The sequence below is a fragment of the Mycolicibacterium obuense genome (genome assembly GCF_055397605.1).
This window is the reverse complement of the sequence record NZ_AP043663.1, coordinates 4,319,472-4,375,925: the sequence shown is the minus strand read 5'-3', so window position 1 is coordinate 4,375,925 and position 56,454 is coordinate 4,319,472. Positions and strand designations below refer to the sequence as shown.

Here is a 56,454-nt window from a genome sequence, read left to right as displayed (position 1 = left end):
CCCACCGGAAACCGAACCCGGAGGTCCACACTCCGCGTGTCGGCATCACGAACTGCGGGCGGGCCAGGCGCGCCTCACGTTCGGCACGCTCCTGCGCGAACGCGGCGGCCTTGGTGATCTCTTCGGCGTGGATGGCGGAGTTTGCTGCCGGTGTCACGGTGACGATCTGCATGCCATCCGTGGAACCGGTGACGACACCGGAGCCGCCCAGTGTCGTGGTGTCGGATGCGAGGACGGTTTCGGCAGGCTGCTTCTCCGCGGCGGTGGTCACGCTGTACGCCCCGGCGGCCGTGGCGCCGACGGCCATCGCAGCGACCATCAGCCGGCCCTTGACGGGAACCTCGGGTTTGCGGTGCTGCCCCGTGCGGCCGCGCATGTCGATGACGTCGGTGGTGGCCGTGCCGTCGCTGCGGTCGGTGTGGCTGTCGCGATAGGCGCGCGAGCTGCGCAACGAGCTGACATCAGAAGGCGATTCGGCGCGCGGTTCGGCTCGGAACTCGGCCGGAACCAGGCGCAGCGGCTGCAGATCGTCGGTGTCGAGCAGATCGTCCAGTTCGGGGGCGTGGATGACCTGGGTGTCGCGATCGAACACACCGTCCCCGGGGCAGTCCAGATCGTGAAGCTCGCCCAGGGCGCCGAACTCGTTGAACGGAATGATGTCCGTGACTTCAGTGGCTGCAGGTGCTGCGAGAGCCTCAGAGAAGCGAGGCGATCGATGCTGAGCCAACCTGAAAGGTCCTTAATCTGTCGTGTGCCGTCGTGATCAGACCGTTATCTAGACCACAGGACGTTAACCAAAATCCAATGCAAGTGCCAACCCGTGACTGTAATCCACTGTCGAATGTGACCTGAATCACGATTAGGGGCCCGGTGAGATCGACCACATGACAGGTAGGCGGTGCCAACTTCGGTTCGCGAGGTCGATACAGTCCCCCTGGAGCCCGTCGGGCACACACCTATAAGCCGCCGACAGACAGGGATGGTCTGAGAGTCCATGGACCTCTTCGAGTACCAAGCGAAAGAACTTTTCGCCAAGCACAACGTTCCCACCACGCCCGGCCGCGTCACCGACAGCGCCGAGGACGCGAAGGCCATCGCCGAGGAGATCGGTAAACCGGTCATGGTCAAGGCGCAGGTCAAGGTCGGCGGCCGCGGCAAGGCCGGTGGCGTGAAGTACGCCGCGACGCCCGACGACGCTTTCACCCACGCCCAGAACATCCTCGGCCTCGACATCAAGGGCCACGTCGTCAAGAAGTTGTTGGTGGCCGAGGCCAGCGACATCGCCGAGGAGTACTACATCTCCTTCCTGCTCGATCGTTCCAACCGCACCTACCTGGCCATGTGCTCGGTCGAGGGGGGGATGGAGATCGAAGAGGTCGCCGCGACCAAGCCCGACCGCCTGGCCAAGGTGCCCGTCGACGCCGTCAAGGGTGTCGACCTGGCTTTCGCCCGTGAGATCGCCGAGAAGGGCCACCTGCCCGCCGAGGTTCTCGACGCCGCGGCTGTGACCATCCAGAAGCTGTGGGAGGTCTTCACCGGCGAGGACGCCACCCTGGTGGAGGTCAACCCGCTGGTGCGTACGCCTGACGACCAGATCCTCGCGCTCGACGGCAAGGTCACCCTGGACGCCAACGCCGACTTCCGCCAGCCCGGCCACGCGGAGTTCGAGGACAAGGACGCCACTGATCCGCTCGAGCTCAAGGCCAAGGAGAACGACCTCAACTACGTCAAGCTCGACGGTGAGGTCGGCATCATCGGCAACGGCGCGGGTCTGGTCATGTCGACCCTCGACGTCGTCGCCTACGCCGGCGAGAAGCACGGCAACGTCAAGCCTGCGAACTTCCTCGACATCGGTGGCGGTGCCTCGGCGGAGGTGATGGCCAACGGGCTCGACGTCATCCTGGGCGACAGCCAGGTCAAGAGCGTCTTCGTCAACGTCTTCGGCGGCATCACCGCCTGCGACGCGGTCGCCAACGGCATCGTCAAGGCGCTGGAGATCCTCGGCGACGAGGCCAACAAGCCGCTCGTCGTGCGTCTGGACGGCAACAACGTTGACGAGGGCCGCCGGATTCTCGCCGAGGCCAATCACCCCCTGGTCATCCAGGCCGAGACCATGGACGCCGGCGCCGACAAGGCCGCCGAGCTGGCGAACAAGTAAGGGACACACACGATGTCGATCTTTTTGAACAAGGACAGCAAGGTCATCGTCCAGGGCATCACCGGTGGCGAGGGCACCAAGCACACCAAATTGATGCTCAAGGCCGGCACCCAGGTCGTCGGCGGCGTCAATGCGCGCAAGGCGGGCACCACTGTGTCCCATGTGGACAAGGACGGCGATGACATCGAGTTGCCGGTGTTCGGTTCGGTGGCCGAGGCGATGAAGGAGACCGGCGCCGACGTGTCGATCGCCTTCGTGCCGCCGGCCTTCTCGAAGGACGCCATCATCGAGGCCATCGACGCCGAGATCCCGCTGCTGGTTGTCATCACCGAGGGAATCCCGGTGCAGGACAGCGCTTACGCGTGGGCCTACAACGTGGAGAAGGGGGAGAAGACCCGGATCATCGGGCCCAACTGCCCCGGCATCATCACTCCGGGCGAGTCGCTGGTCGGCATCACGCCGAACAACATCACCGGCAAGGGCCCGATCGGGCTGGTGTCGAAGTCGGGCACGCTGACCTACCAGATGATGTACGAGCTGCGCGATCTCGGCTTCTCGACTGCGATCGGCATCGGCGGCGACCCGGTCATCGGCACCACCCACATCGACGCCCTCGAGGCATTCGAGAAGGATCCCGAGACCAAGCTCATCGTCATGATCGGCGAGATCGGCGGCGACGCCGAGGAGAAGGCGGGCGCCTACATCAAGGCCAACGTCACCAAGCCCGTCGTCGGCTACGTCGCCGGCTTCACCGCACCCGAGGGCAAGACCATGGGCCACGCGGGCGCCATCGTCTCCGACGGTGCGGGCACCGCACAGGGCAAGAAGGAAGCCCTCGAGGCCGCGGGCGTCAAGGTCGGCAAGACGCCGTCCGAGACCGCCAAGCTGGCCCGGGAGATCTTCGAAACCCTGTAGCCCCAGCACGCCGAGACTGCGGCCAGATCGCCATCCTTCGGGAATCGGCGATCTGGCCGCAGTGTCGTTCGGGGCGTCAGGCGGTCATCAGGGCGAGGAGGTCGAACACCACGGTGGCCGCGGCGATCGACGTGATCTCGGCGTGGTCGTAGGCGGGGGACACCTCGACGACGTCGGCGCCGACGAGGTTGAGGCCGTGCAGGTTTCGCAGCATGCGCAGCAGTTCGCGGGCCGTGAGTCCGCCGGACTCCGGCGTACCGGTGCCCGGCGCGAAGGCGGGATCCAGGACGTCGATGTCGATGGACAGATAGACGGGCACGTCTCCGACGCGGCGCCTGACGGCGTCGACCGCCGCGTCGACCCCCATCACGTCGAGGTCGCCTGCGCGGATCGTGCGAAACCCCATACGGGCGTCTTCGTTCAGGTCGATGCGGTCGTACACCGGCCCGCGGATGCCGACGTGGATCGAGTGATCGGGAACCAGCAGTCCCTCCTCGAACGCACGCCGAAAGATCGTGCCGTGCGTGACCGGGGCGTCGAAGTAGGTGTCCCAGGTGTCGAGGTGTGCGTCGAAATGGACCAGGGCCAGCGGACCGTGCACGCCGTGCAGCGCACGGAGTGCGGGCAGCGCGATCGTGTGGTCGCCGCCGATCGCCACCACCCGTCGCTCCCGTGCACCGATCACCTCGCGCATGTGCTGCTGGATCTGGCGGCAGGCCTCGTCGATGTCGAAGGGCGTCACGGTGATGTCTCCGGCGTCGACGATCTGTACCTCCTGCAGTGGCGTCACCCCCAATTCGACGTGGTAACCGGGGCGCAGGGTTCGCGCAGCCTGTCGAACGGCCATGGGACCGAAGCGGGCACCCGGACGGTAGGAGGTTCCGCCGTCGAAAGGCACTCCGAGCACGGCGATCTCGTAGTCGGTCACCTCACCGATGTCGGCGATCCTGGCGAAGGTCGACTTGCCGGCGTACCGCGGCACCACAGTCGAGGGAATCGCCCCCAGGGGCGGCTGCTCGGCGCCGGTCTCGGGCGGGTTCACCGGCGGCCGGTCGGGCGGACGTCGACGTCGGGGAATGCGGGCACCTCGAACCGGGTGTGCAGATAGGTTTCCGTGCACGCCTCCTGGGCGTGTGCGGCGATGTCACTCATGGTGGTCACCCACATTCCGTCCATGCTGCGCACGTTCTCGATGAGGCGTTCCAGCGCAACGGCTTTGGAGGGTCGACCTGAGATGAACGGATGGTTGGTGAGCACGAAGCAGCCCCCCTCGAGGTGGTGGGCCTCCGCCTCGAGGGTCCACATCTCGAGAACCTTTGCCGGACTCTCGATGACACCGCTTCCAGTCACCCCGGGGTAGAAGGCGTACTGCTCCCAGTCGTCGAGGGCCCAGTCGACAGGGATCTCGATGAGCGTCTCGGCGGAGTCGGGCGCCACCGCGAACCGGTAGGGCTTGTCGCCGTCGAGAAGACTCGAGTCGTAGAGGAAGCCACGTTCGGCCAGCAGTGCCGGTGTGTGCCAGTTGGTTTCCCACCATGGGGCGCGATACCCGACGGGGCGGATACCGGCCACCCGTTCGAGGGCGTCGAGTCCGCGGTCGAGGTAGCGCGCCTCGGTGGCGGCGTCGATACCCTGCATCGGTTCGTGCAGATAGCCGTGGTGGGCGATCTCATGGCCACTGTCGACGATCGCCCGGACGGTGTCGGGGTAGCAATCGGCCGTGAAGCCCGGCACGAAGAAGGTGGCCCGGATGTCGTGGCGGGCCAGCAGTCTCAGGAGCCGTGGCACGGCGACCCTGGGTCCGTAGGACTGGTGGCTCATCAGCGACATCCGGCTCGCCGCACCCGGATCATGGGCCAGCACACAGGATTCGGCGTCGACGTCGAACGTGAACGCCGCTGCCGCTCGGTAACCCTGCGGCCAGCCGAGGTCGTCGCGTCGGACGGTGGTGGGCATGGGGGCCGGGCTGGTCACAGGGCGCTTCCCTCTGCGGTCTGGACGGGTGGCGCAGCGACGGCTGTCTCGGCGCGGCGCCGGTAGGCCCGAGGGCCGAACACCGCGTACAGGCCGCCAGCGATCAGGCCGCCCGCCAGCCACGACAGATCGAGTCCGCCCATCGCCCTGGACCCGAAGCCCTGCATGACCGGTAGCGAGCCGTACATGAACATCCAGGTGCCGACGATGCCCGCGACGAAGCAGCCCATGGTCGTCCAGTTGACGTCGGGCAGACTGCGGGAGCCGACCGGGTCGAACAGGCGCTGCGCGTCGAGGCTGCTGCGTTCGATGACGAAGTAGTGGACACCCATGATGCCCGCCCAGCTGGCGATCCAGGCCACGATCGCGCCGAGCCAGGTGCTGAGCACCGTGGCGAGGCTGGACTGGAAGACGAAGAAGACCACGACGACGAGCGCGAAGGCGCCGACGAGCAGATTCAGTGTGCGTCGGGACAGCTTCACGTCCAGTGCCTGGGTAGCGACCGAGAACGTGTAGATGTTGAGGATGTTGGTCGCGATCGGGCCGTGGATCACCAGGAACAGCACGGGCAGGGCGAGTGATCCGAAGTTCGACACGATCAGTTCGCCGGGATCGACATCACCGTTGGTGGTGGCCAGGCTGGCGCCGAGCACGCCGAGCCAGACCACGGGGATGAACTGGCCCAGGGTGCTCGCCAGATAGAGCTTGCGCGGCGGCACCTTGGTGCTGACGAACCGTGAGTAGTCGCACGCGTAGGTGAACCACGTGATGCCCCAACCGATTCCGATGACCGTCATCACCGCCGACATCGCCGCGATGCGTTCCGTGCCCTGGAGGACGTTTCCGTCGGGGCCGGCGTAGGACCAATCGATCGGGAGGTGGAACCACGCGACGGCCGACATCAGGATCAGTACGGCCAGCGTGGGCGGAACCGTCCAGCGCTCGAACGTCGCGATCGCGCGATAGCCGAGCCACGCGATCGTGACCTGGATGCCCATGATCACTGCCGCGACGGCGACCTTGGCCGCGATGTTCGGCGCCGCCGGATCGACCAGGTGCAGTTGCCCGAGTAACGCCATGACCAGGTCCAGGATGATCCAGGTGTTCACCGCACACCATCCGATCGCGAGGGCGGCCTGGATGGCGGCCGGTACGTAGGCGCCGCGGCGGCCGAACGCAGCGCGGGAGAGCACCATCCCGGTCACGCCTGTGCGCTGGCCGATCAGGACGAAGACGCCGAACAGCGCCATGCCGACGATGTTGCCGACGATCAGCGCGATCAGCGTGTCGCGCAGCCCCAGGCCGAGGCCGATCCCCAGTGCGCCGAGCACCCAGTTGATCGGAGCGATGTTGGCGCCGGCCCAGATCCAGAATTGTCCGGAGACGCGCGAGGTGCGCACCGACTCGGGGATCGGCTGCAATACGTCTTCGATCTGATGGATGTCCCCGGATCCGGGGATGTCGGCGCTCCGGCCCTGGAGCTCGACGGGCACGGGTTGCTCTGTGCTCATGAACGTTCCTTCGGGTGTCGGCGACCCAACCGGTGGAGAATAGTTGCGTCTAATGCAACAGCGATGCACTGATTCAGAACCTAATGTGGGGCCTACCACCTGTCAACACGAACCGGATATTGGTTGGTTCAGGTGCAGTTGTCACAAAAAACATCGTTAACACCGTTTTTACATGTAGCCAATCCGCGTGGTCATGCCGCCCCGAAACCTGCGTGTGTTGACTTGAATGCAACACTGTTGCACTGTGTGGGGACCGGGTGTCACGCCCCGGCCGTCGACGATTGAGAGGAACACTGATGAACCTGGAGCGCCTCAAGCGGATCCCCAACGGTGACAAGGTCACCCCCACGTTCAGCGCCGCGGAGATGGAGTCGCGGCTGACGACCCTGCGCAAGCAGATGGCCGACGACGGCCTGGCTGCGGTGATCTTCACCAGCTACCACAACATCAACTACTACTCGGATTTCCTCTACACGGCGTTCGGTCGGCCGTACGCACTGGTGGTGACCGAGGAGAGTGCGACCACCGTGTCGGCCAACATCGATGCCGGCATGCCGTGGCGGCGCACCTTCGGTGACAACCTCGTCTACACCGACTGGCGGCGCGACAACTTCGAATACGGCGTTGCGCAGGTGCTCGCCGAGCACGGCATCACCGAGGGCCGTGTCGGCGTCGAGAACGACCACATCAACCCCGATCTGCTCGCGCGGATCATGGGCGCGCTGCCCCGGATGCAGGCTGTCGATGTGGCCGCGGCGACCATGCGACTGCGAATGATCAAGTCGGCCGAGGAGATCGAACTCATCACCCACGGCGCCCGGATCGCCGACCTCGGTGGTGCGGCGGTGCGCGAGGCAATCGCCGAGGGGGTACCGGAATACGAGGTCGCCATCGCTGGGTCCAACGCGATGATCCGCGAGATCGCACGCACCTTCCCGCACGCCGAGTTGCGCGACACCTGGGTGTGGTTCCAGTCGGGGATCAACACCGACGGCGCGCACAACTGGGCGACCAGCCGCACCGTTGCACGCGGAGACATCCTGTCGCTCAACTGCTTTCCGATGATCGCGGGTTACTACACCGCACTCGAACGCACCCTGTTCTATGGTCGGCCGTCCGCGGAGCACCTGCGGCTGTGGGAGGTCAACGTCGCCGTGCACCGCCGCGGGCTCGAGCTGATCAAGCCCGGCGCGGTGTGCAAGGACATCTGCGCCGAACTGAACGAGATCTACGAGGCGGAGGGCCTGATGCCGAACCGCACATTCGGCTACGGCCACTCGTTCGGCGTGCTGTCGCACTACTACGGGCGAGAAGCCGGCCTCGAGCTGCGCGAGGACATCGACACCGTGCTCCAGCCCGGCATGGTGGTCTCCATGGAACCGATGATCATGATCCCGGAGGGGCAGCCCGGTGCCGGCGGCTACCGCGAACACGACATTCTCGTCATCGGCGAGGACGGCGCGGAGAACATCACGAAGTTCCCCTTCGGTCCCGAGCACAACATCATCGACGCGTGAGCACAGCGCCGGGTTCCGGTCAGACGGGACCCGGCCGACGCGTCGGTCACAATGACATCGGCGACAGAAGGCGAAGGGGTGGTGGTCGTGAGTACCGACGACGGTGGCGTGCTCTCGGCGGAGCGCAACGGCTCACCGGAGCGCAACAGCGATGCCCGATCCTCCTCCGTGCTGCTCAACGGCCTGCGCGTTCTCGAATCCTTCTCCATCGCCGAACCGGTACTCGGTGTCACCGAAATCGCCCGCAAGGTCGATCTGCACAAGAGCAGCGTCTCGCGCATCCTCGCCACTCTCGAGAAGGCGGGTTACGTCGAGCGCGACGAGGGCACGGGTCGCTTCCGACTGGGCCTCGGTCTGATCGCGCTGACCGGACCTCTGCTGGCCAACCTCGACGTTCGCCGTCTCGCGCACTCGGAACTCGATCAACTCACCCGTCGGACCGGCGAAACGAGTGCCCTGACGATGTGGAACGGGAACGAGGCGGTGGTCGTCGACCAGGTGTCCAGCCCCAAGCAGGTCAAGCACACCGCTGCGGTAGGTACCCGCTACGACACCTACCAGAGTTCTTCTGTGCAAGTGTTTCTCGCCGAGATGCCTGCCGCCGAGGTGCGCAGGCTCTTCGACCGACGTCTCCTCGTCGGTCCCGTCGACGATGCAGTCGACGCCCTGCTCGACGAATTGCGCGAGGCCCGCACCAGGGGTTACGCGCTGAATGACGGCCTCACCTCCATCGAGGAGGTCGGCATCGCGGCGCCCGTGCACGACCACCGCGGAGAGCTCGTCGCCGCGATCGTGCTGTCGGCGCCGCGATTCCGCGTGCCGGCGCCGATGCTCGAGCCACTCGGGCTGGCAGTCGCCGACGCTGCGGGCAGGATCTCGGCACGCCTGGGCGCGGTCACCTCCTGACCGCACGCGCAAGGTGCTCCCAGCTCGGCACGTTTTGGTGACCTGTAACCCGTTCTATTAGCCTCTCGAATTAACACCCGTCAGGAGGCTTGTATGCCGGTTGATCCGCGAACCCCGATCCTGGTCGGCGTCGGTCAGTTCACCGAACGCATCGACGACCCCGGCTACCGCGGTATGTCGGCCGTCGAGCTGGCGACCGAGGCCGCACGGGCCGCCCTGGCCGACACCGGTGCCGACGCATCGTCGGTGGCGGGAGCCATCGACACGGTCTTCGGGATGCGGCAGTTCGAGATCTCGGGTCCGATGCCGGCCACGCTCGGCAAGTCGAACAACTACCCACGGTCGGTGATGCAGCGCCTCGGCGGGAACCCGGCGCGCGTCGTGCTCGAACCCGTGGGCGGGCAGGGGCCCCAGAAGCTGGTGGCTGAGGCCGGCGCGGCCATCGTCGTAGGGGACGCCGACGTGGTGATGATCATGGGATCGGAACCGGGGTCGACGGCCAAGTACTTCGCCGACCGCGACGACAAACCGGACTTCACCGAACACGTCGAGGGTCAGCTCGAGGACCGTGGGCACGGGATCTACAGCTACATCGACGAATACACCGTGACGCACGGATTGACCGGCGCGCCGGTGCAATACGGGCTACTTGACAACGCCCGCCGGGCCCGGCTGGGACTGGGTGTTCAGGAGTACCGCCACGCCATGGCCGAGCTGTTCGCGCCGATGTCGAAAGTGGCTGCGAAGAACCCGTTCTCGTCGTCTCCGGTCGAGCGCTCGGTCGAGGAGATCGAGACCGTCACCGACGACAACCGGATGATCTGCGATCCCTATCCGCGCTATCTCGTCGCTCGTGACACCGTGAACCAGGGTGCCGCGCTGCTCATGATGTCGGTCGAGGCGGCCCGTCGTCACGGTGTGCCGCAGGACAAGTGGGTGTTCGTGCACGGGCATTCGGACCTGGTCGAGCAGGCTCTGCTGAGCCGGGTGGACATGGGCGCCAGCCCGGCAGCCGTTCACGCGGTCCAGGAGGCGCTGCGGGTGGCAGGGCTCGGCGTCGGTGACATCGCCACGTTCGATCTGTACAGCTGCTTCCCGTTCCCGGTGTTCGTGGCGAGCGAGGCCCTCGGAGTGTCCGGCGACGATCCTCGCGGATTGACCCTCACCGGGGGACTGCCGTACTTCGGCGGACCGGGCAACAGCTACTCGGCTCACGCGATCGCCGAAACTGTCGCCCAGATGCGGGATGCGCCAGGTGACTTCGGATTCGTCGGCGCCAACGGCGGCATCATGAGCAAGTACTCGGTCGGCATCTACTCGACCGAACCCGTCGAATGGCGTTCGTCGCGCAGCGCGGAACTCACCGAGCGGGTAGCCGCGCTGCCGACGGTTCCGGTGACCAAGCAGCCGGAGGGGTCGGGCGTGGTCGAGACGTACTCGGTGCGCTACGACTGGCCGGTGCGCACCGGCATCATCGTCGGGCGTCTCGACGCCGACGGTTCCCGCTTCATGGCGACCACGACTGACGACGAGCTGGTTGCCTTGATGGCCGATGCTGACCCGCTGGGCGCGAAAGTCGTTGTGACGTCGACGGACAACGGAAACAGAGCGGTTCTGCGCTAGAACAGCGTGGTGGCGGTCGGGGTGAGGACGAAGCCGTGGTCGCCGACGATGCAGGCCGTCAGACCGGCCGTCCCGACAGCGCAGACGGCTATCCCTTTGGCTGCCTGAACTTTGTGGGAGGGCTCCAGGACGGGAGGTGGACTCTGCCGAGCGGCGGCGAGATCTGGGTCGTCCGGGACTGGTTCGACTGTTGCAGCCTCAGACGCATGGGCAGACACGGACCAGTCGCCAGGTCCTTGTGCGGGAATGGCTCCGCGACAGCCGATCTGCTCGTACTCCACATCGGGGTAAGCATTGCTTCCGCATATCAGTCCGCCGGCAGTCGAAAACGAAAACCCCTGCACTCTCGGGACATTCACCTGCTCGTACCGACCCGACGTGTCCTCCGTGAATTGTGAGAGGTCCGGGAAGTCCACACCGGTCGGCGGCGATGCGCTCTTCGATGTCAATGGCGACGATGTCGACACAGGCGTCGCAGGCTCGTGTTTGTCCTGCGCGCACCCCGCGATCAGGGCTGCCGTGATTACCAGACCACCGGCGACGTGACGATTGATCGACATCCCGTCTCCCTTTCCATCGATTGTGCAGCCGTGAGTCGCGGCGACTTCTGCTCTGCCATCTGGGTCAATAGCCGCCGAGTCCTCTTGTGTCCGAATTCTGGATCTGAACGAGTTGTGTTCCATAGGGATTCCAGAGAGATATGGAGGCGTCGATCGAGTCGCCGGCCGAGAGCGGCGATTGAAAGATTCCGTAGGCGCCAGGTTGCGTGGTGACGAGCTGTGGCGGGGTCCAGTTGACGCCATCCGTCGAGGAACTGGTGAATACGTTGCCTTTGTCGTCGTTGAATGTGGCCAGGGCTTTGTTGTCGTAGAAGTGCACGTTCGGTTCCCCGACCCCCGTGTGACCGGGTGGCGGATGCAGCACTGGGGGACTGGTGCGCGGGGTCTGGCTGCCGTCGAAGGATGCACCGTTCCAATACTGGTACTTCGATGGGTCTTCGACGTCAGCGATCGGGACCCGTGCCGCATGCATGCCGTCGTTGGCGCGCCCGTCTTGTGTTCCGTACATGTACACGTAGCCATCGTCGTTCGGCGCAAAGCTCTGCACCTGGAAAGGTTGATCGTGAGCAGCGCCAGCGTTTTCCCATACGGCGGGTTTCACGGGCTGCCAGGTCTTACCCCCGTCGATTGACTTGTATAGCTGCGAACTTCGCGTCTGCCACGTCTGGTCGTTCCAGTTCTTCACGTTCATCACCGACGCGTACATCGTGTCGCCATTGTTGAACGTCGATGTCGGAATCGTGGATACGTCCCCTGGGGTGTTCGGGAACGGATCGTTCACAACTTCGTCGACGACCCACTTTCCGTGTTCGTCCATTTTCCAAAAGATGATGTTGTTGTGCCCGCCGGTCTCAGCGCGTGGTCCCGGTCCGCCGGTCTCGCCGACGCCGACGGCGGTGTCGCCCTGGATCGTGAACATGCGCGCGTCGGGCGTCATCCCCATGATCGACAGGTCGGTGTTGGGCACGCCGACCCCGCCGTCACCGGTCTTCGGATCCCCCGAACCTGCCAGGCTCTGCAGCCACTTCAGCTGATCGCTGTTGAGACTGTCGGGGTCGATGCCGCCGGGCCCGGGATTGTTGCCCGGCAGCCAGCCCGCGTTGATGGCGCCGATACCCTTGGCCGTTGTCTCGTCGGCGTTGAGGAACTGTTCGATGAGCTGCTGGATGATTCTCGTGTACGCCGCGGCGATGGCCACCCACGGCGCCATGTCGTTCGGCGCCCGGACTGTCACCACGCCGGCGTCGCTGACGTCGACCATCGATGCGGCGATACCCACCCAAGTCAACAACACCGATCGGATCGCGTCCATCGCCCCGCCGCCGGACTGCATGGCCGCAGCCAGGGCGACCAGCTTCTCGTGCTCGAGATATTCCTGCTGGATGTTCCGATAAGACTTCGCGGCGGCAGCCGTCGCCGCCCGGCCGAACCAGCTCTCCCGCATACGGTTGGCCGCGCGCACCTGCTCGCCGATCAGCCCATCGAGCATCGAAGCCTTTCGGCTGAGGTCATGCCCGGAATCGACGACGCGCCGTGGCTCCTGCGCGCGGATCATCGAGATGGACATCAGGCCCCCAAGCCGGTGTTGCTCACCAGCCTAGAACCGGCGCCGGGGCCTCCGGCGCACCGAATCACACCAGTGCAGTGAGCTTGCCCGCGAGCCGTTCGACGTACCCGGCGACCTCGTCGGGGCCGCGGTCGGGGAAGCCGAACAGCACCTCGGTGACCCCCAGATCGCGCCAGCGCGCCAGCTTGTCGGGGTCGGGCTTGAAGTCCAGCGCGACGATCTGCGGAGCTCCGTCGCGCCCGGCGGCTGCCCACGTGTCCTGGAGGAGCTTCACCGGTGCGTCGATGTCGAAGTCGCGCGGGGTGGTGATCCAGCCGTCGGCGGACTTCGCGATCCACTTGAAGTTCTTCTCGGTGCCCGCGGCGCCGACGAGCACCGGGATGTGCGACTGCACCGGCTTGGGCCACGCCCACGACGGGCCGAAGTTCACGAACTCGCCCTCGTAGGCGGCCTCTTCCTCGGTCCATAGCGCCCGCATGGCTTCGAGGTACTCGCGCAGCATCGTGCGGCGGCGCGCAGGGGGCACGTTGTGATCAGCGAGTTCATCGGTGTTCCAACCGAATCCGACACCGAGGGACACTCGGCCGCCGGACAGGTGGTCCAGCGTGGCGATCGACTTCGCCAGCGTGATCGGGTCGTGCTCGACGGGCAATGCGACCGCGGTGGACAGCCGCACCCGTGACGTCACTGCAGCGGCGGTGCCCAGCGACACCCAGGGATCCAGGGTGCGCATGTAGCGATCGTCGGGCAGGGTCTCGTCCCCGGTGGTCGGGTGCGCGGCCTGCCGTTTGATCGGGATGTGGGTGTGTTCGGGCACGTAGAAAGTGGAGAAGCCGTGCTCGTCGGCGAGCTTGGCCGCCGCGGCAGGCGTGATCCCGCGATCAGAGGTGAACAGCACCAACCCAAAGTCCATGCCGAGAATTAGAACGTGTTCCAATATGCGTCCGCAAGTGGGGTGCCCCGGGTAGCACTGCCTCGCCGGCCGCGCAGACTTGCGTAGCGCGCTACTCAAGACCACGCGATTCGGTCGCGTGACAGTTATCCCATGACGACACGAACGCGTGTGCGGTCCCGGATCGGGGAGTGGATACGGCGCTATCTACCCTGCGAAATAGCCGGCACCGCAGCAGAATTCGGGGCCGCGGCACTCGCCTACGGCGCCACCGGCTCATTGGCTGCCGCCGCCGTCGCGGCGACCGTCGGTGCCTCCGCGGGTTACTACGCGACGGCATTCCTGACCGCATTGAGATGGACCTACCGCGACCATTGTCACCGGACACGGCGCGACCGCGTCGTCGTGTCCGTCCTCTTGGCGCTACGCAGTGTCGCGATCGAGTTCGGTCCCGCCGAACTGATCGACAGCATCGCCGTGCGGCCCCTGGCGTTCTACGTCGGACCCATGCTGTTCGGCAACGTCGCCGCCGGCTGGATCTTCGGAAAATTGGTCTCCGACGTGGCGTTCTACGGATGCGCAGTCTTCAGCTACGAGCGCTTCACAGCGCTCATCGCGCAGCGCCTTCCGGCCGAGAAAGGAACCGGTCATGAACCTGCACCGACGGTCTCAGCTGCGTGAGCAGCTGCGCGCCACCGCGCCACGCTGGATGCAGCTGGCCCAGACGCACGGCACACCGCTGCTCGTACTCGAACCGCAGCGGGTCGCGCGACGCCTCCGTGAACTGCAGTCCGCGCTCCCGGGCTTCGAGGTGCACTACGCGGTGAAGGCGCTGTCTCATCCGGTGGTGCTCTCCACCGTCGCGATCTGCGGCGCCGGTTTCGACGTGGCAACGCGCGGCGAGGTGGACCTTCTGGGCCGGCTCGGCCTGCCTCTGCATCGCAGCATCCACACCAATCCGATCAAGAAGCCGGCGGACATCGACCATGCCTACGCCGCCGGCATCCGCACGTTCGTAGTCGAGAACGTCGCTGAGGTACAGAAATTCGCGGGCCGACCCGGCGACATCGACCTGCTGGTGCGCCTGGCCTTCGGTAACCCTTCGGCGAAATCCGACCTGTCGTCGAAGTTCGGGGTGGTGCCCGCCGACGCCGAGCTCTTGGTCAAGCACGTGCTGACCGGTGGCGTCGGATTCGCCGGGTTCAGCTTCCACGTCGGCAGCCAGAGCAGCTCGACCGAGCCGTTCCGGCGCGCCCTGCAGCACACCCTCGACCTGACCGGTCACATCGAGGCCGCCCTCGGGGTGCCCACGCGGACGATCGACATCGGTGGGGGATTCCCGGTCAGCTATCGCGAACAGGAGCCGCCCATCACCGAGATCGGCGACATCGTCGACGACGTCCTCGGCGCGCGGCGCGGTGAGTTCAGGTTGCTGTGCGAACCCGGACGATTCCTCGCCGCCGACTGCATGACGCTGCTGACCGCCGTGGTGGGCACCGCCGAACGCGCCGGCCGGACGTGGCACTACCTCGACGACGGGCTCTACGGGAGCTATTCGAACGTGATGACCGAGGACGTGCACGCGCCGATCCTCGCGCTGACGGAGCTGACCGGGCAGAGCGAGCCGACTCTGCAGCCGGTCACGCTGGCCGGGCCTACCTGTGACAGCGCCGACGTGATCGCCCGGGACTACCCGATGCCTGGCCTGGCAGTGGGCGATGTCCTGCTCAGTCCGCTGATGGGCGCCTACACCGCGGTCACCGCATCGCGGTTCAACGGCATCGAGGCCACCCCGATCGTCATGGGCTGACTTCGCCTCACCGCGATCCATACCGATGACGGACCGCCATCGCAGCGCTTCGATGGCACACCATGACGACCGAACGCATCGCCGAGAACGTTTCTTTCGCCTACTGGGTGCCCAACGTCAGTGGCGGCCTCGTGGTCAGCGACATCGAGCAGCGCACCGACTGGAACTACGACTACAACGTCAAGCTCGCGCAGACGGCCGAGAACAACGGCTTCGACTATGCGCTGTCCCAGGTGCGGTATGAAGCGAGCTACGGCGCGGAATACCAGCACGAGTCGACCAGCTTCAGCCTCGCGCTGCTGCTGGCCACCCAGCGGCTCAAGGTGATCGCGGCCGTCCACCCGGGCCTGTGGCAGCCCGGCGTGCTGGCCAAGCTGGGCGCCACCGCCGATCAGCTCTCCGGTGGCCGGTTCGCCGTCAACGTGGTGTCCGGATGGTTCAAGGACGAGTTCACCCACCTCGGTGAGCCCTGGCTCGAACACGACGAGCGCTACCGGCGCAGTGCGGAGTTCCTCCAGGTACTCCGCAAGATCTGGACCGAGGACGACGTGGACTTCCGCGGTGACTTCTACCGCATCCACGAGTTCACCCTCAAGCCCAAACCGGTCAACACGCCCGAACGGCCCAACCCGGAGATCTTCCAGGGCGGGAACTCCACCGCGGCCCGCCGAAACGGGGGCCGCTACGCCGACTGGTACTTCTCCAACGGTAAGGACTTCGACGGCGTCACCGAACAGATCGTGGACGTCCGCGACCACGCCCGGGACGTCGGGCGTGAGGTCAAGTTCGGTCTGAACGGTTTCATCATCGCCAGAGACACGGAAAAAGAAGCGAAGGAGACCCTCAGGGAGATCGTGGAGAAGGCCAACCGTCCCGCGGTGGAGGGATTCCGCTCGGCCGTGCAGCAGGCCGGCAACTCCACCGGTGACAAGAGGGGGATGTGGGCCGACTCCAGCTTCGAGGACCTCGTGCAGTACAACGACGGTTTCCGCACCCAACTGATCGGCACGCCGGAACAGATCGCCGAGCGCATCGCGGCCTATCGCAAGCGCGGCGTCGACCTGATCCTCGGCGGGTTCCTGCACTTCCAGGAGGAGATCGAGTACTTCGGCGCGAAGGTGCTACCACTGGTCCGTGAGATCGAGGCAGCCGAGCGCTCGACGGCCGACACGCCGGTGCTGATCCCCGCCTGAGGGTCGCCTCCGCCGCTCGGGGTCCCCAGCGATGTGCGCTAGCGTGGTTCATCGAATCGCTCAGGCGGTCCGTCGGGATCGCTAGTCACCTGCGTCGACATCGTTGGTTGTCGATGCGGGGGCCCGCACACCACAGGAGAGGTCATGTCGTATCCGCAAGGCCCGACCGGAGGCCACGGCTATCAGCCGGGTCAGCAGCCCACCACACAGTTCAGCGCTCCGACACAGCAGTTCGCCCGGGTCAATGAGCCCGGCCCCGGCGCCGAGGGTCCGAGCAAGCTCCCTGAGTACCTGAGCGCCGCCACCGCAGGTCTCGGCCTGCTCGCGTACCTGTCGTACTTCGCGCCGCAATTCACTGTGGAGTCATCCGACTTCCCGGGTCTCGGTGAGCTCAGCGGCAGCTCCGTCGGCCTCGGCATCGCCGTCGTCGCGTCGCTCGTCGGTGCGCTGGTCGCCGGGGTCGGTCTGCTGCCCAAGCAGAAGAACCGCGTCGCCCTGGCCGCGGTCGCATCGGTGCTGGGCTTCCTGCTGGTGATCTCGGAGGTGCTGAACAAGCCCAGCGGTACCAGCGTCGCCTGGGGCCTGTGGCTGGTGACCGCCTTCACGCTGCTGCAGGCCGCCGTCGCCGTCGTGGTGCTGCTGTTCGACTCGGGAATCCTCACCGCGCCGACGCCGCGCCCCAAGTACGAGCAGCCGCAGTACGGCCAGTATCCCGGCTCCTACTACGGTCAGCCGGGCCAGCAGGGGCAGCCGCAGCACGGCCAACCTCAGCAGCAGCGCCCCGGCTACCCGACGCCCTACGGCGGCTACCCCGGCTCGGGTCCCTCCACCGGCGGATTCCCCGCCACGTCCCCGTCCGGACAGCAGCCGTCGGGCCAGCAGTCATCGGGCACCCCATCGGGGCAGCAGCCCTCCGGCGCGCAGTCGGGTTCCCCGACGCCGCCCACCGGCTACCCGACCTACGGCCAGCCTCCGTCGAGCAACACTCCGACGACGCAGGTCCCCACGCAGCACCCGTCGTCGCCGTCCTCGCAGTCGGGTCAGTCCTCGTCGTAGTGTCGAGCGCGTCGTAGTGTCGAAGCGCGTCGTAGTTCGAAGCGCGTCGTAGTCTCAACCGCGCGTGCGTGACCGTCGCGCGTCCGAGAGCGTCTTTTCAGGAGCGGCCCGACCCGTGAACACAGCCCCACGCGCGGGTAGTACGCCAGCGGCCCCACGCCAGGCGCGTGAGCTGCTCCGGGTGGCGTTCGGGCCGTCGCTGGTCGCGTTGGTCGTCATCGCGGCGGTGGTGCTGCTGCAGCTGGTGATCGCCAACAGCGACATGACGGGCGCGCTCGGCGCCATCGCGAGCATGTGGCTGGGCGTGCACCAGGTGCCGGTGTCGATCGCGGGCAGCGCATTGGGAGTGATGCCGCTGCTGCCCGCGTTGGCGATGGTCTACGGCACGGCGCGCACCACCGCGGCCGCGGTGACGCACACGTCGTGGTTCGTGACCCGCTGGGTGGTGGCCTCGGCGTTGGGTGGACCCCTGCTGATCGCGGCGCTGTGCCTGGCGGTGATCCACGACGCCGCCTCGGTGCTGACGCAGCTACAGACACCCGACGCCTCGCGCGCCTTCGCCAGTGTGCTGACCGTGCACCTGCTGGGGGCGGCGCTCGGTGTCGGGTCGCGGCTGGGCAGGCGACTGATCCGGCCACCGCTACCTGCCTGGCTGCCCGATGCGTTCCGTGCCGCAGCGGTCGGTGTGCTGGCGCTGACTGCGTTGTCAGCGGCGGTGGTGGCGGGCTCGCTGGTCGTGCACTGGTCGACGATGCACGACCTCTACTCGATCACCGATTCGTTGTTCGGGCAGCTCAGCCTCACCGTGCTCTCGCTGCTCTACCTGCCCAACGTGGTGGTCGGCGCCGCCGCCGTCGCCGTCGGGTCGAGCGCGCACGTCGGCCTGGCCACCTTCAGCGCGTTCACGGTGCTGGGCGGAGACGTGCCCGCGCTGCCCGTGTTGGCTGCCGCGCCCACTCCGCCGCTGGGCCCGGTCTGGGTGGCGCTGCTGATCGTCGGTGCGGTGTCTGGGGTCGCGCTGGGCCAGCAGTGTGCGCGCCGGGCGCTGCCGCCCGTGCAGGCGCTGGCGAAGGTGCTGGTCGCCGCGGCTCTGGGCGCCGCGGCGATGGCGTTGCTGGGCTACGCCGGCGGTGGGCCCCTGGGCAACTTCGGCGATGTGAAGGTGGACCAGGCCACCTTCGGTCCCGCTGTCTTCGTGTGGTTCGCCGGCATCGGCGCGCTGACGGTCGCCATGTCGGGCGGCTTCGCGCCCCGTGTCCGTAAGCCCAGACCGGCGCCACCTGCGGAGGACCTCGACGACGATCTGGAGCCGCCCGACACCGTCGTGCTCCCGCCCGAGAGCATCGACGCCGCCCCCGTCCCCGAGCCGCCCGCCGAACCCGCGGCCGAACCTGCGGAACCTCGGGGCCAGCAGAAGCCGGTACGCGAGGCGTTCGGGCCCGCAGACATCGAAGACTTCGCAGATCCCGAGGATCATTTCGTCGCCGACGACGACATGCGTTCGGACCGCGACGGCACCACCCACTAGGCTTCCAGCCGTGCAGCCACCGGTCCGGGTCCCCCCGAGTGTGCCGTCGCGGCTCGTGGTCCTGGCCTCTGGCACCGGCTCCCTGCTCGCGTCGCTGCTCGAGGCCGCGGTCGACGAGTACCCCGCGCGCGTCGTCGCCGTCGGCACCGACCGCGAATGCCCGGCTCTGCAGATCGCCGAGCGCGCCGCGATCCCGACGTTCACCGTGCCGCTGCGCGCTCATCCCGACCGCGCCGCATGGGACGCCGCGATCACCGCGGCGACGGCAGCGCACCAGCCCGATCTGGTCGTATCGGCGGGCTTCATGAAAATCCTTGGCCCGGAATTTCTTTCGCGCTTCCCAGGGCGGGTGGTCAACACCCATCCCGCGCTGCTGCCCGCGTTTCCCGGCGCGCACGCCGTTGCCGATGCGCTCGCCTACGGCGTCCGCGTCACCGGGTGCACCGTGCACCTCGTCGACGCGGGCACCGACACCGGCCCGATCGTCGCGCAGCAGGCGGTGCCCGTGCTCGACGGCGACGACGAGGCCACGCTGCACGAACGGATCAAGGTGATCGAACGAGAACTTCTGGTGGATGTCCTGGCGGCGCTGGCCACCCGCGGCGTCACCTGGACGGGACGAAAGGCGACCATAGGATGACCGACAGCGACGGCAGGCGACGTATCCGCCGCGCCCTGATCAGCGTGTACGACAAGACCGGGCTGGTGCCGCTGGCCCAGGGTCTGCACGAGGCCGGGGTCAGCATCGTCTCGACCGGCTCGACGGCGAAAACCATTGCCGACGCCGGTGTTCCGGTGACCCCGGTGGAGGATGTGACCGGCTTTCCCGAGGTGCTCGACGGGCGCGTGAAGACGCTGCATCCCCGTGTCCACGCCGGCCTGCTGGCCGATCAGCGCAAACCCGAACATGTTTCGGCGCTGGCGGACCTGGGCGTCGAGGCCTTCGAGCTCGTCGTGGTGAACCTGTACCCCTTCACGCAGACGGTGAACTCCGGGGCCGGTGTCGACGAGTGCGTGGAACAGATCGACATCGGCGGCCCGTCGATGGTGCGCGCTGCGGCGAAGAACCATCCCAGCGTCGCTGTCGTCGTCGAGCCGCTGGGGTACGACGGAGTCCTGGCGGCCGTGCGTGCCGGCGGGTTCACGCTCGCCGAGCGGAAGACGCTGGCGTCGTTGGCTTTCCGTCACACCGCCGAGTACGACGTCGCGGTGGCCTCCTGGATGGAGACCGTTCTGGCCCCCGAGGCTGACACCGAGGCCGGCGCGGCCTCTCTGCCGCCGTGGTTCGGGGCGACATTCCGGCGCACCGCCGTCCTGCGCTACGGCGAGAACCCGCACCAGCAGGCGGCTCTGTACAGCGATGACGGTGGCTGGCCGGGTCTGGCGCAGGCAGAACAGTTGCACGGCAAGGAGATGTCGTACAACAACTTCACCGATGCCGACGCCGCCTGGCGGGCGGCATTCGACCACGAGGACATCTGCGTGGCGATCATCAAGCACGCCAACCCGTGTGGCATCGCGGTGTCGTCGGTGTCGGTGGCCGACGCGCACCGCAAGGCCCACGAATGCGACCCGCTGTCGGCGTTCGGCGGCGTGATCGCCACCAATACCGAGGTCAGCGTCGAGATGGCCGAGACTGTCGCGGGGATCTTCACCGAGGTCATCGTGGCGCCCGCCTACGAGCCCGGTGCCGTGGAGGTGCTGAGCGGCAAGAAGAACATCCGCATCCTGGTCGCGTCGGAGCCGCAGGCCGGGGGAACCGAGTTCCGTCAGGTGAGCGGCGGTCTGCTGGTGCAGCAGCGCGACGCGGTGGACGCCTCGGGCGACGATCCGGCGAACTGGACGCTGGCCACCGGCACGCCGGCGGATCCGGCGGTGCTCGCCGATCTGGTGTTCGCGTGGCGCACCTGCCGTGCGGTCAAGTCGAACGCGATCGTCATCGCCAAAGACGGCGCGACCGTCGGCGTCGGCATGGGTCAGGTGAACCGGGTCGACGCGGCGCGGCTGGCGGTGGAGCGGGCCGGGGATCGCACGCAGGGGGCCGTCGCAGCCTCCGACGCGTTCTTCCCGTTTCCCGACGGACTGCAGACGCTGACGCAGGCCGGCGTGACGGCCGTGGTGCATCCGGGCGGTTCGATGCGCGACGACGAGGTGACGGCGGCCGCCGCGGAGGCCGGGATCACGCTCTACCTGACCGGGGCGCGTCACTTCGCGCACTGACGATCGCGGTGAGCGGGCGCAAAATGCCTGCGTGAAGCGGTGTGTTGCGTACAGACACGCCCGCTCGCGGAGAACAGTCGTAGCGTGGAGTGGTGACATCACCTAACGACCTGCCCCGCACCGTCGGCGAGCTGCGCGCCTCCGGGCATCAGGAGCGCAGCGTCAAGGCCGAGATCCGGGAGAACCTGCTGTCCGCCTTGAGCTCGGGGGCCACCGCCGAACAGATCTGGCCGGGCATCCTCGGCTTCGACGACACGGTCATCCCGCAGCTGGAACGGGCACTGATCGCCGGCCACGACATGGTGCTGCTAGGGGAACGCGGGCAGGGCAAGACGCGGTTGCTGCGGGCTCTGAGCGGACTGCTCGACGAGTGGACGCCGGTGATCGCCGGCGCGGAACTGGGTGAGCACCCGTACAGCCCCATCACCCCGGAGTCGATCCGGCGGGCCGCTGATTCCGGTGACGACCTGCCGATCGCCTGGCGGCACCGCAGTGAGCGCTACACCGAGAAGCTCGCCACCCCCGACACCAGCGTGGCCGATCTCGTCGGCGACATCGATCCGATCAAGGTGGCCGAGGGTCGCAGCCTCGGCGATCCCGAGACCATCGCCTACGGCCTGATCCCGCGCGCCCATCGCGGCATCGTCGCGATCAACGAGCTGCCCGACCTCGCCGAGCGCATCCAGGTCGCGATGCTCAACGTGATGGAGGAGCGCGACATCCAGGTGCGCGGCTACACCCTGCGGCTCCCGCTCGACGTCCTCGTCGTGGCCAGTGCCAACCCGGAGGACTACACGAACCGCGGTCGGATCATCACTCCGCTCAAGGACCGCTTCGGTGCGGAGATCCGCACGCATTACCCGCTCGAGCTCGACGCCGAGGTCGGCGTCATCACCCAGGAGGCGCACCTGGCCGCCGAGGTGCCGCCGTATCTGATGGCCATCCTCGCCCGGTTCGCGCGTGCCCTGCGTGAATCGACGGCGATCGACCAGCGCTCCGGTGTCTCGGCGCGATTCGCGATCGCCGCGGCGGAAACCGTGGCCGCATCCGCCCGCCACCGCGGGGCCCTGCTCGGTGAACAGGACCCGGTGGCACGCGTGGTCGACCTCGGCACCGTGATCGACGTGCTGCGCGGGAAATTGGAGTTCGAATCCGGGGAGGAAGGCCGCGAGCAGGCGGTGCTCGAACACCTGCTTCGGCGAGCCACGGCCGAGACCGCGCAGCGGCTGCTCGGCGGTATCGATGTCGGCCCGATCGTCACCGCGGTCGAGAACGGCTCGCCCGTCACGACGGGGGAGCGGGTATCGGCGCGCGAGGTGCTCGCCGCACTACCCGAGGTCCCCGCCGTCGCCGAGATCCAGCGCCGCCTCGAGGCGTCCACGGACGGTCAGCGGGCCGCGGCGATCGAGTTGGCGCTCGAGGCGCTGTACCTGGCCAAGCGCATCGACAAGGTGTCCGGAGAGGGCGAAACCATCTATGGTTAAACGACTTTCGCGGTACTCGCGATACACCGGCGGGCCGGACCCGCTGGCCCCTCCGGTCGATCTGCGCGAGGCGCTGGAGGCCATCGGTCAGGACGTCATGGAGGGGACGTCGCCGCGGCGTGCGCTGCAGGAGCTGCTGCGCCGCGGGTCGAAGAACATGCCCGGCGCGGACAAGCTGGCCGCCGAGGCGAACCGCCGGCGTCGGGAACTGTTGCAGCGCAACAACCTCGACGGCACCCTGGCCGACATCAAAAAGCTGCTCGACGAGGCCGTGCTCGCCGAACGCAAAGAGCTGGCCCGCGCGCTCGATGACGACGCGAGATTCGGTGAACTGCAGCTGGATTCGCTGTCACCGTCGCCTGCCAAAGCTGTCCAGGAGCTCTCCGAGTACGGCTGGCGCTCCCCGGAGGCGCGGGAGAAGTACGAGCAGATCAAGGACCTGATGGGCCGTGAGATGCTCGATCAGCGGTTCGCTGGAATGAAGCAGGCGCTGGAGAACGCCACCGACGAGGATCGCCAGCGCGTCAACGACATGCTCGATGACCTGAACGACCTTTTGGACAAACACGCCAAAGGCCAGGATTCGCAGCAAGACTTCCAAGACTTCATGGACAAGCACGGCGAGTTCTTTCCCGAGAACCCGCGCAACATCGACGAGCTGCTCGATTCACTGGCCAAGCGGGCCGCGGCCGCGCAGCGCTTCCGCAACAGCCTGTCCGAACAGCAGCGTGCTGAGCTCGATTCGTTGGCACAGCAGGCGTTCGGCTCGCCGTCGTTGATGAACGCCTTGGACCGGCTCGACTCGCATCTGCAGGCCGCGCGCCCGGGGGAGGACTGGAACGGCTCGGAACGCTTCTCCGGCGACGACCCGCTGGGGATGGGCGAGGGTGCGCAGGCGCTGGCCGACATCGCCGAGCTCGAGCAGCTCGCCGAGCAGCTCTCCCAGAGCTATTCGGGCGCCACGATGGACGACGTCGACCTCGACATGCTGGCCCGTCAGCTCGGCGACGAGGCCGCCGTGAACGCGCGCACGCTGGCCGAGCTCGAACGCGCGCTGATGAATCAGGGCTTCCTCGACCGCGGCGCCGACGGGCAGTGGCGGCTCTCGCCCAAGGCGATGCGTCAGCTCGGGCAGACCGCGCTGCGCGATGTGGCGCAACAACTCTCGGGGCGGCACGGCGAACGGGACACGCGGCGGGCCGGTGCGGCCGGTGAGCTGACCGGTGCGACGCGGCCCTGGCAGTTCGGCGACACCGAACCGTGGAACGTCACCCGGACGCTGACGAATGCTGTTCTCCGAGAAGCCGGCACGGGTGAGCGGTCGGGAGCCATCGGCATCACGGTCGACGACGTGGAGATCTCCGAAACCGAGATGCGCACCCAGGCCGCGGTGGCGCTGCTGGTCGATACCTCGTTCTCGATGGTGATGGAGAACAGGTGGCTGCCGATGAAGCGCACCGCGCTCGCCCTCAACCACCTCGTGAGTACCCGGTTCCGGTCCGACGCGCTGCAGATCGTCGCGTTCGGCCGCTATGCCCGCACCGTGACCGCCGCCGAACTGACGGGGTTGGAGGGCGTCTACGAACAGGGCACCAATCTGCACCACGCGCTGGCCCTGGCGACCCGGCATCTGCGTAGGCATCCGAACGCGCAGCCCGTCGTGCTCGTCGTCACCGACGGTGAGCCGACCGCGCACCTCGAGGACTTCGACCGCAACGGAAGTCCCGCTGTGTTCTTTGACTACCCGCCGCACCCGCGGACCATCGGGCACACCGTGAAGGGCTTCGACGAGGTCGCGCGACTCGGCGCGCAGGTGACGATCTTCCGGCTGGGGAGCGACCCAGGTCTCGCGCGGTTCATCGATCAGGTGGCCCGACGGGTGGGTGGTCGCGTGGTGGTGCCGGACCTCGACGGGCTCGGTGCCGCGGTGGTCGGCGACTACCTGGGGTCCAAGCGGCGGCGCTGATCGACCCTCAGGCGGCCTTGCGCTTCTTCCGCTTGACCGTGACGCTGCCCCACAGCGCGAACCCGGAGATCCGCACGCAGGGTGCGCCCGGCGCGCCCTCGCCCTCGATGCTGTGGTCGAAGCTGCCCATCACCGACACCCCGCGCAGGTCGACGTTGACCTCCGGTGGAACCAGGATGGTCTGGCCACCCATGATCGTGTAGATCCGGATCTCGACATCGTGAGCGGTGAAGTCGGCGTAGCGCAGGTCGACGACACCGCCGCCCCACAGCGCGAAAGTGGTGAGCCGCTTCGGCACGTTCCACCGACCGCGGCGCTCGTAACCCGACAGGATCGCGAGCAGGGTGCTCGACGGGGCCGGGCGGCAGGTGCCGCTGCGTCCGCGGGTGATCGCGCCGGGGAGGTCGGCCGACAACCGGTCCAGCTCATCGCAGGTCTGCGCCGCATACGCCCTGGCCAGCCGGGATTCGTACTCGCTCACGCCGATCGTGCCCGATGCGGCGGCATCGGTCAGCAGCTGCGCGACCTGAATGCGATCGGTGTCGGCAGCCCGCATCGAACGGCTCCGCGACGCGGGGCTGCTCATCGGCGTCTCCTGCTACATCCCAACATCGCCACCCAGGCTACGACGATCGGCGATACATGCAAGACCCGTGGCCAAACTGTGAGGAGTCAGCCGACCCAGCGCGGCTTTCGCTTCTCCAGGAACGCGAGTATGCCCTCACGGGCCTCGTCGGAGACGAACAGCTCCGCCGAGCGTTGGGTGAGGGCCTCCGCCCGCCGATCGAACTCGTCGAGAATGGCGGCCGTGGTCAGTGCCTTCGACTCTGCCAGGCCCTGGGGTGAGCCCTGCGCGATCGCCGCCGTGAGGTCGTCGACAGCGGCGGCGACTTCGGCTGCAGCGAGGGTGACCAGGCCCATCTGTGCGGCCTCTGCCGCGCCGAACTTCTCGCCCGTGACGAAGTAGCGGCCGGCGGCACGCGCCGTCATCTTCGGCAGCAGCGTCAACGAGATGATCGACGGCGCCACCCCGATGCGTGCCTCGGTCAGCGCGAACGTGCTCGCTGTGCCCGCCACCACGATGTCGCAGGCTCCGATCAGCCCCAGCCCACCGGCGCGGACATGGCCGTCGACCGCCGCGATGACAGGAAGCGGGCAGGTCAGGATGCGGCGCAGCAGCTGCGTCATCTCCCGCGCCCGGTCGACGGCCAGCTCGGAGGGGTCCCGGCCGGCGGCCTCGGCGAGGTCGGCGCCGGCGCAGAACGTCCCGCCCGTGTGTCCGAGCACGACGACCCGGACGTCAGGGTCGGCCGCCGCCCGCTCGAGGCCCTCGTGCACCTGCGCGACCAACGCTGCCGACAGCGCGTTGCGGTTGTGCGGGGAATCGAGCGTCAGCCGCGCGACCGCACCGTCGCGGTCGTAGGTGACAAGATCGCCCATCAGTGCAATCTCTTCTTCGCGCAAGCGCTCATCAGTAGGACCGGGGGAGCCCGAGCGACGTCTGCGCGATGAAGTTGAGCACCATCTCGCGGCTGACCGGCGCGATCCGGGCCAGCCTCGACGCCGTCAGTACCGAGGCGATGCCGTACTCCTTGGTCAGACCGTTGCCGCCGAGGCACTGCACCGCCTGGTCGACGGCGCGCACCGACGCCTCACCGGCGGCGTACTTGGCCATGTTCGCCGCCTCGGCGGCGCCGGCGTCGTCACCCGCGTCGTACAGCGCGGCGGCCTTCTGCATCATCAGCTTGGCCAGTTCGACCTCGATGTGGTTCTGCGCCAGGGGATGCGAGATGCCCTGGTGCGCACCGATCGGCGTCTTCCACACCTGTCGCGTCTTGACGTACGAGGTGGCCTTCTCCAGGGCGAACCGTCCCATGCCGACCGCGCTCGCTGCACCCATGATGCGTTCGGGGTTCAGTCCCGCGAAGAGCTGGGCGATGGCGGCGTCCTCCGAGCCGACCAGGGCGTCGGCGGGCAGGCGGACCTCGTCGAAGAACAGCTGGAACTGGTTCTCCGGGCTGACGATCTCCATGTCGATCTTCGTCCAGCTCATGCCGGGGGTGTCCGTCGGGACGACGAATAGCGCGGGCTTCAGATTGCCCGTCTTGTGGTCGGCGGTGCGGCCCACGACGAGCACGGCCTGGGCCTGGTCGACGCCGGAGATGTACACCTTCTGGCCGGACAGGATCCAGTCGCTGCCGTCCCGGCGTGCGGTCGTGGTGATGCGGTGCGAGTTGGAGCCGGCATCGGGCTCGGTGATGGCGAACGCCATCGTGACCGTGCCGTCGGCGATGCCGGGGAGCCAGCGCTGCTTCTGCTCCTCGGTGCCGTACTTGGCGATGATCGTCCCGTTGATCGCCGGCGAGACCACCATCATCAGCAGGGCGGACCCTGCCGCGGCCATCTCCTCCATGACGAGGCTCAGCTCGTACATGCCTGCACCGCCGCCGCCGTACTCCTCGGGCAGGTTCACCCCGATGAAGCCGAGGCGGCCGGCCTCTGCCCACAGCTCATCGGTGTGCTGACCCGCGCGGGCCTTCTCCAGGTAGTAGTCCTGCCCGTAGTTGGCAGCCATCGCGCCGACCGCCTTGCGCAGGGCCTGCTGTTCCTCGGTCTCGACGAATCCGGTCATGATGCCTCTCCTGAATCGACACGCGCCAGAACGGCGCCCACTTCCACCTGCGTTCCCGCGGTGACGTTGAGTTCGGCCAACACACCGTCGGCCGGTGCGGCGATGGTGTGCTCCATCTTCATCGCCTCGAGCCACACCAGCGGCTGGCCCGCGGTGACGGTGTCGCCCACGGCGGCCCCGACGCGCAGCACCGAACCCGGCATCGGCGCGAGCAGCGACCCGTGTGCGACGGCATCGGCCGGATCGGGAAACCGCGGCAGCGCGAGCAGATGCACCGCGGCGGTGGGGGAGTCGACGTACACATCGTCACCGTGGCGCGCCACCGCGAACGGGCGGTCCACGCCGGCGACGTTGAGCACTGTCTGCGCGGGCGTCGCGGTCACCAGCGTCACGTCGTCGCGGTCGGCCACGCGCACGCCGTCGCGGGTGAAGCGGTACGCCACTTCGTGGGTCTCGCCGTCATCGTTGATGTAGCCCTTGGTCTGCCAGCCCGACGCGAGATTGCGCCACCCACTCGGGACCCCCGCGAAAACCGTTGCTGTGCTGCGGTTGTGCGCCGCCTCGGCCAACGCGGCGGCGATCGCCGACAGCTCCACCGTCGCACTGTCGGCGACCGGCGCGGCAAGCACGGCCAGGTCATGGGTGTCGAAGAACGCCGTGTCGGTGGCGCCGCTGCGGAACGCCGGGTGGCGCAGCACGTTGACCAGCAGGTCGCGGTTGGTGCGCACACCGTGTAGCCGGGTGCGGGTCAGTGCATCGGCCAGCAGCGCTGCGGCCCGCTCCCGGGTGGGTGCCCACGAGATGACCTTCGCGATCATCGGGTCGTAGAACACCGAGATCACCGAGCCGTCGCCCACCCCGGAGTCCAGACGCACCCCCGCCCGGTCGAGCAGCTCGAAATGCTCGACCGCCGTGGGCACGTCGAAACGATGGACGGTGCCGGCTTGGGGCTGCCAGTTCTTGGCGGGATCCTCGGCGTAGAGGCGCGCCTCGATCGAGGAACCGCACGATGCGGGTGGCTGCGCGTCCAGCGCCGCTCCGTCGGCAACCGCGAGCTGTAGCTCGACCAGGTCCAGGCCCGACGTGAGCTCGGTGACGGGGTGTTCCACCTGGAGGCGGGTGTTCATCTCGAGGAAGAAGAAGTCGCCCCCATCAGAGGCCATGAACTCGACGGTGCCTGCGCCGGTGTAGCCGATCGCGGTGGCGGCCAGCCGGGCCGCCTCGAACAGCTTGTCCCGCATGCCCGGAGTGCGTTCCACCAACGGGGAAGGTGCCTCTTCGATGATCTTCTGATGACGGCGCTGGATCGAGCACTCCCGCTCGCCGACCGCCCACACCGTGCCGTGCGCATCGGCCATCACCTGCACCTCGACGTGATGACCGGCGTCGAGGTAGCGCTCGCAGAACACCGTGGGATCGCCGAAGGCGGACTGCGCCTCGCGTTGCGCGGCCTCGACCTGCCCGGGCAGCTCGCCGAGTTCGCGGACCACGCGCATGCCGCGGCCCCCGCCGCCGGCGGACGCTTTGATCAGTACCGGCAGCATGTCGGCGGTCACCGTGTCCGGGTCGAGCTCGTCGAGCACCGGAACCCCGGCGGCGGCCATCATCTTCTTGGCTTCGATCTTGGAGCCCATCGCGGCCACCGCGGCCACGGGCGGCCCGATCCACGTCAGCCCCGCGTCGACCACGGCGGCCGCGAAGTCGGGGTTCTCCGAAAGGAATCCGTACCCGGGGTGGACTGCGTCGGCGCCGGCGGCCCGCGCGGCTGCGATCAGTTGGGCGGTGTCGAGATAGCCGCGGGTGCCCTCGAGACGCACCCGGACGTCGGCTTCGGCGACGTGCGGTGCCGCTGCGTCGGGATCGGTGTACACGGCGACGGTGCCGATACCCAGCCGTCGGCAGGTGGCGAACACCCGCCGGGCGATCTCGCCACGGTTGGCGACCAGAACGCGAGTGATCATGGCTGCTCCCTCCTCGCGATTTCGGCGTGGTTGTCTGCGCTCAGCGACGGCGAACACGCCGAAATCACATCCGGAAGACGCCGAAGTTCGACGTCCCCTCGATCGGTGCGCTGGCGATCGCCGACAGGCACATTCCCAACACGGTGCGGGTGTCCCGCGGGTCGATGACGCCGTCGTCGTAGAGCCGGCCCGACAGGAACATCGGCAGCGATTCGGCGTCGATCTGCGCCTCGACGGCCGCGCGCAGTGCGGCATCCGCCGCCTCGTCGACCTGCTGACCGCGGGCCTGCGCCGCGGCCCGGCTCACGATCGACAGCACGCCCGCCAACTGGGTGCCGCCCATGACCGCCGACTTCGCGCTCGGCCAGGCGAACAGGAAACGCGGGTCGTAGGCGCGCCCGCACATGCCGTAGTGGCCTGCGCCGTAGGAGGCGCCGATCAGCAACGACAGATGCGGCACAGTCGAGTTCGAGACGGCGTTGATCATCATCGAACCGTGCTTGATCATGCCGCCCTCTTCGTACGCCTTGCCCACCATGTAGCCGGTGGTGTTGTGCAAGAACAGAAGTGGCGTGTTCGAGCGGTTGGCCAGCTGGATGAACTGCGTGGCCTTCTGCGACTCCTCGCTGAACAGCACCCCGCGCGCGTTGGCGAGGATGCCGAGCGGGAACCCGTGCAGCGTGGCCCAGCCGGTCACCAGTGAGCCGCCGTACAGCGGTTTGAACTCGTCGAACTCCGAGCCGTCGACGATGCGGGCGATGACCTCGCGAGGGTCGAACGGGATACGCAGATCCGGCGGCACGATGCCGAGTAGTTCCTCGGAGTCGAACGCCGGCTCGGTGTAGGCCTTCGGCGCCGGACCTTTCTTGTGCCAGTTGAGCCGCGCCACGATCCGCCGGCCGATGCGCATCGCGTCGAGTTCGTCGACGGCGAAGTAGTCCGCGAGACCCGATGTGCGGGCGTGCATCTCGGCCCCGCCGAGCGATTCGTCGTCGGACTCCTCCCCGGTCGCCATCTTGACCAGCGGAGGACCGGCCAAGAACACCTTCGAGCGGTCCTTGATCATCACGACGTGATCGCTCATCCCGGGGATGTAGGCGCCGCCTGCGGTCGAGTTGCCGAACACCAGGGCGATCGTCGGGATACCGGCCGCCGAGAGTCGGGTCAGGTCGCGGAACATCTGCCCGCCGGGAATGAAGATCTCTTTCTGCGTGGGCAGATCCGCGCCACCCGACTCCACGAGAGAGATCACCGGCAGTCGGTTTTCCAGGGCGATCTGATTGCCGCGCAGGATCTTTCGCAGGGTCCACGGGTTGCTGGTGCCGCCCTTGACGGTCGGATCGTTGGAGACGATCAGGCATTCGACGCCCTCGACCGCTCCGATGCCGATGACGACGCTCGCGCCGACCGTGAAGTCGGTGCCCCACGCGGCCAGTGGGCTCAGCTCGAGGAACGGGGAGTCGGGGTCGACGAGAGCCTCGATCCGTTCGCGCGCAGTCATCTTGCCGCGGGCATGGTGGCGGCTGACGTACTTCTCGCCACCACCGGCCAGCGCCTTGGCGTGTTCGGCGTCGAGTTCGGCGAGCTTGATCGCCATCGCGTCGGCGGCCTCGCGGTACGAGGGGGAGCGAGGGTCCAGTGTCGAGCGGAGCGTCACGCTTGGAAGCCCAGCGACTTGGCGGCCAGCGAGGTCAGGATCTCGGTGGTGCCGCCGCCGATGCCGAGGATGCGCATGTCGCGGTACTGGCGTTCGACCTCCGACTCGGCCATGTATCCCATGCCGCCGAACAGCTGCACCGCCTGGTTGGCGACCCACTCGCCCGCCTCGACTGCGGTGTTCTTGGCGAAGCACACCTCGGTGATCAGGTTCGACTCACCGGCGATCTGACGTTCCACGACGTGGCGGGTGTAGACGCGGGCGATGTCGATGCGTCGCGCCATCTCGGCGAGCGTGTTCTGCACCGACTGTCGCGCGATCAGCGGCTTGCCGAAGGTCTCGCGGTTGCGACACCACTCGACGGTGAGGTCGAGGCACCGCTGCGCGCTGGCGTAGGCCTGCCCGGCGAGGCCGACGCGCTCGGACACGAATGCGGCGGCGATCTGGAAGAAGCCGCTGTTCTCGGCGCCGACGAGGTTGGCCACGGGCACGCGGACGTCGGTGTAGGAGAGTTCAGCGGTGTCGGAAGACCGCCAGCCCATCTTGTCGAGCTTGCGGCTGACCTCGAAGCCGGGTGTGCCTTTGTCCACGACGATCAGCGACACCCCCGCCGCTCCCGGCCCGCCCGTGCGCGCCGCGGTGACGACGTAGTCGGCGCGTACGCCGGAGGTGATGTAGGTCTTGGCGCCGTTGATGACGAACTCGTCGCCCTCCCGGACCGCGCGGGTGGTCAGGTGCCCGACGTCGGAGCCACCGCCCGGTTCTGTGATCGCCAGCGAGCCGATCTTCTCGCCCCGCAACGTCGGCCGCACATAGGTGTCGATGAGGTGCTCGTCGCCGGAGGCGATCATGTGGGGCACCGCGATGCCGCAGGTGAACAGCGAGGCGAACACCCCGCCGGGTGCCCCCGCCTGATGCATCTCCTCGCAGATGAGCAGCGCATCTGCGCCGTCGCCGCCCTCGCCGCCGGCCGTCTCGGGGAAGCCGGCGCCGAGCAGCCCGGCCTGGGCTGCCTTGCGGTGCAGGTCGCGGGGGAGTTCGCCGACGCGTTCCCACTCGTCGACGTGGGGGAGCACCTCGCGTTCGGCGAAGGCGCGCACCGTCTTCCGGAGGTCCTCGCGTTCCGATGTGGTCCAGATGCTCACGGCAACAACTCCTCGGGGATGTCGATGGTTCGGCTGCGCAGCCATTCACCCAGGCCTTTGGCCTGCGGATCGAAACGCGCCGCGGACGCGACGCCCTGACCCAGGATGTCTTCGATCACGAAGTTCACGGCGCGCAGGTTGGGTAGCAGATGGCGGGTCACGGGGAGTCCGGCCGCCTCCGGCAGCAGCTCGCGCAGCTTCTCCACGGTCAGCGCCGACGCGAGCCAGTGCCAGTGGTCATCGGTCCGCGCCCAGACCCCGATGTTGGCGCTGCCGCCCTTGTCGCCGCTGCGGGCACCCGCGATCGTGCCCAGCGGCACTCGCCGCGTCGCGGCCGCCTCGTTCGGCGGTGGTACCTCGACGTCGGGCACCGGCGCGAGTTCGAGGGTGTCCACGGCGGGTGAGATGTCGACCCGGGTGCCGTCGGCGTGCACGGCCACATGAGGCACCTGCTCGGCCGGTACGTGAGCAGCCGTGAAGACGCCGTACACCTGGCCGTCGCCGGGCGGAGTGGTGCTGGTGAAGCCGGGATAGCTGGCCAGGGCCAGTTCGACGGCGGCAGCGGAGAATCGGCGGCCCACCGCGGCGGCGTCGGGGTCACGTGCCACGCAGCTGAGCAGGGCGCTGGCGGTCTGTTCGGTGTCGGCATCGGCGTGGTCGGTGCGGGCCAGCGACCACTGCATCTCCGCCGGCCGGACCGTCAGGCTCGCCTCGAGCTGACGTCGCACGAGCGCCACTTTGGCCTCGATGTCGAGCCCGGTCAGTACGAACGTCATCTCGTTGCGGAAGCCGCCGAGACTGTTGAGGCCGACCTTCAGCGTGGGCGGGGGAGGTTCACCGGTGACGCCGCTGACGCGCACACGGTCGGGGCCGTCGTCGGTCAGCGTGATCGAGTCGACCCGCAGGGTGGCGTCGGGGTTCGCGTAGCGGGCGCCGCCGATTTCGTAGAGCAGCTGCGCGGTGACGGTGCCGACGCTGACAGCGCCGCCGGTGCCCGGATGCTTGGTGATGACCGACGAACCGTCGGCGTGGATCTCGGCGATGGGGAAGCCGGGGCGCGCCATGTCGGCGATCTCGGTGAAGAAGGAGTAGTTGCCGCCGGTGGCCTGGGTGCCGCACTCGATGATGTGGCCCGCGGCGATCGCACCGGCGATCGCGTCGTAGTCCTCGCGCTTCCAGCCGAAGTGCGCCGCCGCGGGGCCGACGATCACCGACGCGTCGGTGACGCGCCCTGTCACCACGACATCGGCGCCCGCCTTCAGGCAGTCGGCGATGCCCCAGGCGCCCAGGTAGGCGTTGGCGGTCAGGGGTCGGCCGAGACCCAGCTCGTCGGCGCGCGGGAGGAGGTCGTCGCCCTCGACGTGGGCGACGGCGACGGTGATCTGCAGCCGCTCGGCGAGAGCGCGCACAGCGGCGGCGAGTCCCGCGGGGTTGAGGCCGCCGGCGTTCGCGACGATGCGCACACCGCGGTCCACCGCGAGGCCGAGGCACTGCTCGAGCTGCCGCAAGAACGTCTTGGCGTAGCCGCGATCGGGATCCTTCATGCGGTCGCGGCCCAGGATGAGCATGGTCAGCTCGGCGAGATAATCACCGGTCAGGTAGTCGACGTCGCCCCCGGTGAGCATCTCGTGCATGGCCGAGAGCCGGTCACCGTAGAAGCCCGAGCAGTTCCCGATCCGGATGGGATCGCGGTCCGACACCGGCGTCACGCAGTCTCCCGTCGCTCAGGCGGGCAGGGCGCCCAACCAACCGGTAGGTTACTTGGTACCGGCGGTAGCACGTCAAGACCTGACCGCGTTTCCCACCGCCGGGTCATCCGCGGGGTTTGGAGCCCGTCCAGCTCACCGGCTATCCTGGTGTCCAATTGCCCGCGTCCGGTCCGCCCAGGCTTGCAGGCAGTACTGGTTCATGTTCGCCGGTCAGCCGACGGACACCCCGAAACACAGATGGAGCTCGATCATGGCTGTCCCGAAGCGCAGGATGTCGCGTGCGAACACCCGTAGCCGGCGCGCGCAGTGGAAGGCCACGGCCACCGGACTCGTCGGCGTGACCGTCGGAGGTCAGCAGCGCAAGGTGCCGCGGCGGTTGCTCAAGGCTGCACGCCTGGGTCTGATCGATCTCGATCGCCGCTAACCGCGACGACGCGTATCGGAAACATTCAGGTTTCATCGGCGCGGCTCTCAGCACTCTCTCAGACACGGAGTTGAGACTGTGGCAGTGCGCATACTCGTCGTCGATGATGACCGCGCGGTCCGCGAATCGCTGCGCCGCTCCCTGTCTTTCAACGGCTACTCCGTGGAGTTGGCTCAGGACGGGCGTGAAGCGCTCGACCTGATCGCCAGCGACCGTCCCGACGCTGTCGTACTGGACGTGATGATGCCCCGCCTCGACGGACTCGAGGTGTGCCGCCAGCTCCGCAGCACCGGTGACGATCTGCCGATCCTCGTCCTGACGGCGCGAGACTCCGTGTCGGAACGCGTGGCCGGGCTCGATGCCGGCGCCGACGACTACCTGCCCAAGCCCTTCGCCCTCGAGGAGTTGCTGGCGCGCATGCGGGCCCTGCTGCGCCGCACCACACTCGACGATTCGAGTGAATCGGCCGCGCTGACATTCGCCGACCTCTCACTGGATCCGGTGACCCGTGAGGTCACCCGAGGCGAGCGGTCGATCAGTCTCACCCGCACCGAGTTCGCATTGCTCGAAATGCTCATCGCCAATCCTCGGCGGGTGCTCACGCGCAGCCGCATCCTCGAAGAAGTGTGGGGCTTCGACTTCCCGACGTCGGGCAACGCGCTCGAGGTCTACGTCGGATACCTGCGCCGTAAGACCGAGGCCGAAGGCGAGCCGCGGCTCATCCACACGGTGCGGGGAGTCGGGTACGTCCTGCGGGAGACCCCGCCCTGATGCAGCCGCATCCCGACGTCGCCTGGCCGGGACAGCCCCATCAGCAACAGCCGGCCGGTAGCTCGGTGTCGCTGCGCTGGCGCGTGATGCTGCTGGCGATGTCGATGGTGTTGATGGCGGTCGTGCTGATGGGCGTCGCGGTGTACGCGGTGGTGTCCCGAGCGCTCTACGACGATCTCGACAGTCAGTTGTACAAGCGGGCTCAGCTCCTGGTGGAGAGCGGATCGCTGGAGATGGACCCGGGCAAGGCCATCGAGGCGACGGCATACTCCGACATGAACGCACGGCTGGTGATCCCCGGCCGGGCCGGGTACCAGACGTCGGACAACATTCCGATCGGGGAGCCCGAAAAGGCTGTCATCGCAGGCAATTTGGGGATTTCCCTGCGGACGGTGGGGCACCAGCGGGTGTTCGCCGTCCATTTCTCCGACGGGTCGTCGCTGATCCTGTCGAAGAGCCTGGGACCGACCGGCGACCTTCTCAAGAAGCTGGGAACCGTGCTGTTCTGGGTCGGCGGAATCGGGGTGGCGATCGCCGCGATCGCCGGCGGGATGGTGGCCACTGCCGGCCTACGGCCGGTTGCTCGACTGACCCAGGCGGCCGAACGCGTGGCTCGCACCGACGATCTGCGACCCATCCCGGTGGTCGGCCACGACGAATTGGCCAGGCTCACCGAGGCTTTCAACATGATGCTGCGAGCGCTGGCCGAATCTCGCGATCGCCAGGCGAGATTGGTCACCGACGCCGGACACGAGTTGCGTACGCCGTTGACCTCGCTGCGCACGAACGTCGAACTCCTGATGGCGTCGATGCGGCCGGGAGCACCACGTATCCCGGAGGACGAGATGGCCGATCTGCAGGCCGACGTTATGGGGCAGATCGAGGAATTGTCCACGCTGGTCGGTGACCTGGTCGACCTCACCCGTGAGGACGCCGGCCGTGTGGTGCACGAAGTGGTCGACATCTCCGACGTCATCGACCGCTCCCTCGAGCGAGTTCGGCGCCGTCGCAACGACATCGAGTTCGATGTCACCGTCACGCCCTGGCAGGTGTACGGCGATACGGCGGGGCTGGGCCGCGCCGTCCTCAACCTGCTCGACAACGCGGCCAAGTGGAGTCCCCCTGGCGGTCGGGTGGGCGTGGTACTGAGGCAGATCGACGCGAACCACGCCGCGCTGGTGGTGTCAGACAACGGACCGGGAATCCCGGCCCACGAGCGGGATCTCGTGTTCGAGCGGTTCTACCGGTCCACTGCGGCGCGGGCGATGCCGGGCTCAGGGCTCGGCCTCGCGATCGTCAAACAGGTGGTGGCCAAGCACGGGGGAACCCTGCTGGTCACCGACACCGTCGACGGCGGTGACCCACCGGGGACCTCGATGCACATGGTGCTGCCCGGGCGTCCCCCGGTCCCGACGGGGTCGGCGACACACGACTCGTCATCCCCGCGGTGACGCGTGTCACCAGCGACGATGTTCGGGTGAGCCCGGCAGAATCTGGGCGTGTACCGATGTGAATCTCAGGGCACTCTCAGCACAGGTGGGCACTCTTGAGCCACGCACTTCGTTGACGACGTACACCATCCCCTACTCGAGGAAGACACCGCAGCGACATGACCAACCATCCGAGGTACTCACCGGGTCAGCATCCGGGTCAGCAGCCCGGCATGGGTGGCCAGGCGCCCCAAGGTCAGGTCGGCCCCGTGCGCTCCGGATCCCATGAGCAGCAACCCGGCTGGGATTGGCGGTACGCGACGGAGCAGCAACGGCAGGCCTACCGCTCGCCCTACGATCCCTACCCCGGGGCGCCGATGCCGAACCCGTACCCGCGGCCCGGTTTCCCGCCTGCCGCACCGACGCCCAAGAAGCGTTCGCGCGCAACAGGTCTCGCCGCGGGAGCCGTGGCCCTGGCGATCGTGTCCGCGGGCATCGGCGGTGGTGTCGCGACGCTGGTGCACCCGGCCCACAGTTCGACGGGCTTCAGCGCGTCGGGCGCGGCGCCGAGCCAGCCCGCCGCCAGCGTGCCCAATGGCTCGGTGGAGCAGGTCGCGGCGAAGGTCGTGCCGAGTGTGGTCAAGCTCGAAGTGAACGAGGGCCGCCAGTCCGAGGAGGGCTCGGGTGTCATCCTCTCCGCCGACGGGCTGATCCTGACCAACAATCACGTGGTCGCCGCCGCGGCGGCGCCGGGCGGTGGGCCGCAGACCAAGGTCACGTTCTCCGACGGCCGCACCGCTGCGTTCGACATCGTGGGCACCGATCCGGGCAGCGACATCGCCGTGGTCCGCGCGAAGGGGGTCTCCGGATTGACGCCGATAGCGATCGGCTCGTCGGCGAATCTGCGGGTCGGCCAGGATGTGGTGGCGATCGGATCGCCGCTGGGTCTGGAAGGCACCGTGACCACCGGCATCATCAGTGCACTGAACCGCCCGGTCGCGGCCGGAGGCGATGCGCAGAACCAGAACACAGTGCTCGACGCGATCCAGACCGACGCGGCCATCAATCCCGGCAATTCCGGCGGCGCTCTGGTCAACATGAACGGTGAGCTGGTCGGCATCAACTCCGCCATTGCCACCATGGGCGCCGATTCCGGTGCGACACAGAGCGGCTCGATCGGTCTGGGCTTCGCGATCCCCGTCGACCAGGCCAAACGGATCGCCGACGAACTGATCCAGACGGGCAGCGCGACGCGCGCGTCGCTGGGTGTCCAGGTGGGCAACAACGCCGGGGGAGACGGGGCCAAGATCGTCGAGGTCACCCCGAATGGCGCGGCGTCCTCGGCGGGACTTCCCGCCGGGGTGACGGTGACCAAACTCGACGACCGGGTGATCGACAGCGCTGATGCCCTTGTCGCCGCGGTGCGGTCCAAGGCGCCAGGAGACAAGGTGACGCTGACCTATCTGGACCCCTCCGGGAAGCCGCAGACGGTCGACGTCACCTTGGGTAAGGCCGCACAGTGAGGGTGGTCCAGGGACCGCCACGGCCGACGCTTCGAGTGGCTGCGCCGCTGTCCGTGCCGACATATACGGTTGTGCCCATGGAACAGCCCCACACGTTGGTCGGCCGGGCTCTCGTCGTCGTCGTGGACGACCGCACCGCCCACGGTGATGAAGAGGACCACAGCGGGCCTCTTGTCACGGAACTGCTCGGCGAGGCCGGATTCGTCGTCGACGGCGTCATCGTGGTCTCCTCCGACGAGGTCGAGATCCGCAACGCGCTCAACACCGCCGTCATCGGCGGCGTCGATCTCGTGATCTCGGTCGGTGGTACCGGTGTCACGCCGCGCGATGTCACCCCGGAGGCGACGCGCGATCTGCTCGACCGAGAGCTTCTCGGCATCGCCGAGGCGCTGCGGTCATCGGGCCTCGCGGCGGGCACCGCGGACGCCGGGCTCTCGCGCGGTCTCGCGGGCGTGTCTGGGAGCACTCTGGTGGTGAACCTCGCCGGGTCCCGGGCTGCGGTGCGCGACGGGATGGCGACACTCGGGCCGTTGGCCGCGCACATCATCGCGCAGCTATCCAGTTTGGAGATCTAAACGCCATGGGCTGGCAGGAGCTAGTCCACACGCGGGTCGGAGGAGCTTCCTCTCCGACCCGCGTTTCCGTGTCCGGACCATGCGTCGGACCAGCAGTGTTAACGGAAAGTGAACTGCCATCCCGGCTCGGGTGTGATCTTTGTCACACAGGGTGGGCTCAATGACCGAGCAGTCGCGGCCGTCGCGCGATGTAGTTAACAAGGTGTTCGGTGAGACATTGCCTGAGATGCCGACCGGTGAACGCGATCCGGACCGGGCTGGAGACGACGACGACCGGGACCGCTGGCTGCGGGACAACATTCCGCCTCATCACGGCGATCACGGCTGACCTGTAGGTTCACCACAGCTCCATTTCAGGAACCTGGTGTAACGCCGTCGCCGCGGAACGCGAAGACGTTGGTGCGGGGTCAAGATCAGCGACGGAGTTCTTCTGCCGAGCCCCGTCGTCGCGAGGAGGGGGTCGCTGTCTCTCGAGGGGTCGTCAGCAAACGTTGGCCGCGTCGTGCGTCTCGCGACACCACACGGACGTACGCGTTGCCGGTCGGATGCCTCCTCGTTATGTTCCTCTCGTCAAAACGATGAGTAATTCGTAAGAACAAAATGTGGGGTTTTTAATTCCACTCACATGAAGTTCTTGCGAGGTGTGTGGTGTAGCGGTACGGCCAGGCACGAGCAACCGGTGCCCCGACATGGGGACCCGTTCTACTGAGCAAGGGAGAACATGAAGGCAATCAGTCGGGTGCTGATCGCGATGGTCGCGGCCATCGCTGCGTTGTTCGTGAGCACTGGCACCTCTCACGCAGGGCTGGACAATGAGCTGAGCCTGGTCGATGGCAAGGGTCGGACGTTGACGATCCAGCAGTGGGACACGTTCCTCAACGGCGTGTTCCCCCTTGACCGCAACCGGCTGACCCGCGAGTGGTTCCACTCGGGCAAGGCTGTGTACAGCGTGGCCGGCGAGGGCGCCGATGATTTCGAGGGCACCTTGGAGCTGGGCTACCAGATCGGCTTCCCGTGGTCGCTGGGCGTGGGCATCAACTTCAGCTACACGACCCCCAACATCGCGCTCGACGGCCAGGACGTCATCGGTGTCGACGGCGTGGGCATCGACCTGTTCCCGGCGATCTCGACGCCGCCGCTGTTCCCGGGCGTGTCGATCTCGGCGGACCTGGGCAACGGCCCCGGTATCCAGGAAGTCGCGACGTTCACCGTCGACGTGTCCGGCCCCAACGGCGCGGTCGCAGTGTCGAACGCGCACGGCACGGTGACCGGTGCTGCCGGTGGTGTGCTGCTGCGTCCCTACGCACGGCTGATCTCGTCGGCCGGTGACAGCGTCACCACCTACGGCGAACCCTGGAACATGAACTGACCCACGGGCATCGCCCACGAGTTCGGTGGAGTGCCGGTCCTTCGAGGCCGGCACTCCGTCGCTCTCACCACCTGAAAAGGATCACCATGAAGACAATTTCTCGGGTACTGATCGCGATGGTCGCGGCCATCGCTGCGTTGTTCGTGAGCACTGGCACCTCTCACGCAGGGCTGGACAATGAGCTGAGCCTGGTCGATGGCAAGGGTCGGACGTTGACGATCCAGCAGTGGGACACGTTCCTCAACGGCGTGTTCCCCCTTGACCGCAACCGGCTGACCCGCGAGTGGTTCCACTCGGGCAAGGCTGTGTACAGCGTGGCCGGTGAGGGCGCCGATGATTTCGAGGGCACCCTGGAGCTGGGTTACCAGATCGGCTTCCCGTGGTCGCTGGGCGTGGGCATCAACTTCAGCTACACCACCCCCAACATCGCGCTCGACGGCCAGGACGTCATCGGGACCGCAGTCGGCCCCATCGACCTCTTCCCGGCGATCTCGACGCCGCCGCTGTTCCCGGGCGTGTCGATCTCGGCGGACCTGGGCAACGGCCCCGGTATCCAGGAAGTCGCGACGTTCACCGTCGACGTGTCCGGCCCGAACGGCGCGGTGGCGGTGTCGAACGCGCACGGCACGGTGACCGGCGCTGCCGGCGGTGTGCTGCTGCGTCCCTACGCACGGCTGATCTCGTCGGCCGGTGACAGCGTCACCACCTACGGCGAACCCTGGAACATGAACTGATGTAACGGTTCTCCAGAAGCGGCCTCTGACTTCGGTCAGGGGCCGCTTTTGTGTACGGCCCAGGTGGACTCTGACACGTCCAGGATGGACCCCCTGTCTGTGACCAGGTTGGTAAGTGAATACCAAACAGCTTGGCGGGCAAGCAGTCCGGCGCAACGGCTGGTTACTTTCATCTCCTCGATGACGAGACCCCAATCGATCTACGGGCTGAGGAGAGCATGAAGCTGATCATCCGGGTGCTGGTGGCACTGAGCATGAGCGTTGCGGCGCTGCTCGTCAGCACCGGCACATCGCACGCAGGGCTGGACAACGAACTGAGTCTCGTGGACGGTAAGGGCCGCACCCTGACCATCCAGCAGTGGGACACCTTCCTCAATGGTGTGTTCCCCCTTGACCGCAACCGGCTGACCCGCGAGTGGTTCCACTCGGGCAAGGCGGTCTACTCGGTCGTGGGTGACGGGGCCAAGGACTTCGCGGGCACGTTGGAGCTGGGATATCAGATCGGCTTCCCGTGGTCGCTGGGTGTGGGCATCAACTTCAGCTACACCACGCCGAACATCGCACTCGATCAGCAGGACATCATCGGCACGGCAAAGGGCCCGATCGATCTGTTCCCGCCGATCTCGACGCCGCCGCTGCTGCCCGGTGTCTCGATCTCTGCGGATCTGGGTAACGGCCCGGGCATCCAGGAAGTCGCGACGTTCTCGGTCGACGTCTCCGGTGACCACGGCGCCGTCGCGGTGTCGAACGCCCACGGAACCGTCACGGGTGCGGCCGGCGGCGTGCTGCTGCGTCCCTACGCGCGGCTGATCTCCAAGGACGGCGACAGCGTCACCACCTACGGAGAACCCTGGAACATGAACTGACTTCTCGATCTCTCCGCGGAAGCGGCCCCTGACGACAGTCGGGGGCCGCTTTTGTGACCGTCGTCTCCCGCTACCTGTGACCAGCCTGGCAATTGGTTACCAAACAGCTTGGCGGACAAGCGGTGCGGTGCCCGGCTAGATACTTTCGTCTCCTCAAAGATGAGAAATTTTCCAATAATTCACCGTCAACGGGCTGAGGAGAGCATGAAGCTGATCATCCGGGTGTTGGTAGCACTGAGCATGAGCGTTGCGGCGCTGCTCGTCAGCACCGGCACATCGCACGCAGGGCTGGACAACGAACTGAGTCTCGTGGACGGTAAGGGCCGCACCCTGACCATCCAGCAGTGGGACACCTTCCTCAATGGTGTGTTCCCCCTTGACCGCAACCGGCTGACCCGCGAGTGGTTCCACTCGGGCAAGGCGGTCTACTCGGTCGTGGGTGACGGGGCCAAGGACTTCGCGGGCACGTTGGAGCTGGGTTATCAGATCGGCTTCCCGTGGTCGCTGGGTGTGGGCATCAACTTCAGCTACACCACGCCGAACATCGCGCTCGACGCGCAGGACGTCATCGGTACCTCTCAGGGAGCCATCGATCTGTTCCCGCCGATCTCGACGCCGCCGCTGCTGCCCGGTGTCTCGATCTCTGCGGATCTGGGTAACGGCCCGGGCATCCAGGAAGTCGCGACGTTCTCGGTCGACGTCTCCGGTGACCACGGCGCCGTCGCGGTGTCGAACGCCCACGGAACCGTCACGGGTGCGGCCGGCGGCGTGCTGCTGCGTCCCTACGCGCGGCTGATCTCCAAGGACGGCGACAGCGTCACCACCTACGGAGAACCCTGGAACATGAACTAAGTGGATTACCCACTTCGGCAAGGGAAAACTCAAGGTGAGGAAGATGATTCTCAACATTGCGCTACCTGCGCACGAAGCGCTCGACACTGGTAATCTGAGCGGACCTAGCTTCAACCAGTTCAAAGAGAAGGGACGGCCGGTGGCCGAGTACGGTACTTCCGTTTCCGCGCGGTTGGCGAAGCCGATCGCAATGGGGCTGAGCGGTCTGGCCGCTGCCGCCGCGCTCATGACAATCGGTGTGGGCACTGCCAGCGCCGACGACATGTCTGCTGATCCCTCGACGCCGGGTAACGGCCGCGAGGCCGACGGCGCAGTCCGCTCGCCCGACGTGGCCAACGGCTCGTCGGGCGTCATGGCGCAGGGCGAGGTCCGCACCTCCGGGTTCGGCGAGGCTCTGGCCTCGCAGGGCGGCGAGGTTCGCACCTCGACGCGTGGCGTCCCCGGCACGAAGGCATGGGTGTTCTCCGGTGCTGCCGGTGACATCAGCGCCTGCGTGTACGACGGCCCGTGGTGCGCGAACTGGATGGCGATCCCGTTCGACATCAACAACCCCTGATCGACTCTCACGCAAAAGGCCCCCGGCGAAAGCCGGGGGCCTTTTGTTGTGTATGCGGTCAGTCGCGGTCCGCGCTGGTGTGTGTCGCGGTATCCGGGCTGGGGCCGGTACCCGGACCGCTGACGTGCTTTCCTGCCGGACCGTTGGTCTCCTGCAGCAGGTTTCGGATCTCGGTGAGCAGGCTCAGCTCGGTGTCCTGCGCTTGCTCCACCTCGCCACGCTCGCGGAGCTTCTTGTACGGAAGCACGATGACGAAGTAGACGACGGCCGCCACCAGAAGGAAATTGATGAAGGCGGAGAGCACCGCATTGAAGTCGACATACTTGTCGGCGCCCAGCGGGATCTTCAAGATCCCGTACTCCCTGTCGCCACCGGCACCGATTCGGTCGATGAGCGGCTGAATCACACTGTCGGTGAAGGCCTTCACCAGAGCGGTGAACGCGGTGCCGATGACGACCGCCACCGACAGATCGATCACGTTGCCGCGTGCGAGAAACTCCTTGAACCCTTTGATCATGCTCATCCTCCCGATGGCAGAATGCGGACTGACAGGGCTCCACGTTAGTCGTTACTGCCACCGACCGAACACTTTCTGCCACCGGAATGATCGCCCTGAGCTGCGGGTTTAACAGGCATGAGCACAATCGGCATCGCCACCGCAACAGCCACCGCCCTCACCGCTCTGGCGCTGGGACTGGCGGCACCGGCACTCGCCGCGCCCACCGCGGCCAGCGCCGAGGACACCATCAGCGAACTGGAGGCCGCAGGCAACCGGGTCATCGTCACGCGCCAGTCACGAGTTCCGCTCGACGAGGCGGCGGTGGTCAACATGACCACCGGCCCAGACATCTGGAAGCGGTTGTGGGACGCCAACTTCGAAGATCAGCATCTGACCAGGACGGGCAGCGTCATCTATCTGACCGTGAAGTGATCAGTGCAGCGTCACGGTGACGGCCTGCATCAAGGCCGCACCCGCCACCGTCTTGGCTGATGAAGACGGAAGGGCAACCAGGACAACACGATTGCCGTTCTGCGAGGTGATTCCGCCACTCTTGTTCGACACCAGAACCACGACCGCATCGGTCGCGATGATTCGAGCCTCCGTGTCGCTGCCGCCCGACGCCGGGGCGGCCACCACGTCGACGACGTCGCCGGCACGCAGCAGATCGAGGAGTGCGGCATCAGCCAGAGGCAGAGCGACGAGGCGAGCGTCGGGGCCGGCCGTCGATTCGGCCAGCCGTGGCCCGAGGAGCCGGATGTCGGTCAGCGCCTCACCGCGGCGGGCAGGGCCGGCCAGCGTGCTCCCCGCGACGTCGTCGACATGGGTTTGCGCCCCGTCCGGAACGGTTGCGGCGCTGCGTTGTTCGAGGCGCACGTCCTGCGCGCTCAATGCGGTGCCGGGGGAGAGGTCTCGGGCGGCGACGACGACGTCGATGCGGTCGTCACGAGGATCGTCGCGCCACGCCGCGGCAGCGGCGAGCAGCACCAGGGCGCCCGCCAGAACGCGACGAGCGGTCACAGTGCGCGACCAGTCGGGGCGCACTGCGCGAGACAGCCGGTGCAGTGCGGTGGGATCGAGCGAGCCGGGCATGCGGCCACGCTAAGACGTCAGGCGAGCCCCGTCAGCGGCGTGTTCGCGCCCTGTGGACAACGGGGGGATCAGCTGGACGCGGCAGCTGCCGGCGCCGAGGACGAGCTCGAGGACTTCGACGAGCTGTCCGTCGAACTCGACGAGCTGCTCGATGACGAGCTCGACGAGGAGCTGTCCGAGGACGCGGACGAGCTGGACTCGGAGCTGCTGCTCTTCGCGCTGGAACCGGTCGAGCTCTTGCCGGACTCACGGCTGTCGGTGCGGTAGAAGCCGCTGCCCTTGAAGACCACGCCGACCTTGCCGAACACCTTGCGCAAGCGACCGTTGCACTGCGGGCACTCGGTCAGCGAATCGTCGGTGAACGCCTGCACCACGTCGAACTTGTTGTCGCACTCGGTGCACGCATAAGAATAGGTGGGCACAGCTTCCTCCCAGGTCGTCACACTTGTTAGCACTCTACCGACTCAAGTGCTAGAACCGCCAGCGGGTGGTTGTCATTCCCGCCGCAGGTCGAGGACGCCGAGACCGGGCGTCGCGGCGTGAGTCATCCGAACGTCGTGCGGGTCGTTCGGCAGCTCGTCGACCAGTTCGTCGTCACGCACGACCGCCACCAGCGGCGCCGTCGCGGCCGCCCACTGCAGCGTCCGATCGTAGAAGCCGGCGCCTCGGCCCAGCCGCGTCCCGCGACGGTCCACGGCCAACGCAGGCACCAGCACCGCGCTCGCCTCGCCCACCGCTTCCGCCGGCAGATGCGGCGGCGCCGGCTCGCGAAGTCCGAGCGCCGCCCGGACCAGTGTGCCCGCACGGTAGGCGCCCCACTGCAGAGGTTGCGGCACGCCGTCGTCGTCCTGGCGCGACACGGGCAAAAGCACCCGCACACCGCGGTCGGTCCATGCATCGAGCAGCTGCACCGAGCCGGGCTCCGTGCCGACCGGGACATAGGCGCAGACCGTCGAGCCGGGCGTCACCCACGCGAGCAGATGACCGGTCAGGGCGGCGGCCTCGGTGGCGCGCTGGTGCGGTGTCGAGGCTGCACGCGCAGCAAGGATTGCGGCGCGTACCTGTGCTTTCGTCAGGGGCACTGAGTAGCCTTCCGCGTCCCGGGTATGGGGAGAACTACCGACCCCGAGAGGTTAGTGTGTGAACGATGAATCGGCCTGAAGTTCCCATACCGCGCACCGCGGTCGTCCCCGCCGCGGGGCTGGGAACCCGTTTCCTGCCTGCCACCAAGACGGTGCCCAAAGAGTTGCTTCCCGTCGTCGACACACCCGGTATCGAGTTGGTGGCCGCCGAGGCCGCCGAAGCCGGCGCCGAACGACTCATCATCATCACGTCCGAGGGCAAGGACGGGGTGGTCGCGCACTTCGTCGAGGATCTGGTGCTCGAGGGCACGCTCGAGGCGCGCGGAAAGAACGCGATGCTGGAAAAGGTGCGACGGGCGCCGGCGCTGATCAAGGTCGAGTCGGTGGTGCAGGCCGAGCCGAAGGGCCTCGGGCATGCGATCGGATGTGTCGAGGACAGCCTCTCGCCCGACGAGGACGCGATCGCGGTGCTGCTCCCCGACGACCTGGTGCTGCCGACGGGCGTGCTCGAGACGATGTCGAAGGTGCGCGCGAAGCGCGGCGGGTCGGTACTGTGTGCCATCGAGGTCGATCGCGAGGACATCAGTGCCTACGGCGTGTTCGACGTCGAGACCGTCCCCGACGCCGCCAACCCGAACGTGCTGCGGGTCAAGGGCATGGTGGAGAAGCCCAAGGTCGAGGACGCGCCGTCGCCGTACGCGGCGGCCGGCCGCTACGTGCTCGACCGCGCGGTCTTCGACGCGCTGAGGCGCATTCCGAAGGGCGCAGGCGGTGAACTCCAGCTGACCGACGCCATCGCGTTGATGATCGAGGAGGGCCATCCGGTGCACGTCGTGGTCCACCGCGGATCTCGACACGACCTGGGAAATCCCGGGGGCTACCTCAAGGCTGCGGTTGACTTTGCGTTGGAGCGAGACGACTACGGGCCCGAATTACGGCGGTGGTTGGTCGAGCGGCTGGGGCTCGGGCAGGATTCGGCCGAGCACTAGCGCCACCGATCACGCGCATCTTCTGCGGAGCGCGTAGGCGCTCAACAGAAGAAAGGCATCCTGTGCGTTCGGTGGAGGAGCAGCAGGCCCGGGTGGCCGCGGCCGCGGTGGCGCCGCGGCCGGTGCGGGTGGCGATTGCCGAGGCGCAGGGTTTGATGTGCGCCGAAGAGGTGGTCACCGAGCGGCCGCTGCCGGGGTTCGACCAGGCGGCCATCGACGGGTACGCCGTGCGCAGCGTCGACGTCCTGGGAATCGGCGGTGGCCCGGATGGCGGTGACGGTGACGAGCGCGAGAACCGCGACCTCAGCCTTCCGGTGATGGGCCTGATCGAGGCGGGCTCGCGGACGCCGAGCCGGTTGCAGCCGCGGCAGGCCGCGCGTGTCCAGACCGGCGCGCCGATGCCGACGCTGGCCGACGCGGTGCTTCCGCTGCGGTGGACCGACGGCGGTGAATCCCGGGTGCGGGTGTTGCGTGGCGTGCGCTCGGGGGCGTACGTCCGCCGGACCGGCGATGACGTTCAACCCGGGGACGTGGCCGTGCGGGCCGGGGCGATCATCGGCCCGGCGCAGGTCGGCCTTCTGGCCGCGGTGGGCCGCGAGCGGGTGCTCGTGCACCCTCGGCCGCGGTTGTCGGTGATGTGCGTGGGCGGTGAGCTCGTCGACATCTCGCGAACTCCCGGCAACGGCCAGGTCTATGACGTCAACTCCTACGCGTTGGCCGCGGCCGCCCGGGACGCCGGCGCGGAGGTGAACCGCGTCGGCATCGTGCCCACCGATCCCGCCCAACTGCGTGAGGTCGTCGAGGGGCAGCTGAGCCGGGCCGAAGCGGTGGTGATCGCGGGGGCGGTCGGTGGCGCGGCCGCCGAGAGTGTGCGGTCGGTGCTCGCCCAGCTGGGTGACATGGAGGTGACCCGCATCGCGATGCACCCCGGTTCGGTGCAGGGCTTCGGTCAGCTCGGACCCGATGGCGTACCGGTGTTCCTGCTGCCCGCCAATCCGGTCAGCGCGCTGGTGGTCTTCGAGGTGATGGTGCGGCCACTTCTGCGTCTGTCGCTGGGCAAGCGGCAGCCGATGCGGCGCGTCGTGCAGGCGCGCGCGTTGTCGCCGATCACCTCGGTGGTCGGCCGCAAGGGATACCTGCGGGGACAGTTGATGCGCGACCAGGACACCGGTGAGTACCTGGTGCAGGCGCTCGGCGGTGCCCCGGGCTCCTCGTCTCATCTGCTGGCCACGCTGGCAGAAGCAAACTGCCTGGTGGTCGTGCCCAGTGACGCCGAGCAGATTCGCACCGGTGAGATCGTCGACGTCGCGTTCCTGGCTCAGCGCGGCTGAGACCCGAATCCACCTTCTGTGATGAATCTCCTCGGCGCCCGTTCGCAGCACCCGGGGTGGCCGCAGCCCGTGGGCCCGCTGCGGGTCGCCGCGGGGGAAGTGCGGCTGCGGCCCGTGCGTCTACGCGACGCCGCGCAGTGGAGCAGGATCCGGTTGGCCGACCGCGCTCATCTGGAGCCGTGGGAACCCTCGACGGATATGGATTGGCAACTGCGCCACGCAGTTTCGTCGTGGCCCGCGGTGTGCTCGGGATTGCGGGCCGAAGCTCGCAAAGGGCGGATGCTGCCGTACGTCATCGAACTCGACGGAAAGTTCGCCGGCCAGTTGACCATCGGGAACGTCACCCACGGCGCGCTGCGATCGGCGTGGATCGGGTACTGGGTGGCGCGGGAATTCGTCGGGGGAGGGGTCGCGACCGGAGCGTTGGCGCTGGGTCTGGACCACTGCTTCGGGCCGGTGATGCTGCACCGTGTGGAGGCAACGGTGCGGCCGGAGAACGGGGCGAGCCGGGCGGTTCTGGCAAAGGCCGGTTTCCGGGAGGAAGGCCTGCTGCGGCGCTATCTGGACGTCGACGGCGCGTGGCGGGACCACTTGCTGGTGGCGCTGACGATCGAAGAGGTCAACGGCTCGGTGACCTCTGCACTGGTGCGTGCGGGGCGGGCGTCGTGGGCGTGATCGCTCCTTTGCCCGGCCGGCTGTGGCTGATGTGACACGTGTGACGTTTGGTGCTTGTACTCAGCGAATTACAGGTGTGTAATTGTCCCGGCGCGCCGCTCACGGATGCGCTGGTCGAACAGACCTAGCCTGATGGGGAAAGGAGCAGGCGCCATGCCAAGCATCCCCCAATCTCTCCTCTGGATCTCCCTTGTCGTGCTCTGGCTGTTCGTGCTGGTGCCGATGCTGATCAGCAAGCGCGACGCCGTGCGACGCACCAGTGACGTGGCGTTGGCCACCCGGGTGCTCAACAGCGGCGCCGGCGCGCGATTGCGCCGTCGCGGCGGGCCGGCTGCCGGGCATCGCAGCGATCCGCACTGGCAGCCCGCCGACGACGACGAGGCGCAGGCCGACGACGCGCCGGGCCGTTCGGTGGTCATGGTGGCCGACGACACGCGCGACGCCGACGAGCCCGACTACCTCGACGTCGACGTCGTCGAAGAATCCGGTGCGCTGCCCATCGCGGAAGCGGAGCAGACGGCCGACGAGCCTGTCGTCCGAGCCCACAGCGAAGACGCAGAAGACCTCGAGGATCTCGAGGATGCCGAAGAGCTGTCCGCGGCCGATGACGACGAACCGCAGGCGGAGCTGCCGGACGATGAGGTCCGTGCCGACGACGAGTACGAGTACGTCGACGACTCCTCAGGTCTCGAGCCGCCGGCCGATCCCGGACTGCGCGGCGCCGACTCGCTCAGTGAGGCGCGGCGCCGCCGGCGTGAAACTGACACCGCTGCGGCAGTCAGTGCCCGCAAATACCGTTTCCGGGCGCGCACGCTGGCGGTGATGGCGGTCTTGATCCTCACCAGTGCGGTGGCAGCGTTCACGTGGTCGGCGTCGATGTGGTGGGCCTGCGGCACCATCGCAGCGATCACGCTGCTGTACCTGGCGTACCTGCGGCGTCAGACCCGCATCGAGGAGCAGCTGCGGCGCCGCCGAGCGCAGCGCATGGCGCGGTCGCGCCTCGGGGTCGAGAACACCAGCGATCAGGAGTTCGACGTCGTCCCTTCGCGGCTGCGCCGACCCGGCGCCGCCGTCCTCGAGATCGACGACGAGGACCCTGAGTTCGAGCACCTCGAGTACGTCGCCTTCGCCCGCCACTACGACCTGCCGCGGGCGGCGGGGCAGTAGTCCAGGCGATTTCTGCCGGTGACCGGCGACTGGTAGCCTGCTACCGGTATCAGGGGCTATGGCGCAGTTGGTAGCGCGACTCGTTCGCATCGAGTAGGTCAGGGGTTCGATTCCCCTTAGCTCCACCAGATTACAGCTGGTCAGAGGCCTGAGGCGAGACCAAATGAAAATGACGTCAACACGGCGGTCACCAAATCGGGTCTACAGCTTGTCAGCGATACCCCTGCGCACCAGTTCACAGGTCGCCCTCAGTTCTGAGGATCGATCTCGTCATACTCTCCCTGCTCATGGCGACATTCACGAAGTGGGGAGACACCTTCACCCGGTGGTATGACGGCGCAGGGAAGGGCAGACGCCGAGGCTTCTGGCTCGGCTTCATCACGATGGTGGTGATCGGTGGCGCCCTGATCGGACCGACGCATGACTGGCTCTTCGGGTCGAGCGCGAACAACGTCAGGGTGTGCTGTGACCCGCAGGGCACGGAGATCACCGTCGCCCGAGACGATCCGCGAGTCGATCTCAACGACTTCGACGCCACGAGGTACCGGATCTGCAACCCGGCCACCTAGCTCACAGACAGGCCGTCTGCGTTCTACCTTCAGGTCATGGGGAAACGGGGGGACCGCTCCGCGAGCTGGTTTGTCGCGCTGCCGAAGGGTCGAAAGTTCATTCTGTCGGAGATCATGGCCTCAACGACGATCCTGTCGCCCGTGCTGCTGATGGCACCGACAGTTTCCTGGGGCAGCCATCCGACGGAGGGCCGGTTCGAGTTCCTGTGCGAGGACAACCGCAACGGTGACCACCAGGTCAGCGTCGAGCTGCCCAGCGACCCCGACCAGATCAACGAGATGAACGCCAACCCCGAGCAGTTCGTGGCCCTCTTCCGGTCGGTCTGCCCGAGCTACTGACAGCAGAAAGCCCCTGCCCGAGAGCGGGGCCTGAGCGAACAGCGTTGTGCAGTAGTTCTCGCAGAAGAATTTCGATTCCCCTTAGCTCCACACATTTCATTCACGTCGTCGGTGGCCGCCCGCCGGCTCGTCATCCCGTGTAGTCCAGGCTGGTCATCATGCCGGCTGCCTGGTGGTAGGTGTTGTGGCAGTGCAACATCCAGATTCCGGGGTTGTCCGCGACCAGTGCGACGCCGACGTTCTGTCTCGGCTGGACGATCACGGTGTCCTTGCGGGCGCCTGGGCTCCCGTCGGCCCTGATGACTTGGAACGTGTGGCCGTGCAGATGCATGGGGTGCCACATCATGGTCGCGTTGGCGAAGGTCAGGGTGGCCGTCTCTCCCTGTCTGATCCCGAGGGGTTGGTGGCTGTCGTAGGGCTGTCCGTTGATGGCCCAGTCGTAGCGCATCATGCCGCCGGAGAGTCGGGCCTGGAGGTTCACGTCGGAATGCCCCGACCAGAGGTTCGCCTCGGGGGACGCGGTGAACATGCTGACGGTGCCCACCCGTCCGGTCAGCTCCGTCGGTGTGAACGCAGGATCGGGCGGGCTGCCCGCCCCGGTGGTCAGGAGCGCCCGCGCGAGTGCGTCCTTACCCTCCGCTGCTGCGACCAGCGCGAACACACCATCTCCTGCGGTGACGACGACGTCGTAGCGTTCGCCCATGCCGATGAGCACTGCGTCGACGTCGGCGGGTACGACGGGGTAGCCGTCGGTGTGCGTGACGGTCATCGCGTGGCCGGCCAGGGCGACGCGGAACGCGGTATCGGATGCGGCGTTGACGAGGCGAATCCGTATGCGCTGCCCGGGCTTTGCGGAGAAGCTGGTCGGCGCCGCCGGAACACGCCCGTTGATCAGGTAGGCCGGGTACCGCACGTCGCCGGCGTCCCCGCCGAGCAAGCGCGAATCCATCCCGCCCATGCTCGGCATGTGGCCCATGCCTCGGCTGCGAAGACCGTCGAGGATCTGCTGCGGGTCGGGCCCGACACCGTCGGTCCAATCATCGAGTACGACAATCCATTCCGCGTCGTAGTCGCCGGGTTCGCGGGGGTCGTCGATGATGACCGGCAGATAGAGGCCGTAGTCGGCGTCGAGGCCGGTGTGGGGATGCGCCCAGTAGGTGCCCGGGCGCGGCGCGGAGAACCGGTAGGTGAACGACTGTCCGGCGCTGATGTCGGGCGTCGCAGGGGCCGCGCCGTCCATGTCGTTGCGCAGCGTGATGCCGTGCCAGTGCACCGACGTCGGGTGATCGAGGCGGTTGTGCACCGTCACCGCGATGTCGTCGCCGACGTCTGCTCGGATCAGCGGGCCGGGCACGCTGTCGCCGTAGACGAGGGTGCGGACATTCACACCGCCGAGGTCGACGGGTGAGCGCTGCGCAGTCAGCGTCGTCGACACGGCGCGGCCTGAATGCGGGCGCTGCGCTTCGGTGCGCTCGATCGCTGCAGTCAGGTCGAATCGGGCTGTGCTGGGCGACGAGGGGGAGCGGCCACAGGCCGTGAGCGTCGCGGCCGCGGCGACGGTGCCCGAGAGGAACGCGCGTCGACTGCAAGCCATGGGAGCAGATCTACGCTCGCCGGTGTGTCCCGGCTAGGGTCCGAGGTCCCCGTCGGATGCCGAGGTTCAGTCGGCGTCAGAGCCCAGAGATGCGATGGCCGACTCCAGTTTTCGTGCCGCCTCGTCGGCGACCTCGCGAAGCTCGGGGTTCTCGGAAACCTGCACCATGACCTTCGGGTCCATCGCGTCGACGATCACCGCGCCCTGCTGTGACGGATCGGTGCGCACGACGACGTTGCAGGGGAGGAGCAGCCCGATCTGGCGTTCCGCTTCGACGGCTCGGTGTGCGAGAGGGGGATTGCAGGCACCGAGGATCAGATAGTCCTCCATGTCCTCGCCGAGTTTCGCCTTCAGGGTGGCCTTCATGTCGATCTCGGTGAGCACGCCGAAGCCCTGCTCTGCGAGCGCGTGACGGGTGCGCTCGACCGCGTCCGCGAAGGTCGTGTGCACGGTGGTCGACAGCGCGTAGCTCATGTCTGCTCCTTGGTTGGGCACGTCGTCGGGCTCCTCCATGATACTACTGGGGGTATTCACGGTTGTGCGACGAAGAGCAGCCTCTCTACTATCTGCGTATGCATGCAGATAAAGGCGGATGCACTCGGCGGCTGCCGGACGACCAGGTCGACCTGGTCGTCGAGGTCTTCCGCATGCTCGCCGATCCCACGCGGGTGCAGGTGCTGTGGGCGCTGGGCAGCCGTGAGATGTCGGTCAGCGACCTCGCCGGTCACATCGGGAAGCCCGCCCCTTCGGTGTCCCAGCACTTGGCGAAACTGCGCATGGCGCGTTTGGTCCGTACCCGACGCGAGGGCACCACGATCTACTACAGCCTCGACAACGAGCACGTGCGGCAGTTGGTCACCGACGCCGTCTTCAACGCCGAACACGCCGGACCCGGTGTTCCCGGCCACCACCGCGACGACTCCGAGCTCGCGGTTCTGCACTCCGACACGAACGAAGGGCAGCGGGCATGACTCACGAGGCTCACCATCACGACCACGACTCAGATCACGGCCACCACCATGGCCACGACCACGGCACCACGGTCGGCGGTGCGTTGCGGGAGATCTTCGCCCCGCACAGCCACGACGCCGGCGACAGTATCGACAGCGCGCTGGAATCGAGCGCCGCCGGAATCCGCGCGGTAAAGGTCAGCCTGCTCGTCCTCGGCGCCACAGCACTCGCCCAGATCGGGATCGTCGCCATCTCCGGGTCGGTGGCGCTGCTCGCTGACACCATCCACAACTTTTCCGACGCCCTCACCGCGATTCCGCTGTGGATCGCGTTCGCCCTGGGCACCAGGGCGGCGACGCGGCGCTACACCTACGGATTCGGCCGCGCCGAGGATCTCGCCGGCCTGTTCGTCGTCGCGATGATCGCGCTGTCCGCAGTCATCGCGGGCATCGAGTCCGTGCGCCGCCTGATCAACCCGGTGCCCATCGAGCATGTGGGCTGGGTCGCCGTCGCGGGCCTGGTCGGCTTCCTCGGCAACGAGTGGGTCGCCCTGTACCGGATCCGCGTCGGCAGGAAGATCGGCTCAGCGGCTCTGGTCGCCGACGGATTGCATGCTCGCACTGACGGTTTCACGTCGCTGGCGGTGTTGTTCGGCGCAGCCGGCAGTACATTGGGCTTTCCTCTCGCCGACCCCCTGGTCGGGCTCGTGATCACCGTCGCCATCCTCGCCGTGCTGCGCACGGCGATTCGCGACATCTTCCGTCGTCTGATGGACGGGGTGGATCCGCGGTTCGTCGATTCCGCCGAGGCGGCGCTGGCGGCCGAACCGGGCGTCACCTCCGTCCGCAGCGTGAAGATGCGGTGGATCGGGCATCGCCTGCACGCCGACGCCGAACTCGACATCGACCCGAACGTCAGTCTCGCCGATGCGCATCGCATCGCACACGACGCTGAACACTCCCTGACGCATGCGGTGCCGAAACTGTCCTCGGCGCTGGTGCATGCCTATCCCGCGACGTAAGTCACTGGAACGCCGCCGGATTCAGCTCTTACGGAACGGGTTCCATCTCTTTGCTGCCGAAGGTGCGGCGTCATGACCGCCACACCACTGGCCGGCGGGCACGCTACGGCGCACCGCGTCGACATGGTTCCCACAGCCTGACCATGTCGTCTTTCCGCACGTGCGGCACTGAACTGCTCGGCACACGATGTGTCCTTTCTTTCACGGGGTTCGACCGGTCACACCGTGCGGACCGGGCGCGTATGAACTCTCAGGGGCCACCAGAACCAGCGGCCCAGCATGGCGGCGATCGACGGGGTCATCAGTGATCGCACGATGAGGGTGTCGAAGAGCAAGCCGATGCCGATCGTGGTGCCCGCCTGCCCGATCGAGATCAGATCGCTGGCCGCCATCGACATCATCGTGAACGCGAACACCAAACCTGCCGCGGTCACCACGGCGCCGGTCTCGCCCATCGACCGGATGATCCCCGTGCGCAATCCGGCGCCGATCTCCTCTTGGAACCTGGAGACGAGCAGCAGGTTGTAATCGGAGCCGACCGCCAGCAGGATGATCAGGCCGAAGACCGGTGCAATCCAGTTCAATTCGAGCCCGAACAGATACTGCCACACCAGAATCGACAGACCGAACGCAGCGCCGAGAGAGAGTAGCACCGTGCCGACAATCACCAGCGAGGCCACCAGCGCCCTGGTGATCAGCACCATCACGACGAAGATGAGTGTCAGTGCGGCGATGCCCACGATCAGGAGGTCGTACTGCGACCCCGACTGGATGTCCCGGTATATCGCGGCAGTGCCGGTCAGGGAGAAGGTCGCGTCCGTCAAATTGGTGCCCTTGACGGCCTGATGGGCCGCCTCGAGTGTGGGTGTCACCGAGGCGATTCCAGCGGGTGTGGCCGGATCTTTCTCGTGGGTGATGATGAAGCGGGCCGCCTTGCCGTCCGGTGAGAGGAACAGCGCCAATCCGCGTTGGAAATCGGGATTGGTGAACGCTTCCGGCGGTAGATAGAAGTAGTCGCCGCTTCTCGAGGTGTCGAACGCCTGGCCCATCGCACTCGCCGTGTCGGTCATCTCGGACATCTGCGTGATCAGCCCCGCGAAGCTGCTGTGCATCGTGAGCAGCGTGTTGCGCAGGGATTCGGCGATCGCGATGACGGGCGGGAACTGCGCCAGCATGTCGGGAATGACTGCGTCGGCGTCCCGGATATCGCCCACCAATGCCGTCATGCTGTCGCTGAACGTGTTCACCCCGTCCATCGCGTCGAAGACGGATCTGATCGCCGAGCACGCGGGGATGTTGAAACAGTGCGGCTCCCAGTAGAAATAGTTGCGCAGGGGGCGCACCACATCGTCGAAGTCGGCCAGGTGATCGCGCACCTCGTCGATCGCCGTCTTGATCTCCGCGGTGTCGTCGACCATGCGGTGTGTGACCTCGCCCATGCGCGCCAGTGAGGCCTGCAACCGCTGCATCGCGGCGATCATGTCGCCGAGATCGTCGCTCATCGTGAGCATGTCGGCCGTGCGGTCCTTCATGAACTGCAGGTTCTGCTGAATCGGAATCGACGAGGCGCTGATCTGAAACGGAATCGACGTGTGTTGGATCGGGCCACCAAGTGGTCGTGTGATGCTCTGGACCATGGCGATACCGGGGGTGCGAAAGATCTCCTTGGCAATCTTGTCGAGCACGATCATGTCGGCGCTGTTGCGCATGTCGTGATCGGTCTGCACCATCAAGATGTCGGGATTCATTGTCGCGGCGGTGAAATGGCGCTCCGCAGCCGCATATCCGACGTTCGAGGGGAGATCCTGCGAGATGTAGTAGCGGTCGTTGAAGTTGACCTTCATGGTCGGGACGAAGGCGATGCCGACGAGCGCGACGGCAAGTGTCGCGGCGAACACTGCACCCGGCCACCGGACGGTGGCGGTGCCGATCCGCCGCCACCTCCTCACATTCACCGGGCGGGTGGGGTCCAGCAATCCGAAGCGGCTGGCGATGACGACCACGGCGGGCGCGGCGGTGAGTGCTCCGGCGACCACCACGACGAGCCCGAGGGCCGAGGGG

Annotated in this window: 55 protein-coding genes and 1 tRNA gene (2 of these 56 running past the window's edge); 35 read left to right on the top strand and 21 right to left on the bottom strand. The window is 67.3% G+C overall.

Features of this window, described 5'->3' with window-relative positions:
- Positions 1–727, bottom strand: the 5' portion of a protein-coding gene (locus ACZ50N_RS20930; RefSeq protein ID WP_046364470.1) for a M23 family metallopeptidase. The gene continues 344 nt to the left of window position 1, outside the view; the window shows 727 of its 1,071 coding nt (coding positions 1–727); the start codon lies at positions 725–727; the stop codon falls past the left edge of the window.
- A 267-nt stretch (positions 728–994) separates the two neighbouring features.
- Here ACZ50N_RS20930 and sucC point away from each other — a divergent pair, with 267 nt between their 5' ends.
- Both sucC and sucD read left to right on the top strand, forming a co-directional pair.
- Entirely contained in the window at positions 995–2,158 is a 1,164-nt protein-coding gene (gene sucC / locus ACZ50N_RS20925; RefSeq protein ID WP_046364471.1) for an ADP-forming succinate--CoA ligase subunit beta, read from the top strand.
- A 12-nt stretch (positions 2,159–2,170) separates the two neighbouring features.
- A complete protein-coding gene (gene sucD / locus ACZ50N_RS20920; protein WP_464473671.1) occupies positions 2,171–3,073 on the top strand; it encodes a succinate--CoA ligase subunit alpha in 903 nt (300 codons plus the stop codon).
- Between the two features lie 76 nt (positions 3,074–3,149).
- On the opposite strand, the gene speB is transcribed toward sucD, so the two are convergent.
- The 3 genes from speB to ACZ50N_RS20905 are packed head-to-tail and all read right to left on the bottom strand — an operon-like array spanning position 3,150 to position 6,558.
- Positions 3,150–4,115, bottom strand: coding sequence for an agmatinase (gene speB / locus ACZ50N_RS20915; RefSeq protein WP_048423997.1), 966 nt, complete (start codon positions 4,113–4,115; stop codon positions 3,150–3,152).
- Complete coding sequence (locus tag ACZ50N_RS20910) at positions 4,112–5,029, bottom strand: polysaccharide deacetylase family protein (protein ID WP_464473670.1); 918 nt, start codon at positions 5,027–5,029, stop codon at positions 4,112–4,114. The genes speB and ACZ50N_RS20910 overlap by 4 nt, the downstream gene beginning before the upstream one ends.
- Positions 5,030–5,043: 14 nt before the next feature.
- Positions 5,044–6,558 (bottom strand): purine-cytosine permease family protein, encoded by a 1,515-nt coding sequence (locus tag ACZ50N_RS20905; protein ID WP_464470083.1) that lies wholly within the window; start codon positions 6,556–6,558, stop codon positions 5,044–5,046.
- A 296-nt stretch (positions 6,559–6,854) separates the two neighbouring features.
- Here ACZ50N_RS20905 and ACZ50N_RS20900 point away from each other — a divergent pair, with 296 nt between their 5' ends.
- The 3 genes from ACZ50N_RS20900 to ACZ50N_RS20890 all read left to right on the top strand — a co-directional run bounded on the left by ACZ50N_RS20900 (position 6,855) and on the right by ACZ50N_RS20890 (position 10,604).
- Positions 6,855–8,075, top strand: a complete 1,221-nt coding sequence (locus ACZ50N_RS20900) for a M24 family metallopeptidase (RefSeq protein ID WP_464473669.1) — start codon at positions 6,855–6,857, stop codon at positions 8,073–8,075.
- A gap of 87 nt (positions 8,076–8,162) precedes the next feature.
- The gene (locus tag ACZ50N_RS20895; RefSeq protein ID WP_464473668.1) at positions 8,163–8,981 is read left to right on the top strand and encodes an IclR family transcriptional regulator; all 819 of its coding nucleotides are present in this window, start codon (positions 8,163–8,165) and stop codon (positions 8,979–8,981) included.
- A 93-nt stretch (positions 8,982–9,074) separates the two neighbouring features.
- A complete protein-coding gene (locus ACZ50N_RS20890; RefSeq protein WP_464473667.1) occupies positions 9,075–10,604 on the top strand; it encodes an acetyl-CoA acetyltransferase in 1,530 nt (509 codons plus the stop codon).
- Here the strand turns inward: ACZ50N_RS20890 and ACZ50N_RS20885 are convergent.
- The 3 genes from ACZ50N_RS20885 to ACZ50N_RS20875 all read right to left on the bottom strand — a co-directional run bounded on the left by ACZ50N_RS20885 (position 10,601) and on the right by ACZ50N_RS20875 (position 13,644).
- Positions 10,601–11,164 carry a hypothetical protein gene (locus tag ACZ50N_RS20885; protein ID WP_464473666.1) on the bottom strand — a complete coding sequence of 188 codons (564 nt, stop codon included), beginning with the start codon at positions 11,162–11,164 and terminating at the stop codon, positions 10,601–10,603. The genes ACZ50N_RS20890 and ACZ50N_RS20885 overlap by 4 nt on opposite strands.
- Positions 11,165–11,228: 64 nt before the next feature.
- A complete protein-coding gene (locus ACZ50N_RS20880) occupies positions 11,229–12,731 on the bottom strand; it encodes a DUF4185 domain-containing protein (RefSeq protein WP_464473665.1) in 1,503 nt (500 codons plus the stop codon).
- 64 nt (positions 12,732–12,795) lie between these two features.
- Positions 12,796–13,644 carry an LLM class F420-dependent oxidoreductase gene (locus tag ACZ50N_RS20875; RefSeq protein WP_048423992.1) on the bottom strand — a complete coding sequence of 283 codons (849 nt, stop codon included), beginning with the start codon at positions 13,642–13,644 and terminating at the stop codon, positions 12,796–12,798.
- 132 nt (positions 13,645–13,776) lie between these two features.
- On the opposite strand from ACZ50N_RS20875, the gene ACZ50N_RS20870 reads away from it, so the two are divergent.
- From ACZ50N_RS20870 to ACZ50N_RS20830, 9 genes are all read left to right on the top strand, one after another.
- Positions 13,777–14,304: a hypothetical protein gene (locus ACZ50N_RS20870; protein WP_073684213.1), complete on the top strand. Its 528-nt coding sequence runs from the start codon at positions 13,777–13,779 to the stop codon at positions 14,302–14,304.
- On the top strand, positions 14,273–15,433 hold the full coding sequence (locus ACZ50N_RS20865; RefSeq protein ID WP_464473664.1) for a type III PLP-dependent enzyme: 1,161 nt from the start codon (positions 14,273–14,275) through the stop codon (positions 15,431–15,433). The genes ACZ50N_RS20870 and ACZ50N_RS20865 overlap by 32 nt, the downstream gene beginning before the upstream one ends.
- A 62-nt stretch (positions 15,434–15,495) precedes the next feature.
- Positions 15,496–16,626: a dimethylsulfone monooxygenase SfnG gene (gene sfnG / locus ACZ50N_RS20860; protein WP_046364478.1), complete on the top strand. Its 1,131-nt coding sequence runs from the start codon at positions 15,496–15,498 to the stop codon at positions 16,624–16,626.
- A 144-nt stretch (positions 16,627–16,770) separates the two neighbouring features.
- On the top strand, positions 16,771–17,682 hold the full coding sequence (locus ACZ50N_RS20855; protein WP_046364479.1) for a DUF5336 domain-containing protein: 912 nt from the start codon (positions 16,771–16,773) through the stop codon (positions 17,680–17,682).
- 115 nt (positions 17,683–17,797) lie between these two features.
- Positions 17,798–19,210 carry a cell division protein PerM gene (locus ACZ50N_RS20850; protein ID WP_133414616.1) on the top strand — a complete coding sequence of 471 codons (1,413 nt, stop codon included), beginning with the start codon at positions 17,798–17,800 and terminating at the stop codon, positions 19,208–19,210.
- A gap of 10 nt (positions 19,211–19,220) precedes the next feature.
- Positions 19,221–19,850 carry a phosphoribosylglycinamide formyltransferase gene (gene purN / locus ACZ50N_RS20845; protein ID WP_464473663.1) on the top strand — a complete coding sequence of 210 codons (630 nt, stop codon included), beginning with the start codon at positions 19,221–19,223 and terminating at the stop codon, positions 19,848–19,850.
- Entirely contained in the window at positions 19,847–21,430 is a 1,584-nt protein-coding gene (gene purH, locus ACZ50N_RS20840) for a bifunctional phosphoribosylaminoimidazolecarboxamide formyltransferase/IMP cyclohydrolase (protein ID WP_464473662.1), read from the top strand. The genes purN and purH overlap by 4 nt, the downstream gene beginning before the upstream one ends.
- Before the next feature lie 92 nt (positions 21,431–21,522).
- The gene (locus tag ACZ50N_RS20835; protein WP_046361908.1) at positions 21,523–22,914 is read left to right on the top strand and encodes a sigma 54-interacting transcriptional regulator; all 1,392 of its coding nucleotides are present in this window, start codon (positions 21,523–21,525) and stop codon (positions 22,912–22,914) included.
- Positions 22,907–24,880: a vWA domain-containing protein gene (locus ACZ50N_RS20830; protein ID WP_464473661.1), complete on the top strand. Its 1,974-nt coding sequence runs from the start codon at positions 22,907–22,909 to the stop codon at positions 24,878–24,880. The genes ACZ50N_RS20835 and ACZ50N_RS20830 overlap by 8 nt, the downstream gene beginning before the upstream one ends.
- 7 nt (positions 24,881–24,887) lie before the next feature.
- Here ACZ50N_RS20830 and ACZ50N_RS20825 read toward each other — a convergent pair whose 3' ends face one another.
- The 7 genes from ACZ50N_RS20825 to ACZ50N_RS20795 form a co-directional block, all read right to left on the bottom strand.
- The gene (locus ACZ50N_RS20825) at positions 24,888–25,466 is read right to left on the bottom strand and encodes a DUF1707 SHOCT-like domain-containing protein (protein WP_046361895.1); all 579 of its coding nucleotides are present in this window, start codon (positions 25,464–25,466) and stop codon (positions 24,888–24,890) included.
- Between the two features lie 86 nt (positions 25,467–25,552).
- Complete coding sequence (locus tag ACZ50N_RS20820) at positions 25,553–26,320, bottom strand: enoyl-CoA hydratase family protein (protein ID WP_073684207.1); 768 nt, start codon at positions 26,318–26,320, stop codon at positions 25,553–25,555.
- A 31-nt stretch (positions 26,321–26,351) separates the two neighbouring features.
- Positions 26,352–27,512, bottom strand: coding sequence for an acyl-CoA dehydrogenase family protein (locus ACZ50N_RS20815; protein ID WP_046361893.1), 1,161 nt, complete (start codon positions 27,510–27,512; stop codon positions 26,352–26,354).
- Complete coding sequence (locus ACZ50N_RS20810) at positions 27,509–29,473, bottom strand: acetyl/propionyl/methylcrotonyl-CoA carboxylase subunit alpha (protein ID WP_464473660.1); 1,965 nt, start codon at positions 29,471–29,473, stop codon at positions 27,509–27,511. Before ACZ50N_RS20810 ends, ACZ50N_RS20815 begins: the two co-directional genes overlap by 4 nt.
- A gap of 64 nt (positions 29,474–29,537) precedes the next feature.
- Positions 29,538–31,130: an acyl-CoA carboxylase subunit beta gene (locus tag ACZ50N_RS20805; protein WP_464473659.1), complete on the bottom strand. Its 1,593-nt coding sequence runs from the start codon at positions 31,128–31,130 to the stop codon at positions 29,538–29,540.
- Positions 31,127–32,275 (bottom strand): acyl-CoA dehydrogenase family protein, encoded by a 1,149-nt coding sequence (locus ACZ50N_RS20800; RefSeq protein WP_048423730.1) that lies wholly within the window; start codon positions 32,273–32,275, stop codon positions 31,127–31,129. Before ACZ50N_RS20800 ends, ACZ50N_RS20805 begins: the two co-directional genes overlap by 4 nt.
- Positions 32,272–33,984 (bottom strand): acyclic terpene utilization AtuA family protein, encoded by a 1,713-nt coding sequence (locus tag ACZ50N_RS20795; protein WP_464473658.1) that lies wholly within the window; start codon positions 33,982–33,984, stop codon positions 32,272–32,274. Before ACZ50N_RS20795 ends, ACZ50N_RS20800 begins: the two co-directional genes overlap by 4 nt.
- A gap of 250 nt (positions 33,985–34,234) precedes the next feature.
- Between ACZ50N_RS20795 and rpmF the strand changes: the two genes are divergently transcribed.
- The 11 genes from rpmF (at position 34,235) to ACZ50N_RS20740 (ending at position 43,084) form a co-directional block, all read left to right on the top strand.
- Positions 34,235–34,408 carry a 50S ribosomal protein L32 gene (rpmF, locus tag ACZ50N_RS20790; RefSeq protein WP_046361907.1) on the top strand — a complete coding sequence of 58 codons (174 nt, stop codon included), beginning with the start codon at positions 34,235–34,237 and terminating at the stop codon, positions 34,406–34,408.
- An 84-nt stretch (positions 34,409–34,492) separates the two neighbouring features.
- Positions 34,493–35,179 carry a response regulator transcription factor gene (locus tag ACZ50N_RS20785; protein WP_046361906.1) on the top strand — a complete coding sequence of 229 codons (687 nt, stop codon included), beginning with the start codon at positions 34,493–34,495 and terminating at the stop codon, positions 35,177–35,179.
- The gene (locus ACZ50N_RS20780; RefSeq protein WP_046361888.1) at positions 35,179–36,630 is read left to right on the top strand and encodes a HAMP domain-containing sensor histidine kinase; all 1,452 of its coding nucleotides are present in this window, start codon (positions 35,179–35,181) and stop codon (positions 36,628–36,630) included. The genes ACZ50N_RS20785 and ACZ50N_RS20780 overlap by 1 nt, the downstream gene beginning before the upstream one ends.
- A 158-nt stretch (positions 36,631–36,788) precedes the next feature.
- Positions 36,789–38,132, top strand: coding sequence for a S1C family serine protease (locus ACZ50N_RS20775; RefSeq protein WP_046361887.1), 1,344 nt, complete (start codon positions 36,789–36,791; stop codon positions 38,130–38,132).
- A gap of 77 nt (positions 38,133–38,209) precedes the next feature.
- Positions 38,210–38,707: a MogA/MoaB family molybdenum cofactor biosynthesis protein gene (locus tag ACZ50N_RS20770; RefSeq protein ID WP_046361886.1), complete on the top strand. Its 498-nt coding sequence runs from the start codon at positions 38,210–38,212 to the stop codon at positions 38,705–38,707.
- A gap of 160 nt (positions 38,708–38,867) precedes the next feature.
- On the top strand, positions 38,868–39,035 hold the full coding sequence (locus tag ACZ50N_RS20765; protein WP_164481791.1) for a hypothetical protein: 168 nt from the start codon (positions 38,868–38,870) through the stop codon (positions 39,033–39,035).
- 393 nt (positions 39,036–39,428) lie between these two features.
- A complete protein-coding gene (locus ACZ50N_RS20760; protein WP_111509534.1) occupies positions 39,429–40,076 on the top strand; it encodes a porin MspA in 648 nt (215 codons plus the stop codon).
- Positions 40,077–40,162: 86 nt separating this feature from the next.
- Positions 40,163–40,810, top strand: a complete 648-nt coding sequence (locus ACZ50N_RS20755) for a porin MspA (RefSeq protein ID WP_046361884.1) — start codon at positions 40,163–40,165, stop codon at positions 40,808–40,810.
- A gap of 218 nt (positions 40,811–41,028) precedes the next feature.
- Positions 41,029–41,676 (top strand): porin MspA, encoded by a 648-nt coding sequence (locus ACZ50N_RS20750; protein WP_048423725.1) that lies wholly within the window; start codon positions 41,029–41,031, stop codon positions 41,674–41,676.
- Positions 41,677–41,880: 204 nt separating this feature from the next.
- Positions 41,881–42,528 (top strand): porin MspA, encoded by a 648-nt coding sequence (locus tag ACZ50N_RS20745; RefSeq protein ID WP_048423724.1) that lies wholly within the window; start codon positions 41,881–41,883, stop codon positions 42,526–42,528.
- Positions 42,529–42,571: 43 nt separating this feature from the next.
- Positions 42,572–43,084 (top strand): hypothetical protein, encoded by a 513-nt coding sequence (locus tag ACZ50N_RS20740; RefSeq protein ID WP_046361882.1) that lies wholly within the window; start codon positions 42,572–42,574, stop codon positions 43,082–43,084.
- Between the two features lie 58 nt (positions 43,085–43,142).
- Here ACZ50N_RS20740 and mscL read toward each other — a convergent pair whose 3' ends face one another.
- Positions 43,143–43,601, bottom strand: a complete 459-nt coding sequence (gene mscL, locus ACZ50N_RS20735) for a large-conductance mechanosensitive channel protein MscL (protein WP_046361905.1) — start codon at positions 43,599–43,601, stop codon at positions 43,143–43,145.
- Between the two features lie 117 nt (positions 43,602–43,718).
- Here mscL and ACZ50N_RS20730 point away from each other — a divergent pair, with 117 nt between their 5' ends.
- A complete protein-coding gene (locus ACZ50N_RS20730; protein WP_464473657.1) occupies positions 43,719–44,015 on the top strand; it encodes a hypothetical protein in 297 nt (98 codons plus the stop codon).
- Here ACZ50N_RS20730 and ACZ50N_RS20725 read toward each other — a convergent pair whose 3' ends face one another.
- From ACZ50N_RS20725 to ACZ50N_RS20715, 3 genes are all read right to left on the bottom strand, one after another.
- Positions 44,016–44,675, bottom strand: coding sequence for an SAF domain-containing protein (locus ACZ50N_RS20725; RefSeq protein ID WP_046361880.1), 660 nt, complete (start codon positions 44,673–44,675; stop codon positions 44,016–44,018). It lies immediately after the preceding gene.
- Between the two features lie 68 nt (positions 44,676–44,743).
- Entirely contained in the window at positions 44,744–45,097 is a 354-nt protein-coding gene (locus ACZ50N_RS20720) for an FmdB family zinc ribbon protein (protein WP_073684515.1), read from the bottom strand.
- A gap of 72 nt (positions 45,098–45,169) precedes the next feature.
- Positions 45,170–45,757, bottom strand: a complete 588-nt coding sequence (locus ACZ50N_RS20715) for a 5-formyltetrahydrofolate cyclo-ligase (RefSeq protein ID WP_464473656.1) — start codon at positions 45,755–45,757, stop codon at positions 45,170–45,172.
- Positions 45,758–45,822: 65 nt separating this feature from the next.
- Between ACZ50N_RS20715 and ACZ50N_RS20710 the strand changes: the two genes are divergently transcribed.
- The 7 genes from ACZ50N_RS20710 (at position 45,823) to ACZ50N_RS20680 (ending at position 50,827) form a co-directional block, all read left to right on the top strand.
- Complete coding sequence (locus tag ACZ50N_RS20710) at positions 45,823–46,746, top strand: UTP--glucose-1-phosphate uridylyltransferase (RefSeq protein WP_046361877.1); 924 nt, start codon at positions 45,823–45,825, stop codon at positions 46,744–46,746.
- A 62-nt stretch (positions 46,747–46,808) separates the two neighbouring features.
- A complete protein-coding gene (gene glp, locus ACZ50N_RS20705; protein ID WP_046361876.1) occupies positions 46,809–48,077 on the top strand; it encodes a molybdotransferase-like divisome protein Glp in 1,269 nt (422 codons plus the stop codon).
- A 21-nt stretch (positions 48,078–48,098) separates the two neighbouring features.
- Positions 48,099–48,752, top strand: coding sequence for a GNAT family N-acetyltransferase (locus tag ACZ50N_RS20700; RefSeq protein ID WP_048423719.1), 654 nt, complete (start codon positions 48,099–48,101; stop codon positions 48,750–48,752).
- Positions 48,753–48,905: 153 nt separating this feature from the next.
- Positions 48,906–49,919, top strand: a complete 1,014-nt coding sequence (gene sepX / locus ACZ50N_RS20695; protein ID WP_073684513.1) for a divisome protein SepX/GlpR — start codon at positions 48,906–48,908, stop codon at positions 49,917–49,919.
- 52 nt (positions 49,920–49,971) lie between these two features.
- Positions 49,972–50,047, top strand: a tRNA-Ala gene (locus ACZ50N_RS20690).
- A 159-nt stretch (positions 50,048–50,206) separates the two neighbouring features.
- Positions 50,207–50,488: a hypothetical protein gene (locus ACZ50N_RS20685; RefSeq protein ID WP_073684512.1), complete on the top strand. Its 282-nt coding sequence runs from the start codon at positions 50,207–50,209 to the stop codon at positions 50,486–50,488.
- Positions 50,489–50,524: 36 nt separating this feature from the next.
- Positions 50,525–50,827 carry a hypothetical protein gene (locus tag ACZ50N_RS20680; RefSeq protein ID WP_073684511.1) on the top strand — a complete coding sequence of 101 codons (303 nt, stop codon included), beginning with the start codon at positions 50,525–50,527 and terminating at the stop codon, positions 50,825–50,827.
- 130 nt (positions 50,828–50,957) lie between these two features.
- On the opposite strand, the gene ACZ50N_RS20675 is transcribed toward ACZ50N_RS20680, so the two are convergent.
- A complete protein-coding gene (locus tag ACZ50N_RS20675; RefSeq protein WP_464473655.1) occupies positions 50,958–52,421 on the bottom strand; it encodes a multicopper oxidase family protein in 1,464 nt (487 codons plus the stop codon).
- A 66-nt stretch (positions 52,422–52,487) separates the two neighbouring features.
- Positions 52,488–52,895 (bottom strand): DUF302 domain-containing protein, encoded by a 408-nt coding sequence (locus ACZ50N_RS20670; RefSeq protein ID WP_464470103.1) that lies wholly within the window; start codon positions 52,893–52,895, stop codon positions 52,488–52,490.
- Between the two features lie 98 nt (positions 52,896–52,993).
- Here ACZ50N_RS20670 and ACZ50N_RS20665 point away from each other — a divergent pair, with 98 nt between their 5' ends.
- Together ACZ50N_RS20665 and ACZ50N_RS20660 are read left to right on the top strand one after the other, a co-directional pair.
- A complete protein-coding gene (locus ACZ50N_RS20665; protein WP_464470104.1) occupies positions 52,994–53,392 on the top strand; it encodes an ArsR/SmtB family transcription factor in 399 nt (132 codons plus the stop codon).
- Positions 53,389–54,393 carry a cation diffusion facilitator family transporter gene (locus ACZ50N_RS20660; protein WP_464473654.1) on the top strand — a complete coding sequence of 335 codons (1,005 nt, stop codon included), beginning with the start codon at positions 53,389–53,391 and terminating at the stop codon, positions 54,391–54,393. The genes ACZ50N_RS20665 and ACZ50N_RS20660 overlap by 4 nt, the downstream gene beginning before the upstream one ends.
- Positions 54,394–54,611: 218 nt before the next feature.
- Here ACZ50N_RS20660 and ACZ50N_RS20655 read toward each other — a convergent pair whose 3' ends face one another.
- On the bottom strand, positions 54,612–56,454 hold the 3' portion of the coding sequence (locus ACZ50N_RS20655) for an MMPL/RND family transporter (RefSeq protein WP_464475686.1). It continues 938 nt past the right edge of the window; the window shows 1,843 of its 2,781 coding nt (coding positions 939–2,781); its start codon lies beyond the right edge, outside the window; it ends in the stop codon at positions 54,612–54,614.

Coding starts and splice junctions, on each gene's coding strand:
- sepX (WP_073684513.1), top strand. CDS start 48,906: ATGCCAAGCATCCCCCAATCTCTCCTCTGGATCTCCCTTGTCGTGCTC.
- ACZ50N_RS20755 (WP_046361884.1), top strand. CDS start 40,163: ATGAAGACAATTTCTCGGGTACTGATCGCGATGGTCGCGGCCATCGCT.
- ACZ50N_RS20665 (WP_464470104.1), top strand. CDS start 52,994: ATGCATGCAGATAAAGGCGGATGCACTCGGCGGCTGCCGGACGACCAG.
- sucC (WP_046364471.1), top strand. CDS start 995: ATGGACCTCTTCGAGTACCAAGCGAAAGAACTTTTCGCCAAGCACAAC.
- ACZ50N_RS20725 (WP_046361880.1), bottom strand. CDS start 44,675: ATGCCCGGCTCGCTCGATCCCACCGCACTGCACCGGCTGTCTCGCGCA.
- sucD (WP_464473671.1), top strand. CDS start 2,171: ATGTCGATCTTTTTGAACAAGGACAGCAAGGTCATCGTCCAGGGCATC.
- ACZ50N_RS20825 (WP_046361895.1), bottom strand. CDS start 25,466: ATGAGCAGCCCCGCGTCGCGGAGCCGTTCGATGCGGGCTGCCGACACC.
- ACZ50N_RS20770 (WP_046361886.1), top strand. CDS start 38,210: ATGGAACAGCCCCACACGTTGGTCGGCCGGGCTCTCGTCGTCGTCGTG.
- mscL (WP_046361905.1), bottom strand. CDS start 43,601: ATGATCAAAGGGTTCAAGGAGTTTCTCGCACGCGGCAACGTGATCGAT.
- ACZ50N_RS20890 (WP_464473667.1), top strand. CDS start 9,075: ATGCCGGTTGATCCGCGAACCCCGATCCTGGTCGGCGTCGGTCAGTTC.
- ACZ50N_RS20765 (WP_164481791.1), top strand. CDS start 38,868: ATGACCGAGCAGTCGCGGCCGTCGCGCGATGTAGTTAACAAGGTGTTC.
- ACZ50N_RS20820 (WP_073684207.1), bottom strand. CDS start 26,320: ATGGGCGATCTTGTCACCTACGACCGCGACGGTGCGGTCGCGCGGCTG.
- ACZ50N_RS20680 (WP_073684511.1), top strand. CDS start 50,525: ATGGGGAAACGGGGGGACCGCTCCGCGAGCTGGTTTGTCGCGCTGCCG.
- rpmF (WP_046361907.1), top strand. CDS start 34,235: ATGGCTGTCCCGAAGCGCAGGATGTCGCGTGCGAACACCCGTAGCCGG.
- ACZ50N_RS20885 (WP_464473666.1), bottom strand. CDS start 11,164: ATGTCGATCAATCGTCACGTCGCCGGTGGTCTGGTAATCACGGCAGCC.
- ACZ50N_RS20810 (WP_464473660.1), bottom strand. CDS start 29,473: ATGATCACTCGCGTTCTGGTCGCCAACCGTGGCGAGATCGCCCGGCGG.
- ACZ50N_RS20675 (WP_464473655.1), bottom strand. CDS start 52,421: ATGGCTTGCAGTCGACGCGCGTTCCTCTCGGGCACCGTCGCCGCGGCC.
- ACZ50N_RS20700 (WP_048423719.1), top strand. CDS start 48,099: ATGAATCTCCTCGGCGCCCGTTCGCAGCACCCGGGGTGGCCGCAGCCC.
- ACZ50N_RS20855 (WP_046364479.1), top strand. CDS start 16,771: ATGTCGTATCCGCAAGGCCCGACCGGAGGCCACGGCTATCAGCCGGGT.
- ACZ50N_RS20780 (WP_046361888.1), top strand. CDS start 35,179: ATGCAGCCGCATCCCGACGTCGCCTGGCCGGGACAGCCCCATCAGCAA.
- ACZ50N_RS20910 (WP_464473670.1), bottom strand. CDS start 5,029: ATGCCCACCACCGTCCGACGCGACGACCTCGGCTGGCCGCAGGGTTAC.
- ACZ50N_RS20730 (WP_464473657.1), top strand. CDS start 43,719: ATGAGCACAATCGGCATCGCCACCGCAACAGCCACCGCCCTCACCGCT.
- purH (WP_464473662.1), top strand. CDS start 19,847: ATGACCGACAGCGACGGCAGGCGACGTATCCGCCGCGCCCTGATCAGC.
- ACZ50N_RS20830 (WP_464473661.1), top strand. CDS start 22,907: ATGGTTAAACGACTTTCGCGGTACTCGCGATACACCGGCGGGCCGGAC.
- ACZ50N_RS20865 (WP_464473664.1), top strand. CDS start 14,273: ATGAACCTGCACCGACGGTCTCAGCTGCGTGAGCAGCTGCGCGCCACC.
- ACZ50N_RS20685 (WP_073684512.1), top strand. CDS start 50,207: ATGGCGACATTCACGAAGTGGGGAGACACCTTCACCCGGTGGTATGAC.
- ACZ50N_RS20870 (WP_073684213.1), top strand. CDS start 13,777: ATGACGACACGAACGCGTGTGCGGTCCCGGATCGGGGAGTGGATACGG.
- ACZ50N_RS20660 (WP_464473654.1), top strand. CDS start 53,389: ATGACTCACGAGGCTCACCATCACGACCACGACTCAGATCACGGCCAC.
- ACZ50N_RS20775 (WP_046361887.1), top strand. CDS start 36,789: ATGACCAACCATCCGAGGTACTCACCGGGTCAGCATCCGGGTCAGCAG.
- ACZ50N_RS20710 (WP_046361877.1), top strand. CDS start 45,823: ATGAATCGGCCTGAAGTTCCCATACCGCGCACCGCGGTCGTCCCCGCC.
- ACZ50N_RS20900 (WP_464473669.1), top strand. CDS start 6,855: ATGAACCTGGAGCGCCTCAAGCGGATCCCCAACGGTGACAAGGTCACC.
- ACZ50N_RS20880 (WP_464473665.1), bottom strand. CDS start 12,731: ATGTCCATCTCGATGATCCGCGCGCAGGAGCCACGGCGCGTCGTCGAT.
- ACZ50N_RS20815 (WP_046361893.1), bottom strand. CDS start 27,512: ATGACCGGATTCGTCGAGACCGAGGAACAGCAGGCCCTGCGCAAGGCG.
- sfnG (WP_046364478.1), top strand. CDS start 15,496: ATGACGACCGAACGCATCGCCGAGAACGTTTCTTTCGCCTACTGGGTG.
- ACZ50N_RS20760 (WP_111509534.1), top strand. CDS start 39,429: ATGAAGGCAATCAGTCGGGTGCTGATCGCGATGGTCGCGGCCATCGCT.
- ACZ50N_RS20875 (WP_048423992.1), bottom strand. CDS start 13,644: ATGGACTTTGGGTTGGTGCTGTTCACCTCTGATCGCGGGATCACGCCT.
- ACZ50N_RS20745 (WP_048423724.1), top strand. CDS start 41,881: ATGAAGCTGATCATCCGGGTGTTGGTAGCACTGAGCATGAGCGTTGCG.
- ACZ50N_RS20740 (WP_046361882.1), top strand. CDS start 42,572: ATGATTCTCAACATTGCGCTACCTGCGCACGAAGCGCTCGACACTGGT.
- ACZ50N_RS20905 (WP_464470083.1), bottom strand. CDS start 6,558: ATGAGCACAGAGCAACCCGTGCCCGTCGAGCTCCAGGGCCGGAGCGCC.
- ACZ50N_RS20670 (WP_464470103.1), bottom strand. CDS start 52,895: ATGAGCTACGCGCTGTCGACCACCGTGCACACGACCTTCGCGGACGCG.
- ACZ50N_RS20750 (WP_048423725.1), top strand. CDS start 41,029: ATGAAGCTGATCATCCGGGTGCTGGTGGCACTGAGCATGAGCGTTGCG.